Origin of the sequence: Sulfurimonas sp. NW7, from assembly GCF_051132265.1 — a bacterium.
Taxonomy (GTDB): Bacteria; Campylobacterota; Campylobacteria; order Campylobacterales; family Sulfurimonadaceae; genus Sulfurimonas; species Sulfurimonas hydrogeniphila.
Genome location: NZ_CP093235.1, coordinates 2,073,750 through 2,131,420 on the forward strand (window position 1 = coordinate 2,073,750; position 57,671 = coordinate 2,131,420).

59 protein-coding genes (2 of these 59 cut by a window edge) are annotated in these 57,671 nt (G+C 39.9%); 31 read left to right on the forward strand and 28 right to left on the reverse strand.

Annotation, left to right across the window (positions count from 1 at the left end):
* From MLC35_RS10850 to MLC35_RS10870, 5 genes are all read left to right on the forward strand, one after another.
* A protein-coding gene (locus tag MLC35_RS10850; protein ID WP_434636983.1) for a sodium:solute symporter crosses the window boundary here: on the forward strand, positions 1–1,255 show its 3' portion. Its footprint begins 287 nt before the window's first position; the window shows 1,255 of its 1,542 coding nt (coding positions 288–1,542); the start codon falls outside the window, past its left edge; its stop codon occupies positions 1,253–1,255.
* Positions 1,252–2,346: an anhydro-N-acetylmuramic acid kinase gene (locus MLC35_RS10855; RefSeq protein WP_434636985.1), complete on the forward strand. Its 1,095-nt coding sequence runs from the start codon at positions 1,252–1,254 to the stop codon at positions 2,344–2,346. Before MLC35_RS10850 ends, MLC35_RS10855 begins: the two co-directional genes overlap by 4 nt.
* Complete coding sequence (locus MLC35_RS10860; RefSeq protein WP_434636987.1) at positions 2,333–3,277, forward strand: aminoglycoside phosphotransferase family protein; 945 nt, start codon at positions 2,333–2,335, stop codon at positions 3,275–3,277. Before MLC35_RS10855 ends, MLC35_RS10860 begins: the two co-directional genes overlap by 14 nt.
* A 291-nt stretch (positions 3,278–3,568) precedes the next feature.
* Positions 3,569–4,228, forward strand: a complete 660-nt coding sequence (murU, locus tag MLC35_RS10865; RefSeq protein ID WP_434636989.1) for an N-acetylmuramate alpha-1-phosphate uridylyltransferase MurU — start codon at positions 3,569–3,571, stop codon at positions 4,226–4,228.
* Positions 4,218–5,198, forward strand: a complete 981-nt coding sequence (locus tag MLC35_RS10870) for a lytic murein transglycosylase (protein ID WP_434636991.1) — start codon at positions 4,218–4,220, stop codon at positions 5,196–5,198. The genes murU and MLC35_RS10870 overlap by 11 nt, the downstream gene beginning before the upstream one ends.
* A 187-nt stretch (positions 5,199–5,385) precedes the next feature.
* Here MLC35_RS10870 and MLC35_RS10875 read toward each other — a convergent pair whose 3' ends face one another.
* Positions 5,386–5,880: a GAF domain-containing protein gene (locus MLC35_RS10875; protein ID WP_151899369.1), complete on the reverse strand. Its 495-nt coding sequence runs from the start codon at positions 5,878–5,880 to the stop codon at positions 5,386–5,388.
* A 1-nt stretch (position 5,881) separates the two neighbouring features.
* The gene (locus MLC35_RS10880; RefSeq protein WP_346389776.1) at positions 5,882–6,391 is read right to left on the reverse strand and encodes a GAF domain-containing protein; all 510 of its coding nucleotides are present in this window, start codon (positions 6,389–6,391) and stop codon (positions 5,882–5,884) included.
* 70 nt (positions 6,392–6,461) lie between these two features.
* Here MLC35_RS10880 and arsC point away from each other — a divergent pair, with 70 nt between their 5' ends.
* Positions 6,462–6,821 (forward strand): arsenate reductase (glutaredoxin), encoded by a 360-nt coding sequence (gene arsC, locus MLC35_RS10885; protein ID WP_434636993.1) that lies wholly within the window; start codon positions 6,462–6,464, stop codon positions 6,819–6,821.
* Positions 6,822–7,112: 291 nt separating this feature from the next.
* On the opposite strand, the gene MLC35_RS10890 is transcribed toward arsC, so the two are convergent.
* The 4 genes from MLC35_RS10890 to MLC35_RS10905 form a co-directional block, all read right to left on the reverse strand.
* Entirely contained in the window at positions 7,113–7,406 is a 294-nt protein-coding gene (locus MLC35_RS10890; protein ID WP_151899366.1) for a type II toxin-antitoxin system RelE/ParE family toxin, read from the reverse strand.
* Between the two features lies 1 nt (position 7,407).
* Positions 7,408–7,641, reverse strand: coding sequence for an addiction module protein (locus MLC35_RS10895; protein ID WP_188110013.1), 234 nt, complete (start codon positions 7,639–7,641; stop codon positions 7,408–7,410).
* Between the two features lie 189 nt (positions 7,642–7,830).
* The gene (locus MLC35_RS10900; RefSeq protein ID WP_151899364.1) at positions 7,831–8,268 is read right to left on the reverse strand and encodes a deoxycytidylate deaminase; all 438 of its coding nucleotides are present in this window, start codon (positions 8,266–8,268) and stop codon (positions 7,831–7,833) included.
* 3 nt (positions 8,269–8,271) lie between these two features.
* A complete protein-coding gene (locus MLC35_RS10905; protein WP_418640772.1) occupies positions 8,272–9,108 on the reverse strand; it encodes a peptidylprolyl isomerase in 837 nt (278 codons plus the stop codon).
* Between the two features lie 174 nt (positions 9,109–9,282).
* Here MLC35_RS10905 and gltX point away from each other — a divergent pair, with 174 nt between their 5' ends.
* Complete coding sequence (gene gltX / locus MLC35_RS10910; protein ID WP_434636997.1) at positions 9,283–10,671, forward strand: glutamate--tRNA ligase; 1,389 nt, start codon at positions 9,283–9,285, stop codon at positions 10,669–10,671.
* Between the two features lie 13 nt (positions 10,672–10,684).
* On the opposite strand, the gene MLC35_RS10915 is transcribed toward gltX, so the two are convergent.
* Together MLC35_RS10915 and MLC35_RS10920 are read right to left on the reverse strand one after the other, a co-directional pair.
* Complete coding sequence (locus MLC35_RS10915) at positions 10,685–11,686, reverse strand: cytochrome-c peroxidase (RefSeq protein ID WP_418641418.1); 1,002 nt, start codon at positions 11,684–11,686, stop codon at positions 10,685–10,687.
* Between the two features lie 141 nt (positions 11,687–11,827).
* A complete protein-coding gene (locus tag MLC35_RS10920) occupies positions 11,828–12,082 on the reverse strand; it encodes a hypothetical protein (RefSeq protein WP_151899361.1) in 255 nt (84 codons plus the stop codon).
* Between the two features lie 102 nt (positions 12,083–12,184).
* Here MLC35_RS10920 and MLC35_RS10925 point away from each other — a divergent pair, with 102 nt between their 5' ends.
* Both MLC35_RS10925 and MLC35_RS10930 read left to right on the forward strand, forming a co-directional pair.
* Entirely contained in the window at positions 12,185–13,957 is a 1,773-nt protein-coding gene (locus MLC35_RS10925; RefSeq protein ID WP_434636999.1) for an ABC transporter ATP-binding protein, read from the forward strand.
* Between the two features lie 29 nt (positions 13,958–13,986).
* The gene (locus MLC35_RS10930) at positions 13,987–14,892 is read left to right on the forward strand and encodes an A/G-specific adenine glycosylase (protein ID WP_434637001.1); all 906 of its coding nucleotides are present in this window, start codon (positions 13,987–13,989) and stop codon (positions 14,890–14,892) included.
* Here MLC35_RS10930 and MLC35_RS10935 read toward each other — a convergent pair.
* Positions 14,875–16,380, reverse strand: a complete 1,506-nt coding sequence (locus tag MLC35_RS10935) for a sensor domain-containing diguanylate cyclase (RefSeq protein WP_434637003.1) — start codon at positions 16,378–16,380, stop codon at positions 14,875–14,877. The two genes, MLC35_RS10930 and MLC35_RS10935, sit on opposite strands and share 18 nt — an antisense overlap.
* A 48-nt stretch (positions 16,381–16,428) precedes the next feature.
* Positions 16,429–16,767 carry a hypothetical protein gene (locus tag MLC35_RS10940; RefSeq protein WP_151899357.1) on the reverse strand — a complete coding sequence of 113 codons (339 nt, stop codon included), beginning with the start codon at positions 16,765–16,767 and terminating at the stop codon, positions 16,429–16,431.
* Between the two features lie 154 nt (positions 16,768–16,921).
* Here MLC35_RS10940 and MLC35_RS10945 point away from each other — a divergent pair, with 154 nt between their 5' ends.
* The 4 genes from MLC35_RS10945 to MLC35_RS10960 are packed head-to-tail and all read left to right on the forward strand — an operon-like array spanning position 16,922 to position 19,653.
* Positions 16,922–18,100 carry a TolC family protein gene (locus MLC35_RS10945; protein WP_151899356.1) on the forward strand — a complete coding sequence of 393 codons (1,179 nt, stop codon included), beginning with the start codon at positions 16,922–16,924 and terminating at the stop codon, positions 18,098–18,100.
* Positions 18,097–19,095 carry an efflux RND transporter periplasmic adaptor subunit gene (locus MLC35_RS10950; RefSeq protein ID WP_188110011.1) on the forward strand — a complete coding sequence of 333 codons (999 nt, stop codon included), beginning with the start codon at positions 18,097–18,099 and terminating at the stop codon, positions 19,093–19,095. The genes MLC35_RS10945 and MLC35_RS10950 overlap by 4 nt, the downstream gene beginning before the upstream one ends.
* A 44-nt stretch (positions 19,096–19,139) precedes the next feature.
* Positions 19,140–19,388, forward strand: a complete 249-nt coding sequence (locus tag MLC35_RS10955) for a prevent-host-death protein (RefSeq protein WP_346389785.1) — start codon at positions 19,140–19,142, stop codon at positions 19,386–19,388.
* Positions 19,381–19,653, forward strand: a complete 273-nt coding sequence (locus MLC35_RS10960) for a type II toxin-antitoxin system RelE/ParE family toxin (RefSeq protein ID WP_434580567.1) — start codon at positions 19,381–19,383, stop codon at positions 19,651–19,653. The genes MLC35_RS10955 and MLC35_RS10960 overlap by 8 nt, the downstream gene beginning before the upstream one ends.
* An 8-nt stretch (positions 19,654–19,661) precedes the next feature.
* Here the strand turns inward: MLC35_RS10960 and MLC35_RS10965 are convergent, their stop codons facing one another.
* Positions 19,662–20,936: an MFS transporter gene (locus MLC35_RS10965; RefSeq protein ID WP_434637007.1), complete on the reverse strand. Its 1,275-nt coding sequence runs from the start codon at positions 20,934–20,936 to the stop codon at positions 19,662–19,664.
* Positions 20,937–21,205: 269 nt separating this feature from the next.
* Between MLC35_RS10965 and MLC35_RS10970 the strand changes: the two genes are divergently transcribed.
* On the forward strand, positions 21,206–24,328 hold the full coding sequence (locus MLC35_RS10970; protein WP_434580569.1) for an efflux RND transporter permease subunit: 3,123 nt from the start codon (positions 21,206–21,208) through the stop codon (positions 24,326–24,328).
* A gap of 9 nt (positions 24,329–24,337) precedes the next feature.
* Here the strand turns inward: MLC35_RS10970 and MLC35_RS10975 are convergent, their stop codons facing one another.
* The 6 genes from MLC35_RS10975 to MLC35_RS11000 form a co-directional block, all read right to left on the reverse strand.
* Positions 24,338–24,850 carry a ferritin-like domain-containing protein gene (locus MLC35_RS10975; RefSeq protein ID WP_230973283.1) on the reverse strand — a complete coding sequence of 171 codons (513 nt, stop codon included), beginning with the start codon at positions 24,848–24,850 and terminating at the stop codon, positions 24,338–24,340.
* 67 nt (positions 24,851–24,917) lie between these two features.
* On the reverse strand, positions 24,918–26,033 hold the full coding sequence (locus MLC35_RS10980; protein WP_434637009.1) for a sensor histidine kinase: 1,116 nt from the start codon (positions 26,031–26,033) through the stop codon (positions 24,918–24,920).
* On the reverse strand, positions 26,026–26,673 hold the full coding sequence (locus MLC35_RS10985) for a response regulator transcription factor (protein WP_434637011.1): 648 nt from the start codon (positions 26,671–26,673) through the stop codon (positions 26,026–26,028). The genes MLC35_RS10980 and MLC35_RS10985 overlap by 8 nt, the downstream gene beginning before the upstream one ends.
* Positions 26,670–27,032, reverse strand: a complete 363-nt coding sequence (locus MLC35_RS10990; protein ID WP_151899348.1) for a HepT-like ribonuclease domain-containing protein — start codon at positions 27,030–27,032, stop codon at positions 26,670–26,672. Before MLC35_RS10990 ends, MLC35_RS10985 begins: the two co-directional genes overlap by 4 nt.
* Positions 27,025–27,339, reverse strand: a complete 315-nt coding sequence (locus tag MLC35_RS10995; RefSeq protein ID WP_434637014.1) for a nucleotidyltransferase family protein — start codon at positions 27,337–27,339, stop codon at positions 27,025–27,027. The genes MLC35_RS10990 and MLC35_RS10995 overlap by 8 nt, the downstream gene beginning before the upstream one ends.
* A 35-nt stretch (positions 27,340–27,374) precedes the next feature.
* Positions 27,375–27,857, reverse strand: coding sequence for a putative iron-sulfur cluster-binding metallochaperone (locus MLC35_RS11000; protein ID WP_151899346.1), 483 nt, complete (start codon positions 27,855–27,857; stop codon positions 27,375–27,377).
* 136 nt (positions 27,858–27,993) lie between these two features.
* Between MLC35_RS11000 and MLC35_RS11005 the strand changes: the two genes are divergently transcribed.
* From MLC35_RS11005 to MLC35_RS11045, 9 genes are all read left to right on the forward strand, one after another.
* Positions 27,994–28,380 (forward strand): FixH family protein, encoded by a 387-nt coding sequence (locus MLC35_RS11005; protein WP_151899345.1) that lies wholly within the window; start codon positions 27,994–27,996, stop codon positions 28,378–28,380.
* A 12-nt stretch (positions 28,381–28,392) separates the two neighbouring features.
* Positions 28,393–29,754, forward strand: a complete 1,362-nt coding sequence (locus MLC35_RS11010) for a protein-disulfide reductase DsbD family protein (RefSeq protein ID WP_151899344.1) — start codon at positions 28,393–28,395, stop codon at positions 29,752–29,754.
* A 21-nt stretch (positions 29,755–29,775) separates the two neighbouring features.
* Positions 29,776–31,491, forward strand: a complete 1,716-nt coding sequence (locus tag MLC35_RS11015; RefSeq protein ID WP_434637016.1) for a copper resistance system multicopper oxidase — start codon at positions 29,776–29,778, stop codon at positions 31,489–31,491.
* Positions 31,492–31,501: 10 nt separating this feature from the next.
* The gene (locus MLC35_RS11020; RefSeq protein ID WP_188110010.1) at positions 31,502–32,185 is read left to right on the forward strand and encodes a copper resistance protein B; all 684 of its coding nucleotides are present in this window, start codon (positions 31,502–31,504) and stop codon (positions 32,183–32,185) included.
* A 142-nt stretch (positions 32,186–32,327) separates the two neighbouring features.
* Positions 32,328–33,530, forward strand: coding sequence for a hypothetical protein (locus tag MLC35_RS11025; protein WP_151899340.1), 1,203 nt, complete (start codon positions 32,328–32,330; stop codon positions 33,528–33,530).
* A 126-nt stretch (positions 33,531–33,656) separates the two neighbouring features.
* Complete coding sequence (locus MLC35_RS11030) at positions 33,657–34,037, forward strand: DUF302 domain-containing protein (RefSeq protein WP_434580572.1); 381 nt, start codon at positions 33,657–33,659, stop codon at positions 34,035–34,037.
* A 10-nt stretch (positions 34,038–34,047) separates the two neighbouring features.
* A complete protein-coding gene (locus tag MLC35_RS11035; protein ID WP_151899338.1) occupies positions 34,048–34,257 on the forward strand; it encodes an SHOCT domain-containing protein in 210 nt (69 codons plus the stop codon).
* A 14-nt stretch (positions 34,258–34,271) separates the two neighbouring features.
* Positions 34,272–36,575, forward strand: a complete 2,304-nt coding sequence (locus tag MLC35_RS11040) for a copper-transporting P-type ATPase (protein ID WP_434637018.1) — start codon at positions 34,272–34,274, stop codon at positions 36,573–36,575.
* A gap of 12 nt (positions 36,576–36,587) precedes the next feature.
* Positions 36,588–36,956, forward strand: a complete 369-nt coding sequence (locus MLC35_RS11045) for an HvfA family oxazolone/thioamide-modified RiPP metallophore (protein WP_151899337.1) — start codon at positions 36,588–36,590, stop codon at positions 36,954–36,956.
* 3 nt (positions 36,957–36,959) lie between these two features.
* On the opposite strand, the gene MLC35_RS11050 is transcribed toward MLC35_RS11045, so the two are convergent.
* From MLC35_RS11050 to MLC35_RS11085, 8 genes are all read right to left on the reverse strand, one after another.
* A complete protein-coding gene (locus tag MLC35_RS11050) occupies positions 36,960–38,360 on the reverse strand; it encodes an MBL fold metallo-hydrolase (protein WP_346389795.1) in 1,401 nt (466 codons plus the stop codon).
* A 67-nt stretch (positions 38,361–38,427) separates the two neighbouring features.
* A complete protein-coding gene (gene msrA, locus MLC35_RS11055) occupies positions 38,428–39,603 on the reverse strand; it encodes a peptide-methionine (S)-S-oxide reductase MsrA (RefSeq protein WP_434637020.1) in 1,176 nt (391 codons plus the stop codon).
* Positions 39,600–41,264, reverse strand: coding sequence for a GMC family oxidoreductase (locus tag MLC35_RS11060; RefSeq protein WP_434638315.1), 1,665 nt, complete (start codon positions 41,262–41,264; stop codon positions 39,600–39,602). The genes msrA and MLC35_RS11060 overlap by 4 nt, the downstream gene beginning before the upstream one ends.
* A 13-nt stretch (positions 41,265–41,277) precedes the next feature.
* Positions 41,278–41,766: a gluconate 2-dehydrogenase subunit 3 family protein gene (locus tag MLC35_RS11065; RefSeq protein ID WP_434638317.1), complete on the reverse strand. Its 489-nt coding sequence runs from the start codon at positions 41,764–41,766 to the stop codon at positions 41,278–41,280.
* Positions 41,750–41,938 carry a hypothetical protein gene (locus tag MLC35_RS11070; protein ID WP_151901463.1) on the reverse strand — a complete coding sequence of 63 codons (189 nt, stop codon included), beginning with the start codon at positions 41,936–41,938 and terminating at the stop codon, positions 41,750–41,752. Before MLC35_RS11070 ends, MLC35_RS11065 begins: the two co-directional genes overlap by 17 nt.
* A gap of 71 nt (positions 41,939–42,009) precedes the next feature.
* On the reverse strand, positions 42,010–43,704 hold the full coding sequence (locus MLC35_RS11075) for a glutamate synthase-related protein (protein WP_434638319.1): 1,695 nt from the start codon (positions 43,702–43,704) through the stop codon (positions 42,010–42,012).
* Between the two features lie 60 nt (positions 43,705–43,764).
* Positions 43,765–44,205: an HvfX family Cu-binding RiPP maturation protein gene (locus MLC35_RS11080; protein ID WP_434580584.1), complete on the reverse strand. Its 441-nt coding sequence runs from the start codon at positions 44,203–44,205 to the stop codon at positions 43,765–43,767.
* A gap of 162 nt (positions 44,206–44,367) precedes the next feature.
* On the reverse strand, positions 44,368–44,652 hold the full coding sequence (locus MLC35_RS11085; RefSeq protein WP_151899331.1) for a hypothetical protein: 285 nt from the start codon (positions 44,650–44,652) through the stop codon (positions 44,368–44,370).
* Between the two features lie 145 nt (positions 44,653–44,797).
* Between MLC35_RS11085 and MLC35_RS11090 the strand changes: the two genes are divergently transcribed.
* Both MLC35_RS11090 and MLC35_RS11095 read left to right on the forward strand, forming a co-directional pair.
* On the forward strand, positions 44,798–45,682 hold the full coding sequence (locus MLC35_RS11090) for a DUF234 domain-containing protein (protein ID WP_434637022.1): 885 nt from the start codon (positions 44,798–44,800) through the stop codon (positions 45,680–45,682).
* A gap of 2 nt (positions 45,683–45,684) precedes the next feature.
* Positions 45,685–46,224: an RBBP9/YdeN family alpha/beta hydrolase gene (locus MLC35_RS11095; RefSeq protein WP_434637024.1), complete on the forward strand. Its 540-nt coding sequence runs from the start codon at positions 45,685–45,687 to the stop codon at positions 46,222–46,224.
* Between the two features lie 5 nt (positions 46,225–46,229).
* Here MLC35_RS11095 and MLC35_RS11100 read toward each other — a convergent pair whose 3' ends face one another.
* Complete coding sequence (locus tag MLC35_RS11100) at positions 46,230–46,457, reverse strand: hypothetical protein (protein WP_346389801.1); 228 nt, start codon at positions 46,455–46,457, stop codon at positions 46,230–46,232.
* An 80-nt stretch (positions 46,458–46,537) separates the two neighbouring features.
* Here MLC35_RS11100 and MLC35_RS11105 point away from each other — a divergent pair, with 80 nt between their 5' ends.
* On the forward strand, positions 46,538–48,370 hold the full coding sequence (locus MLC35_RS11105) for an ABC-F family ATP-binding cassette domain-containing protein (protein ID WP_434637026.1): 1,833 nt from the start codon (positions 46,538–46,540) through the stop codon (positions 48,368–48,370).
* Here MLC35_RS11105 and dbpA read toward each other — a convergent pair.
* Together dbpA and MLC35_RS11115 are read right to left on the reverse strand one after the other, a co-directional pair.
* A complete protein-coding gene (dbpA, locus tag MLC35_RS11110) occupies positions 48,367–49,725 on the reverse strand; it encodes an ATP-dependent RNA helicase DbpA (RefSeq protein WP_151899326.1) in 1,359 nt (452 codons plus the stop codon). The genes MLC35_RS11105 and dbpA overlap by 4 nt on opposite strands.
* A gap of 27 nt (positions 49,726–49,752) precedes the next feature.
* The gene (locus MLC35_RS11115; RefSeq protein WP_151899325.1) at positions 49,753–50,412 is read right to left on the reverse strand and encodes a response regulator transcription factor; all 660 of its coding nucleotides are present in this window, start codon (positions 50,410–50,412) and stop codon (positions 49,753–49,755) included.
* Positions 50,413–50,508: 96 nt separating this feature from the next.
* Here MLC35_RS11115 and MLC35_RS11120 point away from each other — a divergent pair, with 96 nt between their 5' ends.
* The 5 genes in view from MLC35_RS11120 to MLC35_RS11140 are tightly spaced (each overlapping or abutting the next) and all read left to right on the forward strand, a layout consistent with a single transcriptional unit that may run on beyond the window.
* Positions 50,509–52,485: an EAL domain-containing response regulator gene (locus MLC35_RS11120; protein WP_434637028.1), complete on the forward strand. Its 1,977-nt coding sequence runs from the start codon at positions 50,509–50,511 to the stop codon at positions 52,483–52,485.
* Positions 52,482–54,032, forward strand: coding sequence for a hybrid sensor histidine kinase/response regulator (locus MLC35_RS11125; protein ID WP_418640794.1), 1,551 nt, complete (start codon positions 52,482–52,484; stop codon positions 54,030–54,032). Before MLC35_RS11120 ends, MLC35_RS11125 begins: the two co-directional genes overlap by 4 nt.
* Positions 54,019–55,632: an ATP-binding protein gene (locus tag MLC35_RS11130; RefSeq protein WP_418640795.1), complete on the forward strand. Its 1,614-nt coding sequence runs from the start codon at positions 54,019–54,021 to the stop codon at positions 55,630–55,632. Before MLC35_RS11125 ends, MLC35_RS11130 begins: the two co-directional genes overlap by 14 nt.
* Complete coding sequence (locus tag MLC35_RS11135; protein WP_418640796.1) at positions 55,633–56,598, forward strand: two-component system response regulator; 966 nt, start codon at positions 55,633–55,635, stop codon at positions 56,596–56,598. It abuts the gene before it with no gap.
* Positions 56,591–57,671, forward strand: the 5' portion of a protein-coding gene (locus tag MLC35_RS11140; RefSeq protein WP_434637031.1) for an ATP-binding protein. Its footprint extends 635 nt past the window's final position; the window shows 1,081 of its 1,716 coding nt (coding positions 1–1,081); the start codon lies at positions 56,591–56,593; its stop codon lies beyond the right edge, outside the window. The genes MLC35_RS11135 and MLC35_RS11140 overlap by 8 nt, the downstream gene beginning before the upstream one ends.

Genomic DNA, 57,671 nt, shown 5'->3' on the forward strand with positions numbered 1-57,671 from the left:
TGTCCCGAAGTTTTACAAATACAAAGTTGTCACCGTCTATGAACTTTTACAAACACGCTACGGCGAACGTGCCAAAAAGCAGGCAGGCATCATGTTTTTGCTTGGACGGATTATGGCAAGCGGGGCACGGCTCTACATCGGTGCACTGGCTGTGAGTATGATACTTTTTTTAGACATCAGTTTTTTTCATATGCTTGTTGCCATCACTCTTTTAATTGCAGGCGCTTTATCCTACACCTACTTCGGCGGTATCAAGTCCATCATCTTCAGTGATATCATTCAAGCCCTCACCTATGTCGGTGCCGGTCTTTTAGTTTTTTGGTATTTGTATGTCTCTTTGCACAATGTAGATATTTTAGCAATCCTGCAAGCACATAACAAGTTACATGTAATAGATAATTCACTTGACGGGAAGTTCAGCATTATGGCACTTTTTAGCGGCTGGCTGCTTTTAAACATAGCCGCTTTCGGGCTTGATCAGGACATGACCCAGCGCGTACTCAGCTGTAAAAACAAAAACGAAGCTGCACAGTCACTCATTCTTTCCATTGTTTTGACTATTCCAATTGTCATGCTTTTTCTTGGCATCGGAGCACTGCTTTTTGTACATTACCAGACAGGTACGGTAAGTCAGAATTTTCAAGGCGAGAGCATTACCATTTTTATGTATTACATCCTCAATGAAATGCCCTCAGGACTGAGAGGGCTTGTAACAGTCGGTGCTATTGCCGCAGCACTCTCAAGTACAAACTCTGTTTTGGGTGCCATGGCTTCTGTCGCCGTTGAAGATTTGTACCGACCGTGGAGATTGCAAAAAGATCCCCATACGAAAGAAATACATTTTTTAAAAGCTTCCCGAAATGCCGTACTTATCTTTGCATTTATTCTCTTTTTTATGGCAATTGTGAGTTATTTTTGGCAAAGAGAAAGTGAACTTTCACTGGTAAGTTTTGCCCTGGGTGTCATGACCTTTGCCTATACCGGGCTTTTAGGTGTATTTTTCTCGGCGGTTTTTACAACAAGAGGAAGTGCCGCGACCGTTCCTTTTGCCCTTGTCGGAGGCTTTGTGAGTGTATTAGCCTTACAGCCCTATATATTTGGCATTCATATAGGATTTGCCTGGCAGATGGTTTTAGGAACCTTGGTTGCTTTTTTGATTATGCAGACAGGGACTTCGCAGACAAATCTCGCAAGCAATACAGCCCGCACTGAAGTACGGGTTCCAAAAAAATCAAAAGAAACAGGAAATACATGATAAAAAAAGAACTCTACATCGGTGTTATGAGCGGCACAAGTCTTGATGGTATTGACATTGCTCTATGTGAAATAGATAGTAAAAACTGCAAACTCCTTGCGGCACAGGAGTATCCTTTTCCAGATGAATTAAAAGAAGATATTCTTAAACTTGCAGCCAATTCTGCCACTTTAAAACAAATCGGAGAATGCGACAGCAGACTCGGGCTTCTTTTTGCAGAGTGTCTCAATGATTTTATAAAAAGCAATGCTTTACATGTAAAGGGCATAGTCGCCGTCGGTCTGCACGGACAGACACTTTGGCATGAACCTGATTCTTTGTATCCTTTTTCCATGCAGCTAGGCAACGCCAACATCGTTGCAGCCAAGACAGGCATCACGACTGTGGCGGATTTTAGAGGCAAAGACATAGCAAACGGCGGTCAGGGAGCGCCTTTTGCCCCTCTTTTTCATCAGTTTTTATTTGCCACTACACAAGAGCATACGGCAGTTGTCAACATCGGCGGGATGGCAAACATCTCTTTGCTTTTTGATACTTTTGGCGGTTGGGATGTCGGTTGCGGGAATGTTTTGATGGATGTGTGGATGCAAAAAACTCAGCATAAAAGCTATGATGCAGAGGGAGCATTTGCAAAAAGCGGCGAAGCAGATGAAGAACTGCTCAAAACAATGCTTGACGATGACTATTTCAGACAAAAACCGCCAAAAAGTACAGGCAGAGAGTATTTTAATGCCGCATGGCTTGAAAAACAGCTGCAAGATTTTGCATATTTATCCGATGCACAGATACAAAGAACTCTGCTCGAGCTTACCGCCCGCTCCATTGCCAATGACGTCAATGCCACACAGGCGACACAGCTCATAATTTGCGGCGGCGGCGTAAAAAACAGCTTTTTGATGCAACGGCTCTCAAATCTGTGCCATGCCAAAGTGATTGCAAGCGATGCCCTCGGGATCAGCAGTGATTTTTTAGAAGCCATGGCATTTGCCTGGTTTGCAAAAAAACGCCTGCACAAAGAGCCGCTTGCCCTCGCCAAAGTTACCGGTGCCCAAAAAGATTCCATAGCAGGAGCTATTTATGCAGCAGATTAAAGCCTGGTTGCAAACCACTCCCTATAAAGAGTATGCCATCGCAGTTGCCTCGGCTGATGCAAGTTTTAGAAAATATTATCGGCTTTCACATAAAAATCATTCTGTTATTTTGATGGATGCCTCTTTGGAAAAACACTCTTTGTCACCCTTTGTAAACATCACGGCAAGGCTCTTACATGTAAAGGTCAAAGCACCGAAAATTCTTTCGCAAAATCTCTCGCTCGGGTATTTGATTCTGGAAGATTTCGGCTCTACAAATCTGCTGGATGTACTCAAGCGTGAAAACTTTAAAAGCCTGTATGAAAAAGCCATTGATGCAATAATACAAATGCAAAGTGCCGATACGAAAAACCTGCCGCTGTATGACAAAAAATTTCTCCATACAGAGATGGATTTAATGCAAGAGTGGTATTTGGAGAAAAAGCTTGCTTTACATGTAAACAAAGAACAAAAGAGGCTGATATCTTCTACCCTTGAGGCGATATCCGGCGTTGTATTGTCTCAGCCGCAAAACATTTTTGTACATCGTGATTTTCACTCGCGAAATATTATGCTCACAAGCAAAAATGAACTCGGTATAATTGATTATCAGGATGCCATGAGCGGGGCACTTACCTATGATCTGGTTTCGCTGTTAAAAGACTGTTATATTTCTTTTGAACGCAAAGAGATCGAGGCGCTGGCACTTTTATTTGCCCGTAAAAAGGGTTTACATGTAAACAGTGAAGAGTTTTTAAAATGGTTCGATTTTATGGGATTACAGCGGCATATAAAGGTGTTGGGGATTTTTTCGCGTCTGCATTTGCGTGACGGCAAGGAGGGATATGTAAAAGATATTCCGCTGACACTGCGTTATGTGATTGAAACGGCTTTACGATATGATGAGACCAAAGAGTTTGGGAAATTTTTGCAGCAACTCAGCCCAGACTGAAGTCTGGGTTCCGAAAAAGCCGCTTAACTTAATGTCATTGAAACTGAAGTCTAGGTTTCAAAGAACATGTGCTAAACTCTTCGGAAGCGATGCTTTAGCTTCGCCTTGTACTTTGACAGCAACTCAGCCCAGACTGAAGTCTGGGTTCCATTAAGTTAAATGATTTTCCCGGAACCCGTACTTTCTATGCTAAAGCATGACTTAGAAAAAAACTAAATTTTTTTCTGTAGCGCGGGCTTTGTGTCTTTCAAGACGAATAGCCAGGTTAAAACCCATAAAAAAGGAGAGCATATGATGAAAGCGATGATACTTGCGGCAGGTCGGGGTGAGCGCATGCGTCCTTTGAGCGATACTCTGCCAAAGCCCTTGTTACATGTAAAGGGAAAGGCGCTGATAGAGTGGCATATTGAAAAACTGGCTCAAAACGGTTTTGAAGAGATCATTATCAATATTGCCCATCTTGGCTATAAAATCAAAGAGTACCTCGGAGACGGCTCACGGTGGCATGTCAAAATTCACTACTCCGATGAACAAAACAGCGGAGCCCTCGAGAGTGCGGGCGGAGTCACAAAAGCACTGCCGCTCTTAGGCGATGCGCCTTTTTTGCTTGTCAACGGTGATATATTCTGCGCATATGAATTCAATCCGAACTTTCAACTCAAAAACACTCTGGCGCACCTTATACTGGTGCCAAATCCTCCGCATCATCCAGAGGGTGATTTTGGATTTCAAAACGGACTTGTAACAAATATAGCGACAACAATGTACACCTTTTCCGGCATAGGCTACTACCATCCGAAACTCTTTGAAAACGAAGCGTTACAAAAAAGCCCGCTCGCTCCGCTTTTGAGAAAAAATATCGACAAAAATCTTGTCAGTGGCGAAGTATTTAACAAAATGTGGCATGATATAGGCACACCACAAAGGCTTCAAGAAATCAATGAAAACTAAATTTATATTTTTACTGCTCCTTGGCAGTGTACTTTTTGCAAAATATGACAACTGCAATTTTATAAACAAACATTATGAAGATATTTGCAAAAAAGTCGTCAAACACGGCGTCAGTTACAAATATGCCAACCAATTTCTGCTCTCCTATTTTAAAACACAAAAGTATGATGAAATAACCTGGAAATACATACAGCCTTCAAAAATAAAATATCATAAAGAAAAAGAGAAACAGGCAAACAATGTACTGGTAAAGTATGTCCCAAAGATGGTAAAAAATCTTCAAAAATACAAAGATGTTTACGACTATGCCGAAAATAAATATGGTGTCAACCGTGAAATTATTGCCGCTATTTTACTCAAAGAGACAAAACTCGGCAAAATAAAACCGACACATGATGCCTTTATTGTTTTCAACACTATCGTAACACGCACAAAACCCGATACCCACCGAAACAAGTGGCTCTTAAAAATGGGCAAAACAAATATGGCTTCGATTATAGAACACTGCTACAAAAAAGGTGTCAAACCCGAACAGTGTAATCTCGCAAGCTCCTACGCCGGAGCTGTCGGCATCCCGCAGTTTATGCCAAACAGTTTTATCTACACAGACAGCTACAAAGGCAAAGTCGCAGACTTGAGTAAAATGGAAGACGCCATCCTCTCTGCTGCAAAGTTCTTACATGTAAAGGCAAAATTTGACACACTCATTGACTGGAAAAAAATGCCTGATATTCCAAAAACAGAACAAGAGTGGTACGCCTATGCCTACAAATACGACAATGCATCGTTTTGCTATGAGAGAAGCAGCAAAAGCGGCAAAGCGTACCAATGTTTCAGCAAAGGCAAAAAGCACCTGCAGTATATGAGAAAATATGTACAAAAAATTATGCGTTACAACAACTCGTCAAACTATGCCGTCGGCGTCATTCGATTAGCCTATGATGCTCACACTTTACTAAAAACTGAATAATTTGCTACATAGGTGGCATTTAAAAAACTTGAAGCAGAAATAGATGCAAAAGATGTTGCGCAAACGCTTAGCTTTTATCCACCGGTTTTATCACTTGAAATTGAACTTGAAAACAAATCACGAACTTATCAGTAAAGCACACAAAGTTCTCAATATTACAATGTAATGTTGAGAAAATACAAGGTGTTTATTCCCCGCCTTGTATCTGTGTTATCAGTACAAGTTCCAGGCTTCCACTCACATAATTGGCAAAAAAAGTGAGTGTCTCCAGATCCTGCGGGGTAAAGTCTGTTTCTTTGTTAAGCAGCTGCATCACGCCCATTACATTTCTCTTTGAATCAAATACAGGAACTGTCAGCATGTTTTCGGTCAGATAGCCGCTTTTTTTATCTATGTGCTGTAAAAACCGCTCGTCTTCATAAGGTTTGTTCACTATCTGCGGTGTCTTGCTTTTATATGTGGCGCCAACTATCCCCGCATCCGCACTGACAACGATTTTTCCCATTCCGTCACTGTGTGTCGTCCAGAGTATCTCATCATCACTGTCCACAATAAATATAGAACATCTTTGTGCCTCTGCAAGAGATTTTGCCTCATCACTTATCAAAACAATTGCATCATCAATCGCATTGGTTGTCATCAGTTTTTTACCGAATTCGGCAATTCTCTTTAATTGTTTCATATTAATCCACTCTCTTTTCTTGATCTAAATACGTATGCAGCAGTTCTAAAAATCCGCTGACATAATGTGCAAAAAATATCATAAAACGGACATCTTCTTCATCAAATCCTTCTTCTTTGTTTAAAAGTTCCATCACCCCGATAATCTCTCTTTTGGAACTGAATATTGGTGCTGTTATGATATTTTTTGTAATATAACCTGTCGCCGAATCAATTTCGGGCAAAAACTCCGGATGGGCATAGGCATCATTTGCTACAACAGGTTTCTTTGCCTTGAGTGTATACCCAACCAACCCTTTATCTGCACGAAGTGTTATTTTTTTAACTTCATCCGCCAGGGTTGTCCACACCTCATTTGCAGCAGCATCATATATAAATATAGAACACCGCTCGGCACCTATGACATCTTTGACATATTTTGCAATCAGAGGCAGACCATCTTCAAGAGAATGTTTTGTCAACAACTCCCTTGCAAACTCGGCAAGTTTTAATGATTTGTTTTTATATTTCATTCCAAAGCCCTCTTTATTAATCAATTGCAACTATTATAGTGTAAAATTCTACTAAAAAAAAGGAAAGAGAATGAGTAAATACACTATTTTACACAATCCGCGATGTTCAAAATCAAGAGAGGCACTTAAAATATTAGAAGAAAATGGTATTGCTGCCGATGTTGTCAAGTATCTTGACGAACGTCCGAGTGCCGCACAACTCAAAAACATTATAAAAATGCTCGGACTGCAAAGTGCGAGAGAGATGATACGTACCAAAGAGGCCATTTACAAAGAACTTGATTTGCAAAATGAAAAAGATGAGGACAAACTTATAGAAGCGATGGCGGAGCATCCAAAACTGATAGAACGTCCCATCATTATAAAAGATGACAAAGAGGCAATCATCGCCCGTCCGCCAGAAAAAGCAAAAGAGTTTTTAAAGAGCTAACTGCTCTATGCTCACTCTTTTATCATTCATTTGGCTCGTATGTTTTGCTGACATTTAAGCACAGTTAGTTTTGTAATCTAAAAAAAGACTCTCAACTTGAATTGTGTAAAATAAAATTTTTGAGGATGCTAACAGGGAGCGCGAGTGCGTGATTGCCATCTTTGAAAATGAGTTTTCATGGATACTTGTTCGCTCCTACTTGATAGAATCAACTCTTAGTCTCCTCATTTTTGTTATATCTTTGTTACTTTACACCCTAAAAGTGAAGATTCATGCACAAGGGTGGAATTTCTATGTCTTTCTTGATTTCCAATAGTTAGGTTTTCTTTGAAGTTGCATAACTGCTAAAATTATTATTTCATCATCTTTTTGATAGTAAACTACACCAAAGGGAAAGCGATTTGTTAAACATCTTCGAATATCTTTATCAAGCTTTTGCCAAGCATCTGGAAATTCTATAATTCTTTGGATTGTTTTGTAAATTTCATGTGCAAACTCTAAACCCAAATGAGTTTGACATTCTTCATAATAATTTACTGAAGCATTAAGTTCAGCTTCTGCATCAGGGTGAAAAAAATATATCATACTATGCGTTTAATCTTTGAAAAATTTTTTTAAAAACTTCATCCCCGTTAACATGTGAAACTTGATTGGTTTCTATCTCATCTCTACGTCTATTTACCTCTTTAATCCATAAAGAATCTATTGCAGCATTTGAAGGTGTGATACTTGCCAGTAACTTATCAACAATTTTAGTTTTTAAATCTATCGGTAAAATGTCTATTTCTTCAAATAGTTGTTCTTGTTTTAAGGTTAGCATAATGAACTCCATTTTAAGCATATACTACTATTCTAACAAAATAATAGATGCTTTTCTATTAAATTTAAAATCTATTTTCGAAAAACAATGATAAATTTTCTTAAGTAGCTTAGATATAACAACTAAGTTCACCAATAAATACCCGCAAGGCATGGCAATCGTCTTCCTATTTCTAAAGCAAAAGAGTTTTTAAAGAGCTAACTGCTCTATGCTCACTCCGTTATCTTCCAAAAACTTTGAGATGGTTTTGGAGTGAGTATGTTCATACTCTTTGGCATATACAATGCGTTTGATGCCACTGGCAATAAGATTTTTGCTGCATTCGCTGCAAGGTTCCAAAGTGACGTAAATTGTTCCGCCCTCAATGGAGATGCCCTTTCTCGCCGCCCAGATAATCGCGTTCATCTCTGCATGAATTTCGTATGTCTTGCTCCACTCATGGTGCTCTTTGGTGTATTCGTCGTTCCAGTGATCACAGCAGTTCGTATAGCCTGCAGGCGTTCCGTTGTAGCCTGTACTTAAGATGCGTCCGTCTTTGACAATGACAGCACCGACCTGTTTTGAAACGCATTTGGATGCTGAGGCTATTTCTGAAGCTATGTTTATAAAATTTTTGTCACTAAGCATAATTTACTTTGGCAGTCTGATAATATTTATATCTGCATTGTCACGAAGCCGTGCAAAATAGTCACTCAAAACCGCTTCACGTTTTTCTGCCATAATCGCATTGATGATCTGCGGTTTCAGCTTTTTCAGATCCACTTTTTTTGATTTTGTTGTCGACTTTACATAACAACACATAAAACCGCCTCTTCCGTCAGGCAAAACCGGAGTGAAATGGTCTGGGGGTGTTTTTTCCAAGATTGCCGCAAGCTGTGGCGGAATTTTATTGTAAGGCAACACCTGTTCCTGTGTCTTGATATCGGGTGCATAAAACATTGGATTGTCTACTTTTTCCTGCAGTCGGCTTTTGTCTTTTGATTCGTTTATGATGACAGAAAAAGATTCGGGATGGTTAAACTGCTTTTTGTGCAGCTCGTAATACTCTTTTATCTCTTCGTCAGTCGGTTCGGAGAGTGATGACATTGCAATGGCAACATAAAGCTTTTGGCTTAAAAGTTTTTGTTTTATTTTTTCTTTGAACTCGGTAGAACTCAAGCCACTTTGTTCTCTCACAGCATCATACAACTGACTGATTGTCAATCCGTTTGCTTCAGCCATTTTTTTAATATCATCATACACTTCCGTACTTGAAACCGAAATATCTCTTTTGGCAATTTCAAGTGCTTCAAGTTTTTTACGAATAAGGATGTCGGACGCTTTTTTTGCATCTATATGCGCCTGCTGCATCTCTTTTTCAATATCAAGCAGAGTAATTGCTTTATCTTCTACAACAATTGCGACACCGTCATAGACTTCTGCATTTACTAAGCTTGCAAGCATAAGTAATACGAGTAATTTAAACATAAAAATCCATTTTGTTAATTTTAATAGAGTATTTTACCAGCCTTTAACCAACAATTGCCTAAAATTGCAAGAAACTTCTTATGTAACCTTAACTTAGAGGGCAAATTCTCCTTGCCAGTCTGAGCCTCACGCTAAGTTTACATAAGAAGTGAACACTAACACAAGAGGTATATCATGGTTGTTACTCGTTTTGCTCCATCTCCTACAGGCTATTTGCATATTGGCGGTTTACGCACGGCTCTTTTTTCTTATCTGTGGGCAAGAAAGAACAAGGGAAAGTTTCTTCTTCGCATTGAAGATACCGACAAAGCAAGAAATTCTCAAGAGGCAACAGAGGCCATTTTAAAAGCATTTGAATGGCTTGGACTTGAAGCAGACGGAGAAATCACCTACCAAAGCAAACGTGAAGATATTTACAAAAAATACATACAGCAGCTGCTTGATGAGGGCAAAGCCTACAAATGCTATATGAGCAAAGAGGAACTTGATGCTTTGCGTGAGCAACAAATGGCAAACAAAGAACGGACAAAATATGATGGCAGATACCGTGACTTTTGCGGAACTCCTCCCGAAGGTGTTGATCCTGTCATCCGCATCAAAGCACCTCTAAGCGGTGAAATAGTCGTACATGACGGTGTCAAAGGAGACATCTCGTTTCAGGCAGAAGATATTTTGGATGATTTTGTCATTGCCCGTGCAGACGGAAGTCCTACCTATAACTTTGTCGTGGCAATAGACGATGCTTTGATGGGTATCAATGAAGTTATCCGCGGAGACGACCACCTCTCAAACACCCCTAAACAAATCGTCGTTTATGAAGCGCTCGGATTTGATGTTCCGAAATTTTATCATGTCCCTATGATTCACAACGCACAGGGCAAAAAACTCTCAAAACGTGACGGTGCGACAGATGTCATGGCATACAAAGAGATGGGATATTTACCACAGGCACTGCTTAACTTTCTTGTGCGTCTTGGCTGGAGCCACGGAGATCAGGAAATTTTTTCTATGGATGAGATGAAAGAGCTGTTTGATCCAAAAGACATCAACAAATCAGCCTCCATTTACAATACGGAAAAACTCGATTGGCTCAATGCCCACTACATTAAAAACACACCTAATGAAGAACTGACGGAACTGCTCGCTGATTTTGGCGTGGTACTAAGTTCACACGATAAAAAAGAGATTTTGCTTGACGCCCTTAAAGAACGGGCAAAAACCCTCAAAGAGCTGGCAACGCTTATCAATGAGATAGTGACAACACCTCAGTCATATGATGAAAAAGCTGTCAAAAAAGCCTTTAAAGGCAATGCGATTGAAATTCTTGAACATTTTGCAAACAAACTTGATGAAGCAAAAGAGCTGCACCTGCCAAGTGACTATCATCATGTGATGGAAGCCCTTGTCAATGAGATGGAAATCGGTTTTGGAAAAATCGGCAATCCGCTTCGTGTGGCACTGCTGGGTAAAATGAGCGGTCCGGGACTTGATGTCGTTATGTCTGTCATCGGAAAGGATGAAACCATCCTTCGTATTGCCAGAGCCATAGAAGCCAATATATAATGGCTTCTGTGTTTTAATTTGTCTCCGGTAAAATAGGCACAGTCACTATATCTTGCGATAATTTCCCGGTTAAAGATTGTAAAAACAGATAAATACTTTCTGTTTCCTCTTGCGATAAATCTACCCCTAACTGCACCTTTGCCATTATTTTTACAGCTTCTTGCAATGATGCAACACTGCCATCATGAAAATAAGGGGAAGTCATTGCAACATTTCTAAGTTGCGGTACCTTAAAGAGATATTTGTCTTCTTCTTTTTTCGTGACATTGTAACGACCTTCATCAATCTTCTTGCTTTTGGTATACTCCCAGTAAGGCGCAACAACTCCAAATTTTTGCAGCATTGTACCGCCAAGCAGTGCTCCTGAATGACAAGAGGCACAGCCTGTTTTTATAAATGTTTTAAGCCCCGTTTTTTCTTTTTGTGTCAAAGCATTTGTTTTGCCCTCTAAAAATTCGTCAAACCGTGAAGGTGTTGAAAGTGTGCGCTCCCATGCTCCAATCGCCTTTGCATAATTGGCAACGCTTATCGGCTTCGTATCATTTGGAAATGCTTTTTTAAACAAAATACGGTATTGTTCAATACTTTGCAGCTTCTTTTCCACCCACTCGTTAGAAGGTGCGCCAAAAGAGCCTTTTCCGAGCAATGCCTTTCTTGCCTGCTCTTCAACATCTTTTCTGTCTCCGCGCCAATGCTGAGAAACCTGACCTGCAGCATTGAGGACCGTTGGTGCATTTCTTGGATTCAGTTTTCCAAAATTCCCTCTTGATTTTTCAAGATTGTCTGCTCCGTAATAACTAAACGGATGGCATTTTGCACAACTCGTTGTTCCGTCTATAGAAACTCTTTTTTCATGAAAAAGCATCTTTCCAAGTCTGATTTTTTCCGGCGTCATGGTATATTGCGCAGAAGGAAATGTTTTTGGCAATGGTGCAAAATTTTGTTTTGCCTGTTCTAACAGGAGAGTGTCTGAAGCATAGAGGGATGATATAACAACTGATAATGAAAAAATCATTTTCTTCACGGAGAATCCTTTTTTTAGTAAAGAGCATACTTTCATTAATAGAAAAATATTATCTTTTAAGAATTATTTGATATTATTGCTTAAAAAGAACTTATTCAGCTATAAAATCCGTCTATTTTCAAAATATCCCCATTAAATATCATCTCTGTAGACATCCGTCATATCAAAATCATTTTCCGGTTCAATGGTAGGGATTGCATCCAAATCACTTGGGTCCACTTCCACTGCTGAGAGATTATAATCTTTTCCCTGATAAAACCTCTGCTCTTTTGCATATTTTTGTTCTTTTTGTATCTGTTGCTGAATATGCTTTTGTGTAATATCATCCCCGTTAAGCACCATTACATGTAAGCCGGCAAAGACAACTGCCAATAATATTTTCTTCATAACCTGTCCTTATCTATTTTTTCACAATATATTATACCTGAAATATCTAAAAACATAAAAAAGTTAACTTTAGAGTCTGCTTTTTTGAGATATAATTCTTTTATGAATCAAAAACCTGTCACTATAAAATCCATCTTTGCATTAGCGCTGCATAAAAAATCTTCTCTGATAAACGGGCAGATTTTGACCATTTTGGCTATCATCGTCAGTGTTCCCATTCCTTTGATGCTGCCGGTCATGGTAGATGAAGTCCTGCTGCACAAACCTGGGTATATTGTTCCTGCCATTGACAGACTTTTTGGCAGCGGTTCTGCTTTTTACTATATTGGGCTTGTTGCCTTTGCTGTTATATTTTTACGCTTTTTATACTACTTTTTAGGGGTACTCAGCACAAAAATATTTACAAAAATTTCAAAATATGTCACTTTTATGATACGTTCACGTCTTTTAAAACATCTCCAAAAAACTTCCATGAATGCCTATGAGACCCTTGGAAGCGGTGCTATTACGGCAAATCTTATCACCGACATCAATACCCTTGATGCATTTATTATGAGCAGTGCTTCACGTTTTGTTGCCTCTGTTTTAACCCTTCTTGCCGTCGGTATCGTGATGATTGTTATCAATCCTGTTTTGGGCATACTCATACTTTTTGTGCAGCCGCTTATCATGTTTGTCAGCAAGAAAATGTCCGCACGCGTGGGAGAACTCAAAAAAGAAGAGAACCAGGCAATTGCAGAATTTCAGGAAAATGTCGGCGAAACGCTTGAACTGTTCGGGCAGATAAAGGCCAGTAACAAAGAACAGCATTTTTTTGGCAAAGCGATAGAACAGGCAAAAAAAATTCAGGATACTTCCAATGAATTCAGCTTTAAAAGTGTCGCCTATGAAAAACTCTCTTATACAATCTTTTTAAGTGTTTTTGAACTCATTCGCGCTTCAGGACTTTTGCTTGTAGCCTACAGTGATCTGAGTATCGGTATGATGTTTGCCATGTTTGGCTACATCTGGTTTATCATGACACCGGTCCAGGACATCCTCTCCATGCAGTACAGTTATGCCTCCGCCAAAGCTGCTTTAGAGCGTATCAACAAAGTCCTGACACTCAAAACAGAAACGAGCGGGGAGAAAAAACTTACAACAAAGAGCGTTGATATTTCTTTAAAAAATATATGCTTCAGTTATGCCTCAAGTGATAAGCTCATTCTTAAAGAGATAACTTTTGATGTCAAATACAGTTCAAAAACAGCGCTTATCGGTGCAAGCGGCAGCGGCAAAACAACCCTTGCTCAGATTATTGCCGGTTTTTATGAAAAAACATCCGGTGAACTCAGATACAATGATATTCCCACAGAAGAGCTGGACAAACACTCCGTGCGCCAAAAAATATTTTTAGTGTTGCAGATGCCTATCCTCTTTAACGCTTCACTCAGATTTAACATCACCATGGGACATGAAAACATTAGCGACGAGGCCATCTACAAAGCTCTTGAAATCGCCCAGCTCTCTGACATGCTCCAAAGTATGCCAAGCAGACTTGACACCCTCGTCGGGCATCACGGCATACGCCTCTCAGGCGGGCAACGACAAAGACTCAGCATCGCCAGAATGATAATTGCAAATCCGAGTGTCGTCATTTTTGATGAATCAACTTCTGCACTTGATGTGCATACCGAAGCCAAACTCTTTAGAGCACTCGTTCCCCTGCTTGAGAAAAAAACAGTCATTACCATCGCCCACAGACTCAGCACAGTTAAAAATGCCGATATGATTTATGTCCTCAATGAAGGCGAAATAGTCCAACGCGGTACGCATGAAGAACTTGAAGAACAAGAAGGGCACTACAGTGAATTTCTCAAGGAGCAGTTGTTATAAAAAAGATAAAACAGGCACAGAAAGAACTTTTGGCATGGTATGAAAAAGCAGGCAGGCATGAGCTTCCCTGGCGAAATACACAGGACATTTACCGTGTATATCTCAGCGAAATCATGCTCCAACAAACACAGGTCAATCGTGTACGGGATGAATACTATCCTCAGTTTTTGGAAAAATTTCCCACACTTCAAAGCCTTGCAAATGCACCGCTGGATGATGTTTTAGCGGCATGGAGCGGACTTGGGTACTATTCGCGTGCAAGAAACCTTCATAAAACAGCCCGACTTTCACCAAAATCTCTGCCGACAGACTACAAGGAGCTGCTCTCTCTGCCCGGCATAGGGCAATACACCGCAAGTGCCGTTTGCAGTTTCGGCTGCAATCAGAATATTCCTGTTGTCGATACAAACATAGCAAGAGTGCTCAAGCGTTATTTTGCCCTCTTACATGTAAAAGACAAAACAGTTTGGGAATACGCACAAAAACTCCTTAATCACAAAGACACCAGAAGCCATAACCTTGCCCTTATGGATTTGGGTTCGCTTGTCTGCCTGCCCAAAAACCCAAAATGCGAAGAGTGTCCGCTACAAAAAACGTGTCAGGGAAAAACAGAAGCGGAGTTATATACAAAAACAAAGAAAAAAGAGTATGAATCACTCGAACTTTTTTACGGTATTTGCATACAAAATGAAAAAATAGCCCTTACCCCTGCTACAGGAAACATGTACAAAGGCATGCTTGAACTTCCCGCCGTCGACCCGATAGAAGAAGATTTTTTAGGCAGTTTCAAACACGCCTACACAAAATACCGCTTACATGTAAAGCTCTACACACTCGACTCTTTTGAAGGTGGCATCTGGGTAGAAACAAAGGCCTTGCACAGCGCTCCAATCTCCTCTTTGACAAAAAAAGCGCTCTCAACAGTTTTCAAATAGAACAACTTTGTTTCTTCCGCTCTCTTTCGCTTTATAGAGGGCATTGTCCGCACTTTTATAAATATATTTCACTTCACCCTCGCGTGCATCAGAGAGATAACATACGCCTATAGATATAGTAAGCACTCCATACTTTTCATTGTAAAGATGCTCAATTTTCAGGTTTTGCACCTCTTTGCATATATTTTGCAGGTGTCTAAAGGCTTCCTCTTTTGTATAGGCACTGCAGACAAAGCCAAACTCTTCTCCGCCCAAACGGAAAAAGAACTCATTGGCACGCTGTGTCAGTTCTGTGATTTTTGCAGTAATGCTTTGAAGTGCCTCATCCCCTGCATCATGCCCGTAGTTATCATTGTAGAGTTTAAAATTGTCCACATCCATAATCGCAAAACAAAAACTCTCACGGGTTCTTTTTGCTCTGTTTAGCTCCTGGGGAAACACTACATTAAAGTACCGCCTGTTGTAAATATTTGTCAGTGCGTCCTGCATGGACAAATCTTCAAATTTATGCCGAATATTATATATTTCTGTTATATCATTTAATGTCACCATCATATGCATTCTATTCTCTTCATATATCTTTTTGGCATACACAGAAAAATAGTATTCCTGCTCCAGGTAACAGATTTTTATGATTGGCTCTTCCTCACCCAGAACATCTTCCACCCATTGCATTTTTGTGCTGTTGATGGTATCACCATGGCATGATGCACAAAAAAAGTCACAAATACATTCATGCTCTCTTTTAAACTCTTCCAAAGAAGCATACTCTTTGAAAAATTTAAAAAATGCCTCATTCGCTCGGGTAATACTGTTGCCGGTTGTGATAATGATGATATTGGGACTCTTTTCAAAAAGCGTCTCCAGATAAATCTCTTTTTTGGCATGTTCTGCTTCGAGCAGTTTTGTCTGCTGGAGAACTTTGAGTTCAAGCGTATTGCTTAGCTTTTCATAACTACTGCTCTTTTTTTGTAAAAACCTGATGAGAAAAAGAAGGACAAGTGTAAAAACAGTAAATAAAAAACTTACTGCAAAAAACTTGAACCAGACGCTCTGTATCTTCTCTACATAGAAAGAGGCATCCATATCAATGGCAATCTCTTTATAAACATAATAAAGCCTTTTTTTTTCGCTCTCAAGCCTGTAAATAGGTTTTTTTGAAAGATTTGCTCCTTTTTTTTGCACCTTTGGAGTCACTGTATAGTAAAAATCGTTTGTTTGGTATTGTTTCAAGAGGGTTTGTACAAGCAGACTGGGATCAACTTTTTTAAAGGCATCACCTTCTTTCACATAAAAAGTTCCAATCTCGGCAGGAAGATTACGGATATTTTCTATCTCTTCGTAATGTTCCCGTGCATCTTTGAGTAAATTGTCAGTATAGTTTTTTTGTGCCTCTACAGCTATCATGTAGAAGTATGCTTCTATAAAAACCCATACAAGCAAAATGGTAATCCCAATCATAAAAAATTTATTTTTTGAGTTCTTCATACAAATAGCTTATAGCAAACAAACTGAAAGCTATGTTAAGGAATAAAGCTAGCTCTCTTCTATCTTGATATCAGAAGCGACAATATACAAAGGCGCATTGTGTACATGTAACATTGTACTTCCGCTTCCAAGGGCAAAGCCATAGAGGTTGTTTTCTTTGATAAGTGTTATCCCAAAGCCCATATCTAAGAAAGAGAGGACATGGTTTTCCAAAATTCTCGAAGCATTGATACCGCTAAAAGTAATTTTAACAGTGTGAATATCCTCCCCCTCGTCATCCTGCACCACAAGTGTCACAATTTTTGTATCGGGCAGCTGTTGTATTGAACGCAGTTGTTCATGCTTAAAGTGGTTGTACTTTTGCAGTAATTCTTCTATCTCTTTCATTTTTCCCCTTTTTATTAAAACAACATCTTAACAATAAAAGGCTTTCTCACCGCTTCGTTGACTGAGTTAGCGTAGACATATAAGCAACAAAACTCACAAACACTACACATTAGCATGCTATACTTTGAAAACTAAAAAAACAGAGGAATAATTTATGAAAACAGTGATACTGGGTATTTTCCTACTTTGCTCCGGAGCACAGGCAGTCAGCCTGAGTGAAATTATTGACATCTCTTTGGCAAAAAAACCGTCGCTGGAAGCTATCAATGAAAGAATTGAGGCAAACAGATACAATATAGCAGTCTCCGACCAATTTGAAAACCCCCAACTGCTCATAACAAAAAATACACTCAATTCTTCGCAGGCGATGAGTCAGTCTGTGGTGACATTCAAACAAAAAATTCCTTTTTACAATAAACGTGAAACCAACAAAAAAATTGCAGAAGCGGAAGATGCTTTGTTGCAGGAAAAACTAAATGCAGCAAAAACAAAACTGGTTGCACAGATAAAGAGTGAAGCCTATACCATTTGGAAACTGAATGAATTGTATAAAATTATTGATGAGTATGTCACACTGACACAGCAAAACATTGATCTGTACGAATCCTACACAAGTATTGATGAGAACCAGCATATCGGAATAATGAAAGCGGAACTCTCCCTCTCAGATCTGCAAATCCAAAAAAGTGTTTTGCGTGAAAAAATCAATGCTGCCTATGCAAGACTCTCCTATCTGGCCTCATTTAAAGTACACCATTTGGATATAAATATACAAATGGGGGAAAAACCGGATTTGGGACAACTGCAAAAATCTTTAGCAGAGAACCCGGATATTAAAATAAAAGACAAAGAGATTCTCAAACAAAATGCAAAGTTAAAAATGGCAGATCTCAACAACTATCCGGACATTAATCTCATCGCAGGCTATGCTCTTCGAGAAAATTTCAACAACTATTTTAATTTTGGTTTCGGCTTGAGCCTGCCTATATACGGCACGGAAGACTACAAAGAAGAAGAAGCACGCGCCTTGGTTCTCTCCGCTACAAGCCAAAAAGCAGATACTCAGATATCTGTCAATGCCGAGCTTGAAGCCTATTATGCGCAAATGCTCTCTTCTTATGAAATATATCATATTATTCAAGATGAAGCTCTTCCCCAGGTTGCTCACATGTTTGAGCTTTCAAGCTCTTCCATCTCTGTCGGGGCTGATTTGTTCAAATATATAGATGTCCTGTTTCAAAAACTTGATTTGGAACAAAAAAGTATCAAAGCCGTCGCAAACTACAACCTGGCACAAGCCAAAATAGCACAACTTAAAGGAGAATTACAGTGAAAAATTTAAAATTATTACTACTTTTGCTGCCGTTGATGGTATCGGCAAAAGAAGCATCGGTGGAACAGCTTTTTTCAGTTCAGACCGTCAAGGTACAAAAAACAAAAACAAGCCACAGCAAAAAAAATTACGGTTTTGTCAAAGCAAATGAAGCGAGAGTGTATGAAGTGAGTCCCCGTTTTGGAGGATTTGTCGAAAAACTTTATGCCGACAAAATTTACAAATATGTCAAAAAAGGCGAGCCTTTGGCAGTTGTCTACTCTCCTGAAGTATACAAAGCAAAAGAGGACTATGTCAACTCGTACAACTACACAAAAAACAGACCAAACAAAGGTATGCTCAAGAGTGCAAAGCTGAAACTTTCTTTGCTGGAAGTCGCGCCAAATGAGATTTCTCAAGTTATAAAGATGAGAAAAGTATCACCGAACACAACAATCTATGCACCGCAAAGCGGTTATATCTTTATGAAAAATATCAATGAAGGATCTGCTTTTAATGCAAAAACAAATCTTTTTGAGATAGTCAATCTTGATGACGTCTGGGTTGAGGTAAAGGTCTTTGAAGATGATGTCAAATGGCTCAAACATGCCAATGACTTTCGTGTCAGTTTTAAAACAACCGATAAAACATACGAGACGCATTCAAAGTTTCTTTATCCAAATCTGAGTCCAAAAGAGGCAACGCTCACTATGCGACTCACTTTGGCGAACAAAGACCATACACTTTTTCCGGGAATGTATGCGGATGTGATTTCAAAAGACAAGGCAAAAGAGTATCTGACACTGCCGCAAAGCGCTGTTATCTTAAAAGACGGAAAATACTATGTTTTTGTTGTCGGAGAATTTGAGGGAGAGTATGAACCGATGGAAGTCAATGTCAAACCGCTCAATAATGAAACATACATCATAACAAGCGGACTCAATGCCGGCGATGAAGTTGTCAACAATGCCCTCTTTATGATGGACAGTGATGCGCAGATAAACGGCTTGTATTAAAACTGTGTTATAATACTCTTAAAAGTACTTTTAAGGATATTCTTATGACAGTCAGCGCAAATGAAGTAAAAAAACGAGGCGTTTCTCTTTTTGGAGAACTCTTGGAGAAATGGGACGAGGTTATTATCAATTTTCGTGGTGAAAAAAAGTATGTCGTTATGGACATAGAAAGGTATAAAGAGCTTCGTGCTTTGGAACTTGACCGTGCTTATACAGAGGTAATGGAGGATATTAAAAATGGAGATTATCATACAGATGTTGCAAAACATTTAAAAGAGATAGCTGATGTATGAAATCACTTTTAGTAAAAAGTATGAAAAAACAGTAAAAAAGTTTTTTAAAAAGCATCAAAATTTAAAAGGAAAATACACAAAAACTATTCTTCTTTTACAGAAAAACCCTTTTCACCCTTCACTGCGTTTGCACAAACTGCAGGGGTCGTTAAGTGAATATCATTCTGTCTCTATTGATATGGATTACAGAATCCTCATAGATTTTATCATTATAGATGAGCAGATCATTCTTATAGACATCGGTTCACATGATGAGGTATATTAATTTGCATCTCATTCCATTGCCTGGCGCACATCTTTTGCGACTTTTTTCTCATCTACAAAAAAGAGAAGCAGTCCGCCGAGAATAAAAAGAATGGCAACAGAAGCAATCGAGAGTCTTGAATTATGGCTAAAGAGTGCGACAAAGGCTACCAAAAGCGGCCCTATGATAACTGCAAATTTTCCAAGAAGATCATAAAATCCGAAAAATTCTGCCGCATATTTTTGCGGTATCATTTTGGCATAATAGGAACGGCTCAGTGCCTGAATACCTCCCTGAACCAATGCAATAAGTATTGCCAGTATATAAAATTCATAGACATCTTCCATCATCGCAGCATAAACAATAATAAATATATAGACAGCGATACAAAGATAGATAACTTTTTTTGTATCCCAGATATCGGCAAGTTTGGCAACAATGAGTGTGGCAGGGAAACCGACAAACTGCACAATAAGCAAGGCCATTATAAGCTTGCTGCTGTCAAACCCCAGCGCCATTCCGTAATCAACAGCCATACGGATAATAGTGTCAACCCCGTCAATATAGAGCCAGTATGCCACCAAAAAAAGCAAAAGTCCTTTAAGACTTGCCACTCTTTGAAAGGTTTTTTTCAAACGCAGATACCCTGCAACCAATAAAATATTTTTCTGCTCTTTGTCTCCCTTCTTCTCCTCTACAAAAAGCAAAAGAGGCAATGAAAAAACCGCCCACCACACTGCAACACTGACAAAAGAAGCTTTTATCGCCGCAGCCTTGTCTTCAAAACCGAAAAAGGCGGGTTCCTGTACCATAAAAACATTCAAGGCAAACAAAATACCGCCTCCGAGATATCCAAGGGCAAAGCCCAGGCCTGAAATATAGTCAACATTTTTATCATTACTCACAGAGGGAAGCAAAGCATCATAAAAAATATTTGATCCCATAAAACCGATATTTCCCAGTGTATAGACAAGTGCCGCCATCTGCCAGTTTCCCTGCTCGACAAGAGCCAGTGAGGCACTCATCAAAATACCCAAAAATGCAAAAAGAAACAAAAAACGCTTCTTGAGTGAACCTGCATCAGCCACAGCCCCAAGCAAAGGCGCAAGAAGCACTACCACAAAACTCGAAATTGAATTTGCAAATCCGAGCTGCGCGGTACTCACAGTCACCTCAGTTCCCACACTGTAATAAGACTTGAAAAATATAGGGAAAAATCCAGCCATAACAGTGGTTGCATAGGCAGAATTTGCCCAGTCATACAGTGCCCAGGAGTATATAGATTTTTTATTATTGTTTTTCATATCCTAATTCTATACGAAAATATATTAAGAGAACCTCCAATGCCATTAAGTTAAGAAAATTAATGCTTTCTCGGAACCGGTACTTCAGTGCCGGCTGTTGCAATAGTCTTGCCACTCTCAGCCCGCACTGAAGTACGGGTTCCAAAAAAGCTGCTTAACCTAATGACATTGAAAGATAGCTCTAAAAATCCTGATTGTCTCATACTATTTCTCACAAACGCTACACACTAGCGTGCTATAATTTTCAAAACTAAAAAAATGGACAAATTATGATAGAAAAACTCATCGCTTTTAGTATAAAAAACAAGTTTATTGTTCTTTTGGCGGCTTTTGCTCTTGTCGGCGCTTCTATTTGGAGTATGAAAAACACGCCTTTGGATGCTTTGCCTGACTTGTCTCCTCCTCAGGTCATTGTACAAATCAATTGGGCAGGACAGTCTCCTGAAATTGTCGAAGATCAGGGAACCTATCCGCTTGTTGCACAGTTTTTGGCTATTGCCAATATTGATACGGTACGTGGATACTCTACCTATGAGAACGGTCTTATCTACATCATTTTCAAAGAGGGAACAGATCTCTACTGGGCACGAAGCCGTGTTCTTGAACAGCTTGCTTCCATTCAGTCGCAATTGCCGGCAAACATGAATGTATCCCTTGGTCCCGATGCCAGCGGTGTGGGCTGGGTGTATGAATATGCCCTCAAATCAAAAACAAAGAATCTTGCCGAGTTGCGTACCCTCCAGGACTATTACTATAAATATGCGCTTATGGGTGTTGACGGTGTCAGTGAAGTAGCAAGTATCGGCGGATTTATTCCTACCTTTCAGGTGACAGTAAACAATGACAATCTGGTTCGCTACAATCTCAGCATACAGGACATCAAAAGAGTATTGGCCAAGAACAACAATGATACAGGCGGGCGTATCGTCATTAAAAACGGATATGAGTGGATGGTACAGGCCAAAGGCTATATTAAAAACCTTGATGATATCAGAGGACTTGTTGTCACAACAAAAGCCGGTACACCTGTAAAACTCGGTGATATTGCACGGGTAGAACTTACCCCTGCACCGCGTCGCGGTTTGGCAGACTTAAACGGCGAAGGCGAAGTTGTCGGCGGTATCGTTATGGCACGTTACGGCGAAGATGTTTATACAATGATTAAGCGTGTTCAGGAAAAAATGAAAGAGCTTAAAGTTGAGGGTGTGGATGTTGTCACCGTCTATGACCGTTCAGGTCTCATTGACAAAGCGGTAGACACTTTAAAAGATACGCTTATTGAGGAGAGCGTTATTGTTGTCATCATCATTGGACTTTTCTTGATGCATTTTCGCTCTTCGCTTATTGTCATTATTGTTCTGCCTTTAACAGTCGGTTTTACCTTTTTGCTGATGAAAATCTTTGGTATCGGCTCAAACATTATGAGTCTTGGAGGTATTGCCATTGCCATAGGTGCCATGGTTGATGCCTCCATCGTCATGATAGAAAATGCCCACAAAATGCTGCACAAATTTGAACACAAAGAAGGAAGAATCCCGACAGAAAAAGAGCGCATTGCCATCATACTCAAGTCCTCACAGCTTGTCGGGCGTCCGATATTTTTCGCACTTGCACTTATTGTCGTATCATTCCTGCCTATTTTTGCACTGACAGGTCAAGAGGGACTGTTGTTTACCCCGCTTGCCTTTACCAAAACATTTGCAATGGCTGCAGGCGCACTGCTGAGCATCACTCTGGTCCCTGCACTGATGATATTTTTTGTCAAAGGCAGAATCCTGCCAGAGAGCAAAAATCCACTGAACAGATTTTTCATCTGGCTCTATCGTCCAATTATTGTCTACGGCCTCAAAGCAAAATATCTTGTCATTGTTCTTGTTCTACTCTCTCTTGGTTACATGTATCCGCTTTACAAGAGTCTGAAATGGGAATTTATGCCTATGCTCAATGAGCAGACATTCATGTATATGCCTGTTACCCCTTATGGTATCAGTATAGACCAGACAAAACAGCTTTTGCAAAAAACAGACAAGATTATCAAAAGTTTTCCCGAAGTAGAAAATGTTTTTGGCAAAGCCGGGCGTGCAGGTACGGCAACGGATCCTGCTCCTCTTGGTATGCTTGAGACTATCATCACGCTCAAACCAAAGTCCGAGTGGCCCAAAGGCATGACCTATGACAAACTGCGTGAAGACATGGAAGCCGCTTTGCAGGTTCCGGGACTGACAAATTCCTGGACCTACCCGATTCGCGGTCGTATCGATATGCTTTTAAGCGGTATCCGAACCCCTATCGGTATCAAACTCTACGGAATGGATGCGGCAGGTTTGCAAAAATTCGGCAAACAGATAGAAGACAAACTGCGGGAGTATGACAAAACCCTCTCCGTATTTGCAGATCAGGCAAGTGCCGGATACTACATTGACATTATCCCTGATGAGGAGAAACTTGCCCGATACAACATGACAAAAGATACGCTCTTGGAGTACACAGCTTTTGCCATCGGGGGCATGAAAGTTTCAACAATGTACAAAGGTCTTGAACGTTATCCTATCGCACTGCGTCTGGAAGACAATGAGAGAAGAAGCCTTGAGTCCATCAGAAACATACAGGTCAAAACCAAACTTGGCTTTGTTCCGCTTGGTTCACTTGCAAAAGTGGCTTACAGACAGAGCGCTTCTGTCATAAAAAGCGAAATGGCAGCACCTGTGACCTTCATTTATATCACACCAAAAGAGGGTATCAGTGCGACAGAGTATAAAATAGGCGCACAAAAGTTCATCAATCAAATCAAATTTGATCCGGGATACTATATAGAATGGGCGGGACAGTCTGAATATCTTGATTCGGCTATGAAGCGTATCATCTGGATTGTGCCTGCTGTTCTTGTTGTCATCTTTTTACTCATCTATATGGCACTCAAAAAACCGGGACCGACAATTATTGTCTTTTTCACTCTGCCTTTTGCACTCTTAGGCGGACTTATCTATATAGACATCCTCAACTTTGCCATGAGTATAGCCGTTATCGTCGGATTTTTGGCACTCCTTGGAGTAGCCGCGGAAACAGCCATCGTCATGATAATTTATCTGCAGGAAGCGGTGGATGAATATAAAGAAAAATATGGAAAAAACTTTGGAATCAAAGAACTCAATGCCGCAATTTATGAAGGAGCTGTACAAAGAGTCCGTCCAAAACTTATGACGGTGTTTGCTATTTTGGCAGGTCTGACACCTATTATGTATACCCACGGAGTAGGAAGCGAAGTCATGCAGCGTATTGCCGCACCTATGCTTGGCGGAGTTGTCAGTTCAGCTGTTTTGAGCCTTGTCATCATTCCGATCCTGTTTGAAATCTATGCAAAACGACAACTTTCCCAAAAAGAGGATATTTAATCCTCTTTTTTATTGCATCGTACTTTTTATATTTTGGACAAATTCTGTAATGTCATCATGCAGATCCTGTAAATCTGCTTCATGCTCTACCTCATCGGCCAGTATCTGAGAAACCATATCGTAAGTGATGATATCCTTGTCTTTGACAATATTGGCAAGTTCCGAATAGGTACTGATTGCACACTGTTCTCCTTTTATAGAGTCTTCAAGGATGGCAACCACATCAAAGTTTTTTGGCTCTTCATAGCCGCAGTTTGTATGCGTAAACCACTCTTGCGGATTCAGAAGCGGTGTACCGCCAAGCTGTATGATTCTGTCGGCAACCATATTGGCATGTCTGAGTTCATCATTTGCATGCTGTGTCAGCTCCGCAAATGCCGCATCTTTCATAATGCCTTTAATCACTTTTGCTTCTATAAAATACTGATAATAGGCCAGCCACTCATCAGCATAGGCTCTGTTAAGCAACTTCACCACTGTTTCAGGTTCTATGCCTTTAATAATCGAATTTCCTCGTGTCATAATATTCTTCTCCTCTGATTTGAATTACCTCAAGTATAAGGCAACTCTTCTTAAAAGAAAATTATTATTATTTAAAAAGAAGTGTGAATTGTGTTCCTTTTCCAAGTTGGGATGTAACATTGACTGTGATACCATATGCATTACATATCTGTTTCACAATGCTCAGACCCACACCGAATCCGCCTGCTATATCTGATTCACGTTTATACATTTCAAAAATTGCATCAAGTTTTTTTTGCTCTATACCGACACCCTCATCTGCTATAACAAAGGCATTTTTATCAAGTTTTATGCTTATTTTTGTTTGGGGAAGAGAGTATTTGATGGCATTTGAGAGCAGGTTGGAAAACAACAGTTCTGCCCGTGAGGGAATTATATGAAAATAACATTCTTCAAGCTGACTCTCTATTTTTATATTTTTTGCATTTGTAAGTTCACTGTAGTAACCGATAGTCTGCTCCAAAATATTTTTAAGATTCACATCCTCTGCTTCTTGCTGTTTTTGATTAAAATTTAAAAATGTCAGTGACTTATAGATACTCTCAAGCTGTTTTGTGCTTATAGAGATATTCGTCAGTATTTTTTTATCATAAACTTTTTTCTTGATTGCCCGGCTCGCACTCATTTTCAAAGCGGTTATAGGAGTATTTAACTCATGCGAGACATCCTGAATGAAGCTCTCTATCTGCTCCATTCTCTGATGCACAGGTTTCATAAACAGTTTGGCAAGTATGACAGAGATGAGGACAATAAAGAAAAAACCCACACTCATAGCCAAAAGGACATTTTTTTGCAGCTCCTGCAGCTGTTTGAAATACTCTTTTGTTCTGACAAGGACATATTCAATATTCAGATGTTCCTGCGGTGCATCCGAAACCAGAACCTTATAACCGTTTTTTTCATAATATCCTGTTTTAAAACCCGCAGCTTCATTTGCACCAATCAAACTGTATTCATACCCTTTTTCATTTGGGAGCTGTAATGTTGTCCCTTTCATCTGTGCATTAATTATGAGTCCTGAAAGTTTGTCGGCGATATGGTTGAGCTTATAATAGGTTGCACTCTCCAAAGAATTTTTCTGTGCACTGTAGTACCAGTATCCTGAGAGCAAAACAAACAAAAAGGAAGAAACAAGATAGAGCGTTACAAAAGAGTAAAAAGACTTTTTTTCCAACTCATTCAAATTTGTAGCCCTCTCCCCGGATATTGACAATATGTTCTTTGCCTATGTATTTTCGCAGATTTTTTACAATGGTACGAATAGCATCATCACTCGGCATATCTTCGTACTCCCAAAAATTTTGCAACAGTTCGTCAGAACTTACCACACGATGACGGTTTTTATAAAAATAATGCAAACAGTCACTCTCTTTATGTGTCAGTTTGATCATTTTTTCTGGCGTTTTGAGTATATGTGTTTTTGTGTCAAATATGATATGTTCATCCAGTTTCACCAGACTTTCCAGTCCAAAATGCCTCTTAATGTTTTCTATACGCTGTGCCAGCTCTTCCAAATCAAAAGGTTTTCTTATAAAATCATTTGCACCCGACTCAAAAGCAGATTTGAGATACTTTGTATCATGAAAAGCGGTAATGAAAATAGCCGGTGTTTCATCATGGAAGTCTCTCAGTTCCCGCAGTAGTGAAATACCGTCGCCATCCGGAACATTAATGTCAAAAATATACAAATCAAATTTTTCATTTTCCGAGAGTTCAAGTGCCTGTTTCATACTGTAAGTCTGCACAACCTCATATTCGTCTTCCAAAAAGTCAACCAAAATGTTTGCCAGTGCCGTGTCATCTTCAAGGAGTAATATTTTCATTTTTCGTTTATAAGTATATCTTCAGTCGTTTTTTTAATTATGGGTAATCTTGTTTTTATTACATCTTCCACTATATACAGGTCCACACCTTCATAATCATGCGCTATAAAATTTCTTAGTTCGTAACTTCCTTTTATATCCTCTTTTGCAAACTTTGAAAGTATCTCAAGTTCACCGTTATGAAGTAATTTATCAAACTGTTCTGAAATGGATGTAAGATGCATAAGTATAGCTGCTCTTGCATTTTGTTCGTCTTCTAACGCTTTCTCAATAGAGCCGTTTTGTTTCACTATCTCCTCTATAAAGAGAATCTTTTTTTTTATAACTTTTATTCTCTCTACAGATTTTTGACTAAACATATATAAGCTCCTTTTTGATACTCTCTTTAAATGGACTGTTGCTGTCTAAGTCAAAAATATCTATATTTCTATGAAACTGCTTTCGTATTTTTGATTTTATCGTTGCTACTGTATCAAAGTAATCATAAGATGTGTTTGTCAGTAAGAAATTTTTATCTTTGGATATGGCAATGTCAATATCACTGTAAACTGTTTGTGTCTCTTTTGCAAAACTCCCAAAAAGAGCGACTGAGCTGATGCCATTTTTATAAAGTTCAGGTTTTATCTGTTTGAGATACTCTATGATATTGTTTTTTGTCGCTTTCATAAGACAGATTATAGCATATCTGTGCCACTAACATCCTAACTCTGTGTTATAAGCTCTTTTATCGCCATGCTTACATCTCCAAGACAACATCCGCCGCTTGGGTTCAGCACTTCACAGGCACAGCCGGGATTTTTCATTTTTGCTTTGATGTCTTCAAGTGCTGTTGTTTGTCCTGTTGCCTCTAATTCCGCTTTTATTTTCTCTTTGCTCCAGCCAAAACAGTAGCATACAGTAGCCGGAGTTGCTCCTTCTTTGAGTCCGACGACAACGCTCATATCATCCTGTGTCAGTATCTCATCGCCCCGAAAATAGACTGCTTCGCATGCAGCTGTTTTACAGTAGTAAAAACCGTCAAAACAGGAAAGTTTTGATTTTGCCTCCTCTGTTAAAAGATGCTGCAGTGTTTTGCCCAGCACCCCTTTGGCTTTTTCTCCACATATCGGACAGGCAACTTTGCCTTTTGGCTGAGGCGTACAGCAGTTATCACCTTCATTTTTTGTTCTAAACAGATCTGTCATGACTTATCCTTTTTAAAAAGTCAATTATATATTTTTCCTGTGTAATCTTTGTGTCATACATTTTTGTCCCTGTGCTACACAAACACACCACAAAAAAGTTATATACTTCTCCTAACAAAACAAAAAGGAGTTTCTTATGAAAACTTTGGCAAAAATCTTTTTCGCACTGCTTTTAGGCACAACACTTGTTCAGGCAGCCGCATTCTCCAAGGATGCAAAATTCAGAACAACAGCAGTACATATCACCGCAGACAAACCGCTTACTACCGGTTCCAACACACTTATTGTCACTATCAAGAAAAACGGCAAACCTGTCACTGATGCAAAAGTAGCACTCAAAGCCTTTATGCCAGCCATGCCGGGGATGCCTGCTATGAGCTCAAAAGCAAATGCCCAAAATCTTGGTAACGGAAAATACAAAGCAACACTCAATCTTGCAATGAGCGGAACATGGCAACTGCATATATTTATCACACCTAAAACAGGAAAAAGGTCTCGTGTTAAAACAACATTAAACTTTTAAAAGGCAAAAAAGATGAGAAAAAAGATTATTTTACTTTTTCTGCTGTTAGTAACAATTCCGTTGTTTGCCAATGCAGAAAGTCTCCAAACACACACGCTTCTGGGATTGTTACTCGGAGCTTTTGGAGCCGGATTACTGCTTACTTTTACTCCCTGTGTACTGCCTATGATTCCGATTCTCTCAAGTATCATAGCCGGACAGGGTGAAAAGCTTACCAAGAAAAACGGTTTACTCCTCTCTGTTGCTTATGTTCTTGGCACAGCACTGACCTATACTCTTATGGGTGCTCTTGCCGGGGCTACAGGTGAACAGCTGCAATCCTACTTTCAAAATATCTGGGCGATTGGTATTATGAGCTTTGTCTTTTTTCTGCTGGCACTTTCTATGTTTGGTTTTTTCAACCTGCAAATGCCCTCTTTTATTCAGTCAAAACTTGACAGTCAAACCCGAAATATTAAAGGCGGTACCTTTTTTGCCGTTTTTTTGCTCGGTTTACTCTCGGCCCTTATTTTAGGAGCCTGTGTCTCGCCTGTCATTATCTCATTTCTAAGTGTTGCCATTGCACAGGCAAATCCTGTTTTGGGAGCAGAGATGATGTTTGCACTCTCTCTTGGTATGGGTGTTCCGCTCTTACTCGTTGGTCTGGGTGCCGGATATCTGATTCCAAAAGCAGGCGCATGGATGGATTATGTAAAGTACTTTTTCGGTATTCTCCTTTTAGGTGTTGCTGTAAGTATATTTTCCGAGCTTGAACTCTTTTCTTCTTTGTATCTGTGGGGTGTTTATTTTATAATAATCGGCGCATTTATATATCCCTTGGCAACAACAGATGAGTCCTTGACGCTATGGCAGAGGTTTTTAAGAACTCTGGCAATACTGTGTCTTGTTTGGGGAACTATCAGCTTGACAGGAGCTGCTATGGGGCATGACAACATATATATGCCACTCAAAAGCAACGCTGTACAACAATCAACATCAAGTTTGCAGACGGTTACAAAAACACCTTCTCTTTTTACAGAAGTACCAAACCTCAAAACAATGGATGAAAAATTAGCGCTGGCAAAACAAACCGACAAGCCTGTATTTGTCTATTTTCATTCAAAATATTGCAAGGTTTGCAAAAAACTCGATGAAACAACATTCAAAGATCCAAAAATTATTGAAATTCTTAATAATAAATATATTGCCTTAGTGGTTGATTTGTCTGATAAAAGCAATAAAGACACACTGGCTATTAAAGAAAAATACGGTGTTTTCGGCTATCCCGCATTCTTGCTCATAGAGAGTGACGGAACACCCCAAACGGATTCAATACATTACGGCTATGAAGGTGCAAAAGAATTATTTGATGTACTTGATTTAAATGCAGAATAACAAATTATAAAAGGCATTCCTATGAAACACAATAAACACTCTTTATCAAGAAGAACTTTTGTCAAAGGCGTTGTCGCTTCAGGTGCAATGCTTTACGGAATAAACCTCAACGCTTCAACTGACACAGTTAAAAAGCGTAAAAAGACCGAAGAACTCTCAGGAAAGGTTTTTAATCTGACTATAGACAAAACTCTTGTCAATGTAACAGGAAAACCCTCATATGCTACGGCAGTCAATGCTATGCTGCAGGGTCCTACACTCAGATGGCGCGAAGGCGACACAATTACCTTACATGTAACCAACAATCTCAACGAATCCGCCTCTATTCACTGGCACGGTATCATTTTACCCTACCAAATGGACGGCGTTCCGGGAATCAGCTATGACGGTATCGCGCCGGGAGAGACATTTACCTATACATTTACCGTCCGTCAAAGCGGAACATTCTGGTATCATTCCCATTCTGCTTTCCAGGAACAGACAGGTGTTTACGGAGCCATTGTCATAGAACCAAAAGAGAAGGATCCCTATGAATATGACAAAGACTATGTTGTCCTTTTATCCGATTATTCAGATGAAAAACCCGCAGCTATTTACCGAAAACTGAAGCTTTTTCCTGATTATTATAATTTTAACAGAAGAACTGTCGGCGATTTCTTTTGGGAAGTCAAAGACAAAGGATTTGTTGAAGCCTTTAAAGCACGTCAAATGTGGAATAAAATGCGTATGTCAGACAGAGATCTCTCTGATGTAACAGCCTACACCTATACTTTTTTGATGAACGGGCAAAATCCGGCAACACGTTTTAGGGCACTTTTTCAAAACGGAGAAAAAGTACGGCTTCGATTTATAAATGCAGCTGCAATGACATTTTTTGATGTTCGCATTCCGGGGCTTACCATGAAAGTTGTTGCAGCAGATGGCAATAATATACAGCCTGTGGATGTGGATGAGTTTCGCATAGGTGTTGCAGAGACATATGATGTCATAGTTGAACCCGAAAATGACAAAGCCTATGCTATTTTTGCACAAAGTATAGCAAGAAAAGGCTATGCACTCGGAAACCTCTCAACTGATGCAAATATATTGGCAGAAGTGCCGCAAATGGATCCGCCGCAAGCACTTACAATGCTTGATATGGGCATGAGTAAAGATATGGCACAGATGAAAAGTATGGATATGGCAAAGAAACAATCAATGCCATCTCTACAAAAGCCCATTCCCCTTACAAAACTGCCAATACGATGGGATGTCGGTACAACCATGCGGGCAATGAATCCGCAGTACAGACTCGATGACCCGGGTGTCGGACTAAGAAACAACGGAAGAAAAGTATTGACTTATGCAGATTTACGCTCTTTGCGCTCTACAAAAGAAGACAGATATCCAGACAGAGAGATCGTTTTGCATCTAACAGGAAATATGGAGCGTTACATGTGGTCTATCAACGGTATTCCTTATCATGAAGCGGCCCCTTTGGAGTTTCATTACGGCGAACGTCTGCGTATCACTTATATAAATGACACTATGATGAACCATCCAATGCATTTGCATGGCTTGTGGAGTGATCTTGAAACCGGTGATGAAAATCATTTGGTACGCAAACACACTATTATCTCACAGCCCGGTTCCAAAATAAGCTTTCGTGTCACCGTGGATGCAAAAGGTGCATGGGCGTACCACTGCCACTTACTCTATCACATGACAGATATGTTTAGAAAAGTCGTGGTTGCTTAAAGGATTTATGATGAAAAATATACTCACAAAATTAACACTTTTAACGACTCTGGCAACGCTCTCTTTTGCCGGTGGAGGTGGTGATACCCTGCGTGCAACTTTTACCGCTGACAACCTGGAGTACCAGACAAACAGCGAAAAAAATCTTTACTGGGACACCTATGGATACATTGGCTATGATCTCAACAAACTCTACTTCTACAGTGAGGGAGAAAAGCCCAACAGTGGCGATGCAAGCAGTGAAAATCAACTCCTTTACTCCCGTGCGGTTGCCCCTTTTTGGGATGTGCAGGCCGGTATCAGTTACGATATAGCCGGATCAAACAACAAAACATGGGGCGTTCTTGCTCTCTCCGGCCTGGCTCCTTACTTTTTTGAAACACGGGCAGCTTTACTTTTTAGTGACGATGGCAATATTGGTCTGAGAATTGACATGGAATATGAGGCACTTATCACCCAAAGACTCATCCTCACACCAAAATTTACACTCGATGCCTATGCAAAAGATGCCCCGACTATGGGTTACGGTTCAGGCATCTCAAATCTTACTCTCGGCGCAAGACTTCGATATGAATTCAGAAGACAGTTTGCCCCCTATGTCGGCATTGAATGGGCAAAAAACTTTGGGACAACAAATACCTACTCTCCGCTTAATGAAGCTTATGCGACTTTTGGTCTTCGATTTTGGTTTTAATTCGCTACTAAACCTGTAAGCTTTTTTTGGCTTACAGTATTTCCTCACAAACTCATCACACTTTTTTGATACCGTATCAATATCTTAAGTGTTGTTTTGCATTTCAAAACTAATTTTAAAACTTAAGAATAAGGGGTATATTATGTTAAAAATGTTTTTTTTACTCGGTATCAGTCTCGTCACTTTTGTAACAAATGCTTACGCTATTCCGGCATTTGCAAGACAGATGGGAATCTCGTGTAATGCCTGCCATTCACAAAACGGATTTCCTGCGCTCAATCGTTTCGGACGAAGCTTTAAGGCAAGCGGCTACACAATGGTCGGTGCACAAAAGTCGATTTATGATGACCAAAACGGGAAATTTCTTTCACTGACAGACACACTCAACCTCTCTTTGAATGTTAAAATCGGGTATGTTCAAGGAGAAGATCCTGCCGAAGCAGCCCAAATTCAGTTTCCACAGGCTCTTGGCTTTATGATAGCGGGGCGTGTTGCCAACAATATTGGTGTATTTACCGAAATCGGTTACGAATCAGAAGACGGAAATGATCCTGTATTTCAACTCGCTACTTTGGTAGTGCCTGTTGTCTATGAACTTCCAAACTATACACTCGGAACTGTATTTTACCGAACAAGTGAATTTGGAGCAGCCGCTTCTTATGACACACTGGCAACCGGTTCCAAAGCAAACGGGCAGACACTTGAAGCTGTTTCTGTCACATCTGCGCAGTCTTACATTGTCAATAATGCAGGAGAAGAAGCTGCCGCAGAAGGTATCGGCTTTTATATTGCAAGTGATTTATGGTACGGTGTTTACTCTGCCTATGTACCAACTGTCGGTACCGTCTCAGGTGTTACACCCGCACATTACGCTTCCCTTGCTTTTACACCACAGGTCGGCAACTGGGATCTTGGCATGAGCACTCAAATCTGGTGGGGAACAGCCTCAAGAGATGATGCAAATACATCTTTACCAAAAATAGAAGATAAAACAGACAAATTCGCACTGAACTTTCAGGCTATGGGATCCGTTGACACACTTCCTGTGAGTGTTTTTCTCACCTATGCCCAGGCAAAACAAGGCAGTCTCTTTGCACAGACTCCAAACAAGGTAAAAGCAGCTACCATTATGGGTGAAATAGCGCCTGTTGCACATATTCTTATGTTCTCAGCAGGCTACAGGGCGGCAGACAACGGTGCATATACAAACTCTGCAGACAATGCACAACTTCTGGCTGTCAAATATTTTTACAAAGAAAATGTGCAATGTCAGTTTGATTATGTCTTTAATCAAAATTCTCAAAAACGCAATGAAATATACTTTACATTACGTGCGGTTTTCTAACACTTCCTTTTTTTCTGTCATGCTATAGACTTTTCTCCTCCATAGCATGACATCTTTTACGAAACTCACAAATTCACCACAAACTCTTACTATACTTTTCTAAAATAAATTCTAAAAGGATGGAAGATGATTTACAAAACACAAACGAGCACTCCTCTTGAAACAGTCAAAGCAGAGATTCAGGACAAGGCAAAAGCATTAGGTTTTGGTGTATTGGGGTCTTATGATTTTCAAAAGATATTGAAAAGCAAGGGATTTGAACTTAAAACACCAATCACAGTGTATGAACTTTGCAATCCTCCTGCTGCAAACATGGCACTCAATGCCATTGCCGACATTTCCGTGTATCTTCCTTGCCGAATATCCATTTACGAACAAAACGGTAAAACGGTTCTGGCGACAATCGGCATAGAAGAGATGCTCAATGCAGTCGATGTAGACGAAGATTTTAAACAGCATATGAGCGAAATTTTCAATAACTTGCGTACTCTTATGAGTGCTTTTTAAAGGAAACAGTATGTTTGATCATGCAATGACAGGATGGGGGTTTACAATGGGTTTAGGATGGATTATACCGTTGCTTTTAATTTTTGCGCTTTTTTATTTTATCAACAACAATAACAACACTGACAGAGAATCGGCACGAGATATTTTAGACAGAAAGTATGCAAACGGCGAAATAGACGAAGAAGAGTACAAACGAAAAAAAGAACTGCTGAAACACTGATTTGGAGGTGTATTATGAGTGAAAAGAAAACAGAAGAAAACACAGAAGAAGAAAATATATACTGTATTGATGATTCCTGTGAAATAGGCAATGTATTTTATACCTGTCCTATGCATCCGGAGATTCACCAGGACCATCCCGGGAACTGTCCAAAATGCGGCATGACCCTTGAAAAAGAGGTTGAGGCACTGCCGACGATTAAGACACAGTACACCTGTCCCATGCATCCCGAAATCATCCGTGATGAACCGGGAAACTGCCCTATATGCGGTATGCATCTTGAACCTGTCACCGTACAGGCCGAAGAGAAAAACGAAGAACTTGACGATATGAGCCGCCGCTTTTTGATAAGCACCGTTTTGTCAATTCCTTTGTTTGCCCTGGCAATGGTTCATGACATTACTCCGCAGTATATTCCCTCCTGGCTGAGTGCGCAATTAGTACAGTGGATTGAATTTGTTCTTGCAACGCCTGTTGTACTTTGGGGTGGCTGGCCTTTTTATGTCAAAGGCTACCAGTCGGTAAAAACATGGAACCTCAATATGTTTACACTCATTTCCATGGGTGTGGGAGCCGCCTATCTTTACAGTGTCGTGGCTCTTTTCTTTCCTGAAATTTTTCCGCCTTTAATGCACACAAAAGAAGGTGTTGTCCCTGTTTACTTTGAAGCAGCAGCCGTCATTACCACCCTTGTTCTTTTAGGACAGGTACTGGAACTGCGGGCAAGAAGCAAAACAAACACAGCCATCAAAACACTTCTGAATCTTGCGCCAAAAAAAGCGCATAGAATTATAGATGAAGAAGGAAATGAAGAGGAAGTAAATCTCGAACTTGTACATGTAGGTGACAAACTCCGAGTCAAACCTGGAGAAAAAATTCCTGTTGACGGCATTGTTATCGAAGGACAAAGCAATATTGACGAGTCTATGATTACAGGAGAACCTGTTCTTGTGCAAAAAACAGTAGGCGATACACTCATAGGGGCTACCATCAATAAAAACGGCACCTTGGTTATGCAGGCGACAAAAGTAGGCTCGGATACGATGCTTGCACAGATTGTCCAGATGGTAGCACAGGCCCAGCGCTCCCGTGCACCGATCCAACAGCTTGCCGACACGGTGTCAAGTTATTTTGTACCTGCAGTTGTCATTTCAGCGGTACTTGCTTTTATAGGCTGGTATATCTGGGGACCGTCTCCGCAATTGGCGTATGCCGTTGTCGCTGCCGTTTCTGTTTTAATTATTGCCTGCCCGTGTGCCCTCGGCCTTGCTACACCGATCTCAATTATGGTGGCAACCGGTCGTGCGGCACTCTCGGGTATACTGATTAAAGATGCAAAAACACTTGAAACGATGGAAAAAATAGACACTCTCGTAGTAGACAAAACAGGAACACTGACGCTTGGAAAACCAAAAGTGACCGATTTTCTCACTGCACCCGGCTATGATACGCAAGAGCTTATAAAATATGCTGCTTCACTTGAGCGTGCCAGTGAGCATCCTCTTGCACAGTCTGTTATAGACTATGCAAAAGAGTCAAATATTTCACTTATCAATGTAGACAATTTTGAAGCGGTGCCGGGCAAAGGAGTCATTGCCAAAATTGACGGTAAAAAAATAATTCTTGGCAGTGAAAAACTTCTGCAGGAACAGGGTATCTCCATAGAGGAGGTCCAGACAAAAGCAGATGCCATGCGCAATGATGCAAAAGGTATTATTTTTATGGCAATAGATGATAAATATTGTGCAATTATTGCGATAGAAGACCCTATAAAAGAGACTTCTGTTGAAGCTGTACACACCTTGGAAAAAGAGGGCATAACAGTTGTCATGCTCAGTGGAGACAATGAATTTACGGCCAATGCTGTTGCCAAAAAACTTGGCATTTCAAAAGTGTATGCCAATGTCCTGCCAGACGGCAAGGCAGATGTTGTAAAAGAGCTCCAAAGTAATGGAGCACGTGTTGCAATGGCCGGTGACGGTATTAATGATGCTCCGGCACTGGCACAGGCAGATGTCGGAATTGCCATGGGAACAGGTACAGATGTCGCTATTGAGAGTGCGGGAGTGACACTTATAAAAGGCGATCTGCTGGGTATTGTAAAAGTACTGCGGCTCTCTCGCGCCACAATGCAAAACATCAGACAAAATCTCTTTTTTGCTTTTGTGTACAACAGCGCCGGAGTCCCGATTGCGGCAGGGGTACTCTATCCGTTCTTTGGGATTGTGCTCTCCCCTATTATTGCCGCAGCAGCTATGAGTTTCAGCTCCGTTTCTGTTATTGCAAACGCACTGCGTTTAAAGAATGTAAAACTGTAGTCAGGAGGTATAATGAAAATTGTTTTACTGACGCTCAGCACTTTTGTACTCTTCATAAGTGCCTGCAGCGATGAGAAAAAAGTTGCCAAATCTTCGGCGCCGGGGATGAAATGCGGCTCCGGAAAATGCGGGGCAAATATGTTTGACGGCAGTGCAGCACTTGTCAAAAAAAAGAAAAATATTTTAGCACAGATGAGACAGGATGATCCGCGTCAAAACTGTGTAAAAAATGCAAAAAGTACAAAAAAAATGTATGATTGTGTAAGAGATCCCAAAACACACATTATGACACTCAAATGCGGGGAAGGCAAATGCGGTGCAGCCATGCCGGCACCCACAATGAAATGCGGTGCAGGGAAATGCGGCGGTTCCATGAAATAGTTCTTAGTCGAGAACTATTTTCTCTTTAAAAGAAACGATATGCGCATCCAGATGCAGTTTTTTATTTAGCATTTTCTTAAAAGCTTTTTGACTCTTGAGTTCTCCATGTACCAAGAAGACTTTTTTCAAATCTTGCATACTCGAGATCCACTCTAAGATTCCGTCTCTGTCCGCATGGGCGGAAAATCCGTTAATTGTATGAATAGATGCCTTGACAACAATATCTTCTCCCAAAACATTGATCCATTTTGCTCCCTCGACGATTTCACGTCCCAAGGTTCCCTCAGCCTGAAATCCTACAAAAATCACGGCATTGCGTTTATCCCAGATTCTGTGTTTAAAATGGTGTGTAATGCGTCCGCCGTTGCACATTCCTGCTCCGGCAATGATGATAGCACGGCTTCTTATATCATTTATGCTTTTTGAGGCTTCAGGTGTTTCTGTATAGACAAGCGAATCAAAATTAAAAACGGTTCCGTCTTCTTGCACATTTGCCTGACATTTGTTTGTCAATTCATTCACATATTTTCGATATACGGCTGTTGCCCGCGTTGCCATGGGAGAATCCAAAAACACTTTACATTTTGGCAACTCTCCGCTCTCATGCATCTCTCTTAAAATACACAGCAACTCCTGCGTACGTTCCACCGCAAATGACGGTATCAGCACATTTCCACGGTTATTGAGCGTTTTTACAATAACCTTTTTAAACTCTTTGATTGTTGCATCAATTGGCTGATGGTCTCTGTCTCCATAGGTTGTTTCAACATACAGACTTTGTGTTTTGTCACATTTGTTTAAATTTGGCATGACAAGGCCGTTATCATTTCCGATGTCACCTGAAAATACAATAGTATGCGAATCACTCTTGTCCATATAAGAGAGTTCGATAAAAGCGGAACCTAAGATATGCCCTGCATTACGGTAGACAAAACTCACACCTTCGCATAAATCATAATATTTGTCATATTCAGGATTGACCCACTCTATACTTTGAAATGTTTTTTCCACATCCAAAGGCTGGTAGAGTGGTTTTGAAAGTTTTTTTTCTCTTCCTTTGCGCAGTGCTTTTCTGTACTTTGTTTGAAAATCTTCACTCATTATTTTCGCACTGTCCATCAAAATAATCTCTGCCAAATCCATTGTGGCGGCAGTTGCATAGATTTTTCCCTTAAAACCCTCTTTGACCAGTTTGGGAATCCGTCCGATATGATCAAGATGGGCATGTGTCACCAAAAGATAATCTATACTCGAGGGTTCAAAGTAAAAGGCCTCTTCGTTTTTCTCTTCATCTTCGCCCTGAAACATCCCGCAGTCTATCATGATTTTCACGCCATCAATTTTGAGGACATGACACGAACCTGTCACCTCTTTTGTTGCACCGTACGATCTCACTGTTGCCATCACAAATCCTTTACATGTAATCTACATGTAACGATTATACGCCAATATTTCTTAAAAATCTGCCAAACTACTTTCTTGGTATAAATTCAAGGACACTTGCATTGATACAAAACCGTTTGCGTCCATCGGGCAAAGGAAAAACATGCCCCAAGTGTATACCGCTTTTTTTTGCAATAATTTCAATGCGTTTCATACCAAAACTGTTATCTTCTTTTTGTATTGTCGCACCGTCAACCGCCTTGTAAAAACTGAGCCATCCGGTTCCTGAATTAAACCTGTCACGTGTGTCAAACAGCACTTCACCGCTGAGTTTGTCTACAAATACACCCTCAGGCGTATGTTTAAATATATCATACTGTTTGCAAAAGCGGTTATCCGTGCCTTGATTAAACGCCACCTTGTAACTCTCGGAATTTTTACCCAGTTTAAAATCACCCAGGGCTTTATAAAATTCTTTTTCATTCATAAAACCGACATGACCGGCTATTTCTTTTCCATCTTCTATAAAAAGCGCAGTAGGCGTTGCATAAAGTTTTGTTTGTATTGCAAAGCCCTTCAAATCACTTGCCAGAACTGTCCGCATCGGCACTTTCCCTTTATAGTTTTTTGCCACCTCTGCATCAAATTTTTCACAATAAGGACAAAAATTAGGACTTTTAATGACCAAAATCTCTTTGCCTCCCAAAGGTGTTACAAAATCATGTTTTGCTTGTTCTTTTTGAAACTTGACACCGGTAGCATGGTTGGGACAATACCCATGAGGATGTTTTTGCAGATAATCCTGATGGTAGGTCTCTGCCGTATAAAAATGTTTGAGCGGTTTTATCTGTGTTGTTATTTTGCCGTATCCCTTTTTCGTAAGGAGTTTTTGATAGGCTTGTTCTGTTAGATGCGCAATTTTTTCCTGTCTTGGCGTTGTATAAAAGATAGCGCTTCTGTAATTGTTGCCAATATCATTGCCCTGTCCGTTTGCCTGTGTCGGGTCATGCAGTTCCCAAAAAGATTTTATCAGTGTTTTTGCATCTGTTTTAGAATTGTCATAAACGACTTTGACCGATTCGGTATAGTTGATGATCTTTTTGCCGTCTTTTGTGTAACGGTTTTTCAGTACCTTCTCATAGGTCGGATTGGAATAATTCCCGCCTGCATAACCGGACTCGGCACTGATAACCCCCTGCATATGTTCAAAATGTTTTTCAACACCCCAAAAACATCCTGCCGCAAATACTATTGAGACTATCATGACTTTTCCTTCTTTAATTGTTCTTTGATAACATCCGCCACACGAAATGCGTTTGCATAAATCGTCCAGGTATAGGGAACGCTCCCGCCTGTCGGCATAAAAGAGGCATCTGAGACATAGAGATTTGCCAAATCATGGGCTTTGCAGTTTTTATCCAGTACCGATGTTTTGACATCTTCGCCAAACCTGCATCCGCCCGCGACAAGGTTAGGCGGCGGTGCAGAAGAGATGGAATAGTCGATCTCCTCACACCCAAGCTTTTGCAACACTTTCACTGCTTTTTGTGCCAAATATTCTCCTACTTCCAGGTCATGCGGATGTCCGTAGAGATTTATAACCCCGACAGGTACACCGTATTTGTCCCTGACTGTGTCATCCACACTCACAAAGCATTTGTCCGTAGGCAGCCAGTCGTTAAAGACTTCAAAGGTCAGTACTCTTGAGCGTGTTATGCGTTTTTTAATTTTCTTGGCAAGCGCATCACCCCACAAGAGATTTCCGTTTTCATCATAAACTTCACGCATCACACGGGAAATAATATTTTGATGCTCAAACAAAAAGTCAATCGTTCCGCCTTTTTGCATCTTTGCATTCATTTCAAAATCATACCAGTCTTGTAAAGAACGGTTGAAAAAAACACCGACTTCCATCAGCTCTTTTTGCTGCTGCGGTGTCAGTTTTTCAAAGACAAAGCGTCCGCTTCCGCTGCCGCCTGCAGAAAAAATAAGATTTTTCCCGACTTCGCCGCTGGAGTTTGCCAAACCATTTGGAAAATGCTCGTTTTTAGAATTAAGCAAGAGTCGTGAGGTCTCAATCGCCTGTGCCGCTACAACAAAAATTTTTGCCTGCACAGAGTGTCTGATACCGCGTTTTGTGTAGTAGTACGCCCGTGTCACTTTTTTATCATTGCTTTGAAGTTTGTACACAAAAGCATCTGTAATGATTTTTGCCTTGCATTTTTGCAACAAAGCGGCACGACCGCTTCCCTTTGCTCCGCTTGCACAGCCGTAACTGCCGCAAAAATTGGAATAGTAACAGGCGTTGCGTCCAAGTGCATTTTGAGACAAAATAGCACGCGGTGTGGGTATCGGGGTATAATGAAGCTCTTTACATGCAAGATCAAACCATTTTGTTACACCGTTTGTCTGCAACTCAGAGTAAGGCAGATCTGTACTTGAGCGCGGTTCAAGATATTTGTGTTTGACAATTTTCCCGCTCACACCCACAACTTTTTCAACCTTGTCATAATACGGTTCCAAATCCTCATAGCTGATCGCCCAGTCAACAATATTTGCCCCTTTGATCTCGCCGTATACGCTCTTGAGTTTAAAATCATTTGGCTTGAGTCTGTGAAAATATCCGCTCATCAGGTTTGAGGAACCGCCCACCATAGAGCCGTTCCAAAAACTCCAGCCCGATGCTTCCCCGTCATAACGGGTAAAACTACCGTCTGCGTTATACTCATTTATAATATGTTTTTGTTCACTCAGCGGCGGAGTAAACATATCACGTCGTGTGACGGCTATTTCATCTTTGTTAAAATCACGCTCTGTATAGTTTTCGCCTTTTTCCAAAACGACAACACTGAACCCGGCATTGGCAAGCTCATACGCTACGGGAGAACCACCTGCTCCGCTGCCGATTATACATACATCAACCATTATATCTCTGCCATTACATGTAAACCTTTTGCGGTCTGGGTTGTCCGCCTTTGAAATTGAGCCATTGCCAACCGGCTTCTTTGTTGTTTCCGCCATATACAGGGTCACCGAGCATTGCTTCAAACATATAGTTCATCACATCATAAACAAAACTCTCTCCCCACTCTGTTTGTGTTATATTCTCAAGAATACTTTGCCTTTGCATTGGCGAAAGCTTTGTATACTCTTGTCTATAGCTTTGAATGGCTTCTTCATTCAGCCATTTCACACCGTTTTTTAAGAAAGTTTTATCCGCATCGCTTATGCGGCTGTGATGAAATATTTTTTGCATGTACGGAGCAGTTTGTATCCCTAAATGCTGTGCCTGAGGGAACAGGTCTTTGTGTAAAAGGGTGAAGGTTTGCAAGGGTGTTGTCACGCCAAAAAGGGTGCATCCGTCCATTAAAAAAACGGCACCAGAAAGAAAACTTGCCTGTAAAAATTTTCTACGAGAAAAGGTCATCAAAAAAAGAACCTTTCTTTTTTGGTTTATAAGAGGATGTCCGTTCATCCACAAAATCAGGATCCCCTTTTTCAAGCATCTCTTTTGAAGGTTTTTGTATATGTTTTTTAGGCTTTTTCTCTTTCACAAAAGTTTGTGTAACTGTACCTGCGGTACTGTGAGGAATACACATCACAGCCTCCTTCTTTTTAATTATTACAACTATTATACTCAAAAAGTGTGTAATAATTGTGTAACACCTTTTTAGTTTATCAGCATTTCTTCAAAATAACGTTCAACATCCATGTATGTTTTTCCACTGTTGTCTCTGAAAATAAGATTCTCTTTTTCAAGTTGTTTTATATGGTGTAAGCCCATCACAGCGAGCAGGTTTCGTATTCCAAAAAGCAGCTGTTCATGATATGATGCAATGTTTCTTGCTTTTTTCTCTATCAAGAAAGAGGCTCTTTTTTTCTTGTCCTGTGTTGCCAGACCGACAGGACAGGCACGACCGTGTGCCCCTGAACACTCCCGTGCTCGGATACATCCGGCACTCATCATAAAAGCTCTTGCTATGGCTACATAGTCCGCGCCCAAACCGAACAGGACAACAGCATCATCAGGTGTCAGTACTTTTTCGCTTGCAATGAGTTTGACTTTTTGTCGTGCGCCTACTCTTCTTAATTCGCTATCTGCTATATAAAGCGCTTTTGCAATATTCATGCCGACACTCATCATCATCTCCAGTGGTGCAGCACCGCTTCCTCCGTCTCCGCCGTCTATGGTAATAAAATCAGGATAGGCATTTGAACCGGCAGCAAGGCGCTGTTGGATAAGATTTGCATACTCTGTAAAATTCTCCTGGGATGAAATCACAAGCTTGATGCCTACCGGTTTTTCAGACAAGGCTTTGAGCCTGCCCGTAAAATCAAAAAGCTCTTCTATGCTGTGTGCAAAAGGAAACTGATTTGGACTGAAAAGATTTTTGTGTGCTTCTACCCCGCGATAATAGGCGATCTCTTCGCTTACCTTGGATGCAAGCAGTTTCCCTCCGGTCTGCTTTGCTCCCTGTGCCATTTTAATCTCTGTCATTTTACAAAAACGCATTGTCTTTTGGTAGCGTTCCTCGCAGAAATTTCCTTCTTTGTCCCGCACACCGTAGAGTCCGCTTCCCATCTGAAAAATAATATCAGGCATATCATCAGGCACCTGTGAAGGAAAAGTGCTCATAGGCGCATCCCAGTTAACCCGGTAAAAAACCAATTCCGTTTTATCAAAAAGATAACTGTCAGGAGCAGGAGTTGTCACAACCATATGTTTGTATACCTTTTGTGCAGTGGCCGGGTTGATGAAAAATTTTACAACTCTATACACATTTTTTGCAAAGAAAGTTCCCTCTTGGATTTGAAAAAACTGACACTCTCTTGTATATTTATGGGTATAAAAAAAGTTTGATGTGAGACTGCCTTCTCCTGTATTGATAGGAAATTTTCCAAGATAAGCCCCTTTTGTAAAAGCACGTGTTCCCTCAGGAGAGATAGCCCCGTCACTCATGGCACTCCGCCCGAGAACAGATCCTGTTGTAAAAGGCTTGGGAGAATCTTCTCCAAAAGTTGCAGAAAAATCATCGCTCACATCTTCTGTATTAAGCACACAGTTGGCATTTTTAATGCCCAGTCTTGCAGTTTTTTGCGGTTGTCCGGGAGAAAAAGAGGCATAAGCGGATTTTCGTTCAGCCGAGTCATATACCCATTTGACCTTGTCAAACGATTCATAAAATTTTTCATCACCAAAATATTGACGCATCGGATCACGCAGTGCATAAAACAGATACCGCAAACGACCGATTAACGGATAGTTAATCAGCAGCTGGTTTTCCCGTTGAATATACCTGTCATAAATAAATAAAACTATAGAAGTTACAATAAAAAGAATAGTTATTGCCTTAAATAGAAACATCAATATTGGGAATTGGATTTCTCCTATTTCATGAGTAAATCTGAATAATGCTTCCATTGTTTAATTTTTTTCTCCAAAAACAAGTCTGTCCAATGAAAATTTTCCTGCACCAAAAGATAAGAAAATAAATAAAAATGCCATATAATAGAGTGGAATTTCAAAACCGTTATCACCTGCTGCAAAGCCGTTATGCAGATGGACAGTGACTATGGCCACAATCATTATGATAATCAAAGGAATAGAAATGAGTCTCGTAAAAAATCCTAATGTCAACAACACAACCCCTGTTATTTCTGTACTGGCGGCCATGTAGGCATTCAGTGTCGGAAACGGAATACCCATTGAGCCAAACCACTCTGCAACAGACTTCATATCATTCCATTTCATCATTGCCGGTTCATAAAAACCGTATGCTACCAAGAGTCTTGCAAAAAGCAGACTTAACGGCTGCAGATATTCTCCTAAACGTGAAAACTCAAGATATACCTTTTTCAAATTCATAACAAACTCCTTAAGTTGTATGAAAAATTTTACTGCTTTTGTGTGTAATAAGTGTGTATAATCAGGAAAATTTAATGTTTTTTGGAAGAGAGCGTGTTTTTATGCAAGAGCGTATACGATAATATTCATATAACAGAGGAGGCCTCTGTTATAAAATGCCCGCTAGTTAGCGCCGCACTTTCCTTTGCCGCACTTCATACCGCCTTTTTTCTTTTCCTGCATCTCTTTCTTTTCTTTCATCTCTTTCATGGCAGCACCGCATTTCATGCCCGCTTTTTTCATACCGGCACCGCATTTGGAATCACCCTCTTTTTTCATTGGCTTGTCCATTGAAGATCCGCATTTTCCTGCACCGCATTTCATATCGCCTGCACTCAGTGAAACTGCACCGAGTCCTGTAAAAAGAGCCGCGCCCAAAAGTAAAGCTGTAAGATTTAACCTGTTCATATTGTTATCCTTTGATATTTTAAGTTAGAACAATTGTAGCATAAAATATATTACAATTATTACATTAAAAAATTATACATTTTAAATGTGTAGTATCTGTGTAGTGATTATTTAGTGTATAATTTTATAAAAAAAGGCATTCGCTGTGATTTCAGAAAAACAGACACTCAAAGAAGCATTCAAAATATTTTACAAAGAGCATCCAGGCAAGAGTTTTGAAGATTTGCTGGAAAAATTTGCAATCTTCGGCGGTGTAGGATGGGGCGAGATAGATACATCAAAGCCTTCCTATGAGCTTATAGAGAAACTCATACTCAAAGACTATCACTACATTCGCAATGATGTCAGTGAGATTACGGGCGGGGCACCGCTGTATCATGCACTTTTGAGTGCCATTGCCATGGGTGACGGCAAAACACATGCAAGCTACAAGCGGGCAAAACTTGAAAAAGAAGTCGGAGACAAAGCAGTAGAGGAGCTTGCAGCAAGAGGGATTATACGTGTCCAAAAGCCCAAAAAAGAGTTTACCTCCTGGGAAAATGATGAAAAACTTGACAACAAACTCTACTTTACAACACCATTTTTACGTTTTTGGTTTGCATTCGTCTCTCCGCTTTTTAAAGGGATTCGTGACGGCGACTACAGCGAAGTTAAAAAACGCTGGCAAAACAGAGAAGCGGAGTTTGCCAATCTGATTTTTACCCAGCTCTCCCATGAGCTTCTCAAAGATATTTTTGCAAAAGAGGACCCTGTTGAAGAGATTTCAGGCTACTGGGATAAAGAAGCAGAGTTTGACATCTTTGCCAAAACAGAATCAGGCAAGACAGTTGTCGGCAGTACAAAATATACAAATACAAAAATCAAAAAGAGTGAACTTACTCGCCTGCAGGAGCTTGCAAAAAAAGCAGGCATTCATGCAGATATATTTGTCATTGTCTCAAAAAAGGGTTTTTCCAGTGAACTTAAAGCTTTGAAAGGACAAAATCTGCGCCTGTTAACACTGAAAAACTTTGCCAAACTGGTAGAATAGTCATGGCCAAGAAAGTATTGCTGCTGCATGGCTGGGGAGGAAGCGATTATCCGCACTGGCAAAGCTGGCTTGCGGGAGAGACTGCCAAAGAGTACGGCTGTGTCAATTTTTTAAAGTTTTCAAATTTTGATACGCCAAAACTTGCTGTCTGGATGCAGGAGCTTGAATCTGCTCTTGCAGATTTCAAACCAGATATCGTCATCTGCCACTCGCTCGCAAATACCTTATGGTTTCATCTGTGCAATACAAAAAAAGTACCCGAAATAGAGAAATTGTACCTTGTCGCACCGCCGAGTCTTACATGTAAGATAAAAGAACTTGAGGAATTTTTTCCGGTATCGGCACCGGCTCAGCTGTTTGCAAAAGAGACCCTGCTTATTGCCTCTACAAATGACCCTTATATGAGTCTGGATGAAGCAAAAGAATTGCAGAAAACTTTACATGTAAAGATAAAAATACTCAACAATGCAGGGCATATCAATACAGACAGCGGATATGGAAAATGGGAATGGATGCGCAAAGAGCTGCAAACTGTTTTATAGCTCTCTTACGCGTAAATATCCAACGACTTTGACTGAGAAACACTCGGTTTTACTTCACTCTTCAACGATGTCTCCAAGACCTGTGCTTTTTTTAAAGTTTCATTGCTCGCCTTGAGTAATGAGGATGTATCACTTTGTGATGAAGAGGAATCTTTGAGTGAACTCGGATCCAGTCTTCCAATCTGAACAGGACTCGGATAAGGTGACTGGAATGTATACTGCGCAATATTCATATCGTCCTCCTTAAGCTGTTTTTCCCAATTATAGCACAAAGCATGTAAAAATTTAATAGACAAGAGTGTAAAATACCTTTATGATTCAATTAACAAATATTTCAAAATCTTTTACCACCCAAGAACTTTTTTCAAACCTCAGCCTCAAACTCAACTCCGGCAACCGTCTCGGGCTTGTAGGACGTAACGGCAGCGGGAAATCGACCCTTTTTAAAATAATTACTGGTGAAGAAGATGCTGACGAGGGTGAGATTCTCCTGCCAAAAAACTATCGTATCGGCATACTCAAACAGCATCTGAGCTTTAGCGAAAAAACACTGGGAGAAGAAGCGGCACTCGCTCTTGGCGAAGAGATGCAGTATGATACCTACAGAGTGGAAAAAATCCTTTTCGGACTGGGATTTAGTGCGGATGATTTGAACAAAGACCCGTTCTCTTTCTCTGGCGGTTACCAGATACGCATCAATCTCGCAAAACTTTTGGTCACTGAGCCAAATTTACTGCTTCTGGACGAACCGACAAACTATCTCGATATTGTCTCGCTGCGCTGGTTGCAGACATTTTTAAGAAGTTTTGAGGGAGAGGTTATCCTTATTACCCATGACAGAAATTTCATGGACGGAGTATGCACACATACCGCAGGCATTGTACGAAAAAACATCAGACTTGTCGAGGGAAATACACACAAGTTTTATGCCCAGCTTGCAAGCGATGACGAACTGCACCAGAAACAAAAGCTCTCTCAGGACAGAAAAGTAAAAGAGCTTGAAGAGTTCATCGCCAAAAACAAAGCACGTGCCTCTACGGCCTCGCTTGCACAGTCCAAAGTAAAACAGCTGCAAAAGATGGACAGGCTTGAAGATTTAAACACGGATGCCTCGCTTGCATTTCGATTTAATTACAAAGATACGCCTGCCAAAGTATTGCTTGATGTCAAAAATTTAAGCTTTGGCTACACAGCAGATAAAATACTTTTTAAAGATATCAGCTTCACACTTGCAAAAGGCGAAACCCTGGGCATCATCGGAAAAAACGGCAAAGGGAAATCAACCCTTTTAAACACCATTGCAGGGGAACTCAAACAAAACAGCGGGGAGATTATCTGCAACGCCGCAACTGAAGCTGCCCACTTTGGACAGACAAACATTGCCCATTTAAACCCTGACAATACCGTCATGGATGAAATCTACAATGCCAATGCCAAACTCAGTGAAGCAAAAGTCAGAAGTATCTGCGGGGCGATGCTCTTTAGCGGTGAACACGCCGAGAAAAAAATCTCCCTGCTTTCAGGCGGAGAAAAAAGCCGCGTAATGCTGGGACAGATAATTGCCAAAGATGTCAATCTCCTGCTTTTGGATGAACCGACAAACCACCTTGATATGCAAAGTATTGAAGCCCTTACAAATGCCATCAATGCGTTTGAAGGCTCAAGCATCATTGTGACCCACTCCGAAGAGTTACTGCGCCGTGTATGTGACCGACTCATCATCTTTGCAAAAGATGGCGCTGAATATTTTGACGGCGGGTACGACGACTTTTTAGAAAAAATCGGCTGGGATGAGGAAGAGCAGGAAGAAAAAACGAAAACAGTACCAAAATCAAATCACAAAGAAAACAAAAAACTGCGTGCCGAACTTATACGGGAGCGGAACAAACTTGCTTCCCCGCTCAAGAAAAAAGTCAAAAATCTCGAAAACACAATAATGGAACTTGAAGATACACTTACATGTAAACATGAAGAGCTTATAGAAGCATCCAATGCAGGTGACAGCGCCACGCTCATGGAACTTTCAAAAACTGTTTCGGAGATGGAAAAGCAGGTAGAAGAGATGTTTGAAAAACTTGAAGAAGAACAAACCAAACTTGATACAATTTTAGAAGAGTATACTTTAAAGATAGAAGAAGTAAGCTAAAGTACCCAGACGCTGAATTTTCTGTTTTTGATTTTTCCGTTTTTGAGTTTTTTATGGGCTTCGTCTATCAAAGAATTTTCAATTGCCACATAACTTTGTCTGTCGTACAAATCAATTTTACCAATGCTTTTTCCCTGCAGTCCGGCATCACCTGTTAAGGCTCCGAGTATATCACCGGCACGGATTTTATCCTTTTTGCCGCCTTCTATGACCAAAGTCACGAACTCTGGTTTCATTTCAAAACCCTGCTCTTTTTTAAGCACAGAGACATCTAAAAATTGATGTTTTTCATCATTTTCATATGGTTCAAGCTTTTGTGCCTCATACTCGTTATACAACGTAATTGCAATGCCCTCTGCCCCTGCCCTTGCGGTACGTCCTATACGGTGCGTATATGTTTCTTGAGTATGGGGCAGGTCGTAATTGACAACCATGCTTAGCTCTTTTATGTCAAGCCCGCGGGCTGCCACATCAGTTGCCACCAAAACGGGACAGGATTTGTTGGCAAACTGTACCAGCACATCATTTCTTTCATACTGTTCCAAATCGCCGTGAATTGCCAGTGCGTCTATTTTGTTCCGCACCAAAGACTCTGCAAGCTCTTTTGCTTCAACTTTTGTATTTGTAAAGACGATTACATTTTGCGGTTTATAGGTAGAAAATATACGAATGAGTGTTTCTGTTTTATGCTCTGTTTGATAAAACTCCTGCTTTATTTTATTTTCTATTTCCTGTGCTGTTGTCTTTACATGTAAAGCATTGCTTTGAAGTTTTTTGCTGATTGCTAAAATTTCATCATCATAAGTGGCGGAAAAAAGCAGCGTCTGTCTTTGCTTGGGCACAAAAGAAAGCACAGCATCTATCTCTTCTATAAACCCCATATCAAGCATTCTGTCTGCTTCATCAAAAACAAGAGTCTTGAGATTGCTCAGATCCAGACTCTCTTTTTGCAAGTGCTTTAAAACACGCCCGGGTGTTCCCACGACAACATGTGCCTGATGTGCCAAAGAGCCAAGCTGTCTGCCAAAAGACTCTCCTCCTGTGAGCATCAAAATTTTAATATTATGCTGAAACCGTGCAAGACGGCGCAGCTCTTTGGCAACCTGATCGGCAAGTTCACGGGTCGGGCACAATACCAAAGACTGCACACGAAACTTTTTCACATCCAGATGATGCAACAGTCCTATACCAAAAGCAGCTGTTTTCCCGCTGCCTGTTTTAGCCTGTGCAATAACATCACGTCCTTCCAATACAGCAGGAAGTGCCTGAGCCTGAATGGCAGTCATCTGTGTGTAACCGAGTGATTCTATAGTCTGAAGCATTTTTGGAGAAAGCGGAAGTGTAGTAAAGTTCATTGAGTAGTTTCTTTTTTGTAATTATAGCTAAAATGTCAATTTATAGCCAACACCGTACTCCGTTTTAAGATACTGGGCTTTTGTTCCGGTATCGCCTATTTTTTTACGAATATTTTTTATATGGTTATCCAAAGAACGGTGCGAACTGATAGAGGAGAGGGCATTGACAAGTTTTTCCCTCTGCATAACACTGTTTTTGTTTTTGATAAGCAAGGAGAGGAGTTCAAACTCAATAGTCGTCAGATCAAGCTGTTTTTGTTGAAAATAGACATGATTGTTTTTTATTTCAAAGATTTTTTTTTCGTCTTCTGTTTTAATCGCACTGTTTTTTCCAAGCTGTAGCCATATTCTAGCCTCAAGTTCTTCAAGATCCAAAGGTTTTGTCATATAGTCACTCGCTCCGTATCTAAAAGCCAAAAGTTTTTTCTGTGTATCACTGTAGGCACTTGTCACGATAATCGGCACAGAAGAGTGATTTTTAAGACTTTTCAAGACTTCAAACCCGTCAAAATCAGGCAGATTTATATCAAGCAATACAAGATCAAACGGCTCATTTTTTACTTTTGCCACACCATCAGTCGCCGTAAATACAGCCTCAACAAAAAACCCGCAGTCACTCAAATATTCGAAAATAAGTTCCGAAGAGAGTTCATCATCTTCTACAAGTAATATTTTGCCCTTTTGCATGCGTTATCCCAGTTAAATACAGATTTAACAGATTTTAGTGTAATTTTGCTTAGATTTGTATTTTAAAATTATAAATCTGTTTTAAAGGGTGTTGTTATGATTGAAATCCAAGAAGTCACTAAGTATTCGCAGAGTTTAAAAGTCTTGTATGTTGAGGATGACATTGATGCAAGAGAGATTACAACGATGCTTTTGGAAGATTTTTTCGATACTATCATTGTCGCACAAAACGGGCAGGAGGGCTTGGAAAAATTTCAAAAAGAGTCTATAGATATCATTATTACAGATATAAATATGCCCCACATGAACGGTCTGGAAATGGCAAAAAAAATAAGAGCCATCAACAAAGAAGTCCCTATTATCATACTTTCAGCCCATAATGAAGAGGACTTTTTTCTCCAGAGCATACAAATCGGCATTAACGGTTACCTTTTAAAACCCATTGATATGAAACAGCTCTCCAGTACCATCTTTCAGGTAACACAAAGATACAAATATGCGCTGCAGGCCAAACAGAATCTTCATCTCCTCAAAGAGTATCAAGAAGCAACAAACAACAGCGCTATCGTTTCCAAAACAGATACAGCAGGCATCATCACCTATGTCAATGATGCTTTTTGTGAAATTTCCGGATATACAAAAGAGGAACTTATCGGAAAAAATCACAACATTATACGCCACCCGGACAATCCCAAATCAATTTTTCAAGAAATGTGGGATACCATAAAAAATAAAAAAAAGATTTGGAAAGGCAGCATAAGAAACAGAACGAAAAACGGAAAAAGTTACTATCTTGATGCAACAGTAAAACCGATTCTTGATTTAGAGGGAAACATTCTTGAGTATATTTCATTGCGGCACGATATTACAGACATTATGCATCCGCTCAAACAACTCAAAAACGAACTCAAAAATGCCCATAATCCTTTACTGGTTTATATCAAACTTGAAGACTATGATGATCTTGAGGATTTTTATGATACAAATACGCTCTATATTCTTGAACAAAAAGCGCGAATATATTTACAGAATACTTTTGCAAAAAAATACAGTTTTGACAAAATATATCAATTGCAAAACGGAGAATATGCTTTTATAGTTGATGCCAAAGAACACACCGACAATATAACATTATTTGTACAGGAGTTACAGGCACTGCAACAGCAGGTCCGCGATGATACCATTGCTTTTGAAGATCTTGAGTATGATATTGCAATTTTACTCACTTTCGCCTATGAAAATGACAAACTTTACGAATCGGTAAAACTCGGCATGAAAAAGCTTGTAAAAGAGAAGCAGCGTTTTTTACTTGCCAATAATTTTGCCTCCCAGGAGCAGAGAAAAGCAAAAGAAAATATAAGAACAGTGCATATGATTAAGGATGCCATTCGAAGTTCAAAAATTATTTCTTACTTTCAGCCCATCATCAACAACAACACACAGAAAATAGAAAAATATGAGTCCCTGGTGCGGCTGGTCAAAGAAGACGGTACAGTGCTCTCACCTTACTTTTTTCTGGAAACTGCCAAAAGAAGTAATTATTATCTCAAAATCACGAATATCGTCTTAGAACACTCTTTTACTGTTTTACGCCATTGTGAGGCAGATATCTCCATCAATCTTTCGGCCCTGGATATTGAACTGCTGAGTATGCGCAAAAAAATTCTCTCCCTTTTGCAAAAATACAAAGAGAGTGCCCACAGAATAGTTTTTGAGTTGCTTGAAGACGAACGGATCAAAGACTTTGAAACCGTCAAACAATTCATTGCAGAGATAAAGCAATACGGGGTGAAAATTGCCATTGATGATTTTGGAGCCGGATATTCCAACTTTGAAAGACTTTTGGAGTATCAGCCGGATATTCTCAAGATAGACGGGTGCCTGATACGCGATATAGAAACAAGCACCTACTCCCTTTCTGCAGTAAAAAGTATCGTTACTTTCGCAAAAGAGCAGAAACTGCAAACTGTTGCAGAGTTTATTGAAAATGAAGCTATTTTTCAGATAGTCAAAAAGCTTGGAATTGACTTTTCTCAAGGATACTATTTTGGAAAACCGGAGCCGTTGTTATGAAAAATATTTTAGTAATAGAAGATTCCCGTACCATAAACAATCTCATAAAAAAAGAGCTGACACTTCTTGGTTTTGAGATCTCACAGGCCCATACACTTGCCGAGGCAAAAGAGTTTTTGACGACACTGAAGTTTCAGCTTATCATTTTAGATTTACATCTGCCTGACGGAGAAGGTTCTGAGCTCATAGCCCATATACAGTCTTTGACAAAAACAAAAGTTATTGTCCTGACATCTTCTCAAGATGCAGATCTTCGCGAAGAACTGTTTCAGTACGGTATACTTGATTACATTATCAAAGATACCAATTTTTTATACTCTATTTCTGAAATAGTAAAAATAATTCACACAATCAGTACAAAAAAGAGAGATAAAATTTTGGTAGTCGATGATTCCCGATTTATCTGCAAACAGATCAAAACAGTTCTTGAACCCAGAAACTATACTGTGCACACAGCGATGAAAGCAAAAACAGCCTTTGATAAGCTCAAAAAAGAGGAGTATAATCTTATCATTTTAGATATGGAGCTCCCGGATATCCACGGCCTGGAATTTTTAAAACTTTTACGTAAAGACAGCCGGTTTTTGTCTATTCCCATTATTGTACTTTCGGGAACTTCCACGCCGGATATTATTCGGGATGTATTAAAAAACGGAGCCAATGATTTTCTAAAAAAGCCTTATGTGTTTGAAGAGTTTATCCTCAAAGTCGACCTGTGGATAGATTACTTCAAAAAAGAGAAAGAGTTGGCAGAAGCAAACTTTCAGCTCAAATACACAAATGACAACCTTGAGCGCCTTGTTTATGAAGAAGTTGAAAAAAACAGAAAAAAAGATGAAATTATGTTCACCCAGTCCCGCCATGCCCAAATGGGTGAAATGATAGCCATGATTGCCCACCAGTGGAGACAACCGCTCAATGCTATGGCAACGGCGGCAATCGTACTTGAACTCAAAGCGCAAAATGACAAACTTAATGCAGAAGAAGCAAAAAAAATCTCTGAAAAACTGCAAAACTATATCAACTATTTAAGTCATACTATTGATGACTTTCGAAACTTTTTTAAACCGCAAAAAGAAAAAAGAGTGACAGATTTTGAAAAAATTCTTCGTACTGTCACTGCTTTGGTTCAACACAGTCTCGAACAAAAAAATATACATTTTGAAAAAAAGATTACTGCACCCCAACAGTTTTTGGCCTTTGAAAATGAACTTGTACAGGTTGTGTTAAATATTATAAAAAATGCGCAGGATGCCTTAGTCCAAAACAACATTAGGCATCCGAAAATCACTTTGAAGATTGACAAAAACAGCTTACATATCATCGATAATGCAGGAGGCATTCCTTCACATATACAAGACAAAATTTTTCAGCCCTATTTTTCTACAAAAACCGAAAAAAACGGAACAGGCCTCGGTCTCTATATGTCAAGAATGATTATAGAAAAACACAGCGGAGGAAATCTTTCTGTCAAAAACACAAAAGAGGGTGCCGAATTTATTATAGAAATGCCTGTTTATGAAGGAGAAGAGAATGATACGCAATAGTCTCCTTGTTTTTCTTCTTGCTTTTTTATACTATGCAAGCGGAACACTCAGCCTCAGTCTTTTAAGCGGAAACTCGATTATCAATGTCGGACTTTTTGCAGCAGAAGGCATTGCTTTGGCGTTTGCCCTGTATTTCGGCAAAAAAGTCCTCCCGGGGATTTTTCTTGGACAGTTTTTCTTAGCCCTTGGCAATGAAATCTCATTTGCGGTATCACTCAGTATTGCTCTTATAAATACAGCCGAAGCCTACCTGGCTGTTGTTTTATTTAAAAAATTTCATCTCCGTGTCAGCCTTGAAAAATTTCGTGATATTTTTGGATTGGTTTTGCTGATATTTTTTGTATTGCAGCCTTTGAGTGCTTTACTTTCAAACACCGTACTGCTTATGGCACATTATATTTCTATTGAAAAGTTTTCGCTCTATCTTTTTTCATGGTGGTTTGGCAATGTAATGGGGCAGTTGGTTTTTACACCCTTTTTACTCCTCCTTTTTACAAACTTTCAAAAAATCCAATGGAAAGAATTTTTTCTCTGCTCAGGGCTGTTTGGTGCCTACGTGTATATACTCCAGATAGTATTTGGCATTGAAAACAGTTTTCTTCTTTTGAGCTTAACACTTCCTGTTGTCGCTCTCGCGAGTGCATACAAAGGCTTGGTATACGGAACTTTTTTCAATGTACTTGTAGCTCTCATTGCATCCTATGCGGTTTATCTGGATATTGGGGCGTTTACTCTCAACAACCATATAGACAATGTCATCAACTACAACCTTTTTATTCTGGTCCATGTCTCTGTAATCCTCACCATCGGAATGCTTGTTGAAGAGAGAAAGAGATACACGAAAACACTTGAAGAAACCATTGCCAAAGAAGTAAAAAAAAGCCAAGAACAGCAATTATTTCTCTACCAGCAAAGCAGACTTGCCCAAATGGGAGAAATGATTAGCATGATAGCCCACCAGTGGAGACAACCCCTGAATAATCTTGCCCTCATCAACCAACTGACAATTTCAAAACATGCCAAAGGAAAACTTGATGACAAGGCAATAGAGTATTTTAAAAGCCACTCTAAAAAACAGATAGATTTAATGTCTGACACTATAGATAATTTTAAAAACTTTTTCAAACAGGAAGATCAGATATATGCCTTTTCTCTTAAGGATGCTATCAATGAAGTTTTAAATATTACGGCCGATATTTTTAAGAATGAAGGAATTTTCATTGAATTTAATGCCGCACAGGATTATGAACTCTTTACAAATCCCAATGCCCTGAACCAGGTTCTTTTAAATATTCTCAACAATGCGAAAGATGCCCTGCTGCAAACAACACAAAATGAAAAAAAGATACAGATAACACTTGAAGATACCGGCACAGAGCTACTCATTGCCATACAGGATAATGCCGGGGGAATTGACGAAGCCATAAAAGACAAAATCTTTGACCCTTACTTCTCAACAAAACAGGAAAAAAACGGAACAGGTCTGGGTTTGTATATGGTAAAAATGGTCTTGCAGGAACAGTTACATGCTACAATAGAAGTTTTCAATACCCACGAGGGAGCCAACTTTGTTATCCGTCTGCCAAAAGGAAAAAAATAAATGAACTTAAAGAATTTTACACTTTTGTATGTTGAAGATGACATGCAGGCACAGGAACATATGAAGATGCTTTTAGCGGATGATTTCAAGGCATTTTACCAGGCATTTGACGCAGAAGAGGCTTTAGCTGTCTATAAAGAAAAAAAACCTGATATTATTTTATCAGATATTGTGCTTCCCCACTCAGACGGACTGACACTTTCCAAAGAAATTAAAAAAATCGACAAATGGCAACCGATTGTCATTCTCTCTGCTTTTGATGAAAGAGAAAAACTGCTTGAAGCGATCAATACAGGTATAGACTATTTTATTCCAAAACCGGTTGACATAGAAATGCTCTATGACAGACTCCACGCTATTGCCAGAAATCTTCAAAATGACATAGATGCCAAAAAGGCAAAAGAAAAAGAGCTCGAGGTCTTGTATGCGCTTGCACATTACGACACATTGACACAGGTTGCAAACAGACATCTCTTTAGTGTCAAACTCAATGAAACTGTAAATAAAGCACAACACTCCCATGAAAACTTTACTCTTTTTTTTATTGATTTGGACAATTTTAAAAGTATTAATGATCAATACGGACACTCAGCAGGAGATGCAGTGCTGCAGTCTGTCGCGCAAAATATAAAAAAAGTTATTCGCATCGAAGACACCTTTGCCCGCATAGGAGGTGATGAATTTGCTTTAATTGTAGAAAGTGTGAAAAAGATCTCTGATACAAAGAGTCTTACCGAGAAAATTATACAGGCTGTAAGCACTCCTATAGTATTTCAAAAGTATACATTTCACATTACATGCAGTATAGGCATAGCAGTTTACCCAATACAGGGCAGCTCAAAAGAGGCACTTTTACACAGTGCAGATATGGCAATGTATGCAGCAAAGAAAGAGGCAAAATCTCATTTTAAATTCGGCGATTCTTCTACAGCACCCACAACTCAAGGGCGGAGTTCAGATGTATAAAAAAAGCTATCTCTTTTTCATTGCCTTTGTAATCCTCTTGAGTTTTTTTCTCCTCATGCAGCTTAAAGAGCTCTCAAAACCTCAACAGATAACAACAAAAAATTTCTTAAATCAAAAAGAAAAAACATGGCTGCGTACTTTAAAGAAGCCCCTGACTGTCGGTATTACCAACATTCCAAACCAGGTTATCATATCTCCTGATGGCAAAACTGCCGGTTTTTCTTTGGATCTTTTTCATCTCCTTGAACAGGAGTTGGGTATCTCTTTTAAATACATCTCTTTTCCTACATGGCATGCATTAATGGACGCTGCAAAAAAAGGGAAAATCGATATAGTTTTTGCGGCGCAAAAAACTCAGGAACGTCTGGGGTATCTGGATTTTACAGATGTTATTCTCACACAGCAAAACAAAATCATCACGCAGCGTGACAATTTTTTGGTTTCTGATATTGAGTCACTGCAGGCAAAGAGTGTTGCACTTGTTGACAAAAGTGCAATTTTTGCATACATTCAAAACAAATATCCCTCTATTGTGATAAAACCCTGCGAAACAGAGCTCAAAGCCCTGCAGGCTGTAGCAGCAGGAACAGCAGAGGCAACCATCAGTGAACCTGTGAGAGCGAGCTACTATATGAGTCAGTATAATATTCAAAACCTGCGGGTTGCCGGTGATTTGGACTACCTTTATCAACTTCGTATAGCAAGCCAAAGCAGTCTGCCTGTGCTTAATGTTATTTTAAGTAAAGCGGTGACCAATTTACCCCAACAGGAGTTGCAGTCTCTTTACCTGAAATGGGGCTATATTAAAGACAAAGAGCGTTATTTCGATAAGCAGACACTTATTTATTTAGCCATTGCCTTTGGAATTATTTTACCATTTTCTATTTACCTTTATTTCATAAACCTCTCGCTCGAACACGAAGTAAAAAGAAGAAAAGATGCCCAAGACAAACTACGAGCACTCAATCAAAACCTTCAGCAGCAGGTCAGACAAGAAGTAGAAAAACAGAGAGAACAGGAATTACACATGCTGCAGCAGAACAGACTGGCACAGATGGGGAATATGATGAATA

Coding starts and splice junctions, on each gene's coding strand:
- MLC35_RS10855 (WP_434636985.1), top strand. CDS start 1,252: ATGATAAAAAAAGAACTCTACATCGGTGTTATGAGCGGCACAAGTCTT.
- MLC35_RS10860 (WP_434636987.1), top strand. CDS start 2,333: ATGCAGCAGATTAAAGCCTGGTTGCAAACCACTCCCTATAAAGAGTAT.
- murU (WP_434636989.1), top strand. CDS start 3,569: ATGATGAAAGCGATGATACTTGCGGCAGGTCGGGGTGAGCGCATGCGT.
- MLC35_RS10870 (WP_434636991.1), top strand. CDS start 4,218: ATGAAAACTAAATTTATATTTTTACTGCTCCTTGGCAGTGTACTTTTT.
- MLC35_RS10875 (WP_151899369.1), bottom strand. CDS start 5,880: ATGAAACAATTAAAGAGAATTGCCGAATTCGGTAAAAAACTGATGACA.
- MLC35_RS10880 (WP_346389776.1), bottom strand. CDS start 6,391: ATGAAATATAAAAACAAATCATTAAAACTTGCCGAGTTTGCAAGGGAG.
- arsC (WP_434636993.1), top strand. CDS start 6,462: ATGAGTAAATACACTATTTTACACAATCCGCGATGTTCAAAATCAAGA.
- MLC35_RS10890 (WP_151899366.1), bottom strand. CDS start 7,406: ATGATATATTTTTTTCACCCTGATGCAGAAGCTGAACTTAATGCTTCA.
- MLC35_RS10895 (WP_188110013.1), bottom strand. CDS start 7,641: ATGCTAACCTTAAAACAAGAACAACTATTTGAAGAAATAGACATTTTA.
- MLC35_RS10900 (WP_151899364.1), bottom strand. CDS start 8,268: ATGCTTAGTGACAAAAATTTTATAAACATAGCTTCAGAAATAGCCTCA.
- MLC35_RS10905 (WP_418640772.1), bottom strand. CDS start 9,108: ATGTTTAAATTACTCGTATTACTTATGCTTGCAAGCTTAGTAAATGCA.
- gltX (WP_434636997.1), top strand. CDS start 9,283: ATGGTTGTTACTCGTTTTGCTCCATCTCCTACAGGCTATTTGCATATT.
- MLC35_RS10915 (WP_418641418.1), bottom strand. CDS start 11,686: ATGATTTTTTCATTATCAGTTGTTATATCATCCCTCTATGCTTCAGAC.
- MLC35_RS10920 (WP_151899361.1), bottom strand. CDS start 12,082: ATGAAGAAAATATTATTGGCAGTTGTCTTTGCCGGCTTACATGTAATG.
- MLC35_RS10925 (WP_434636999.1), top strand. CDS start 12,185: ATGAATCAAAAACCTGTCACTATAAAATCCATCTTTGCATTAGCGCTG.
- MLC35_RS10935 (WP_434637003.1), bottom strand. CDS start 16,380: ATGAAGAACTCAAAAAATAAATTTTTTATGATTGGGATTACCATTTTG.
- MLC35_RS10940 (WP_151899357.1), bottom strand. CDS start 16,767: ATGAAAGAGATAGAAGAATTACTGCAAAAGTACAACCACTTTAAGCAT.
- MLC35_RS10945 (WP_151899356.1), top strand. CDS start 16,922: ATGAAAACAGTGATACTGGGTATTTTCCTACTTTGCTCCGGAGCACAG.
- MLC35_RS10955 (WP_346389785.1), top strand. CDS start 19,140: ATGACAGTCAGCGCAAATGAAGTAAAAAAACGAGGCGTTTCTCTTTTT.
- MLC35_RS10960 (WP_434580567.1), top strand. CDS start 19,381: ATGTATGAAATCACTTTTAGTAAAAAGTATGAAAAAACAGTAAAAAAG.
- MLC35_RS10965 (WP_434637007.1), bottom strand. CDS start 20,936: ATGAAAAACAATAATAAAAAATCTATATACTCCTGGGCACTGTATGAC.
- MLC35_RS10970 (WP_434580569.1), top strand. CDS start 21,206: ATGATAGAAAAACTCATCGCTTTTAGTATAAAAAACAAGTTTATTGTT.
- MLC35_RS10975 (WP_230973283.1), bottom strand. CDS start 24,850: ATGACACGAGGAAATTCGATTATTAAAGGCATAGAACCTGAAACAGTG.
- MLC35_RS10985 (WP_434637011.1), bottom strand. CDS start 26,673: ATGAAAATATTACTCCTTGAAGATGACACGGCACTGGCAAACATTTTG.
- MLC35_RS10990 (WP_151899348.1), bottom strand. CDS start 27,032: ATGTTTAGTCAAAAATCTGTAGAGAGAATAAAAGTTATAAAAAAAAAG.
- MLC35_RS10995 (WP_434637014.1), bottom strand. CDS start 27,339: ATGAAAGCGACAAAAAACAATATCATAGAGTATCTCAAACAGATAAAA.
- MLC35_RS11000 (WP_151899346.1), bottom strand. CDS start 27,857: ATGACAGATCTGTTTAGAACAAAAAATGAAGGTGATAACTGCTGTACG.
- MLC35_RS11005 (WP_151899345.1), top strand. CDS start 27,994: ATGAAAACTTTGGCAAAAATCTTTTTCGCACTGCTTTTAGGCACAACA.
- MLC35_RS11010 (WP_151899344.1), top strand. CDS start 28,393: ATGAGAAAAAAGATTATTTTACTTTTTCTGCTGTTAGTAACAATTCCG.
- MLC35_RS11015 (WP_434637016.1), top strand. CDS start 29,776: ATGAAACACAATAAACACTCTTTATCAAGAAGAACTTTTGTCAAAGGC.
- MLC35_RS11020 (WP_188110010.1), top strand. CDS start 31,502: ATGAAAAATATACTCACAAAATTAACACTTTTAACGACTCTGGCAACG.
- MLC35_RS11025 (WP_151899340.1), top strand. CDS start 32,328: ATGTTAAAAATGTTTTTTTTACTCGGTATCAGTCTCGTCACTTTTGTA.
- MLC35_RS11030 (WP_434580572.1), top strand. CDS start 33,657: ATGATTTACAAAACACAAACGAGCACTCCTCTTGAAACAGTCAAAGCA.
- MLC35_RS11035 (WP_151899338.1), top strand. CDS start 34,048: ATGTTTGATCATGCAATGACAGGATGGGGGTTTACAATGGGTTTAGGA.
- MLC35_RS11040 (WP_434637018.1), top strand. CDS start 34,272: ATGAGTGAAAAGAAAACAGAAGAAAACACAGAAGAAGAAAATATATAC.
- MLC35_RS11045 (WP_151899337.1), top strand. CDS start 36,588: ATGAAAATTGTTTTACTGACGCTCAGCACTTTTGTACTCTTCATAAGT.
- MLC35_RS11050 (WP_346389795.1), bottom strand. CDS start 38,360: ATGGCAACAGTGAGATCGTACGGTGCAACAAAAGAGGTGACAGGTTCG.
- msrA (WP_434637020.1), bottom strand. CDS start 39,603: ATGATAGTCTCAATAGTATTTGCGGCAGGATGTTTTTGGGGTGTTGAA.
- MLC35_RS11060 (WP_434638315.1), bottom strand. CDS start 41,264: ATGGTTGATGTATGTATAATCGGCAGCGGAGCAGGTGGTTCTCCCGTA.
- MLC35_RS11065 (WP_434638317.1), bottom strand. CDS start 41,766: ATGACCTTTTCTCGTAGAAAATTTTTACAGGCAAGTTTTCTTTCTGGT.
- MLC35_RS11070 (WP_151901463.1), bottom strand. CDS start 41,938: ATGTGTATTCCTCACAGTACCGCAGGTACAGTTACACAAACTTTTGTG.
- MLC35_RS11075 (WP_434638319.1), bottom strand. CDS start 43,704: ATGTTTCTATTTAAGGCAATAACTATTCTTTTTATTGTAACTTCTATA.
- MLC35_RS11080 (WP_434580584.1), bottom strand. CDS start 44,205: ATGAATTTGAAAAAGGTATATCTTGAGTTTTCACGTTTAGGAGAATAT.
- MLC35_RS11085 (WP_151899331.1), bottom strand. CDS start 44,652: ATGAACAGGTTAAATCTTACAGCTTTACTTTTGGGCGCGGCTCTTTTT.
- MLC35_RS11095 (WP_434637024.1), top strand. CDS start 45,685: ATGGCCAAGAAAGTATTGCTGCTGCATGGCTGGGGAGGAAGCGATTAT.
- MLC35_RS11100 (WP_346389801.1), bottom strand. CDS start 46,457: ATGAATATTGCGCAGTATACATTCCAGTCACCTTATCCGAGTCCTGTT.
- MLC35_RS11105 (WP_434637026.1), top strand. CDS start 46,538: ATGATTCAATTAACAAATATTTCAAAATCTTTTACCACCCAAGAACTT.
- dbpA (WP_151899326.1), bottom strand. CDS start 49,725: ATGAACTTTACTACACTTCCGCTTTCTCCAAAAATGCTTCAGACTATA.
- MLC35_RS11115 (WP_151899325.1), bottom strand. CDS start 50,412: ATGCAAAAGGGCAAAATATTACTTGTAGAAGATGATGAACTCTCTTCG.
- MLC35_RS11120 (WP_434637028.1), top strand. CDS start 50,509: ATGATTGAAATCCAAGAAGTCACTAAGTATTCGCAGAGTTTAAAAGTC.
- MLC35_RS11125 (WP_418640794.1), top strand. CDS start 52,482: ATGAAAAATATTTTAGTAATAGAAGATTCCCGTACCATAAACAATCTC.
- MLC35_RS11130 (WP_418640795.1), top strand. CDS start 54,019: ATGATACGCAATAGTCTCCTTGTTTTTCTTCTTGCTTTTTTATACTAT.
- MLC35_RS11135 (WP_418640796.1), top strand. CDS start 55,633: ATGAACTTAAAGAATTTTACACTTTTGTATGTTGAAGATGACATGCAG.